52 protein-coding genes and 7 tRNA genes are annotated in these 57,671 nt (G+C 43.9%); 14 read left to right on the top strand and 45 right to left on the bottom strand.

What is annotated here, in order from left to right; all coding sequences use genetic code 11:
* Nucleotides 1–205: 205 nt before the first annotated feature.
* Complete coding sequence (locus F899_RS02620; protein WP_005220723.1) at nt 206–1,573, bottom strand: Na+/H+ antiporter family protein; 1,368 nt, start codon at nt 1,571–1,573, stop codon at nt 206–208.
* Between the two features lie 99 nt (nt 1,574–1,672).
* Nucleotides 1,673–2,539 (bottom strand): alpha/beta fold hydrolase, encoded by an 867-nt coding sequence (locus F899_RS02615; RefSeq protein WP_005220722.1) that lies wholly within the window; start codon nt 2,537–2,539, stop codon nt 1,673–1,675.
* A gap of 116 nt (nt 2,540–2,655) precedes the next feature.
* Between F899_RS02615 and F899_RS02610 the strand changes: the two genes are divergently transcribed.
* Nucleotides 2,656–3,147, top strand: a complete 492-nt coding sequence (locus tag F899_RS02610) for a DUF4442 domain-containing protein (RefSeq protein ID WP_205681844.1) — start codon at nt 2,656–2,658, stop codon at nt 3,145–3,147.
* Between the two features lie 69 nt (nt 3,148–3,216).
* Here the strand turns inward: F899_RS02610 and F899_RS02605 are convergent, their stop codons facing one another.
* The 31 genes from F899_RS02605 to F899_RS02455 form a co-directional block, all read right to left on the bottom strand.
* Nucleotides 3,217–3,573 (bottom strand): hypothetical protein, encoded by a 357-nt coding sequence (locus F899_RS02605; RefSeq protein ID WP_004813553.1) that lies wholly within the window; start codon nt 3,571–3,573, stop codon nt 3,217–3,219.
* A 140-nt stretch (nt 3,574–3,713) separates the two neighbouring features.
* Entirely contained in the window at nt 3,714–4,256 is a 543-nt protein-coding gene (locus F899_RS02600; RefSeq protein ID WP_005220720.1) for a hypothetical protein, read from the bottom strand.
* Nucleotides 4,257–4,378: 122 nt separating this feature from the next.
* Nucleotides 4,379–4,594 carry a hypothetical protein gene (locus F899_RS02595; RefSeq protein WP_005220719.1) on the bottom strand — a complete coding sequence of 72 codons (216 nt, stop codon included), beginning with the start codon at nt 4,592–4,594 and terminating at the stop codon, nt 4,379–4,381.
* Between the two features lie 153 nt (nt 4,595–4,747).
* On the bottom strand, nt 4,748–8,947 hold the full coding sequence (rpoC, locus tag F899_RS02590; protein WP_005220718.1) for a DNA-directed RNA polymerase subunit beta': 4,200 nt from the start codon (nt 8,945–8,947) through the stop codon (nt 4,748–4,750).
* A gap of 170 nt (nt 8,948–9,117) precedes the next feature.
* Nucleotides 9,118–13,206, bottom strand: a complete 4,089-nt coding sequence (gene rpoB / locus F899_RS02585; RefSeq protein ID WP_005220712.1) for a DNA-directed RNA polymerase subunit beta — start codon at nt 13,204–13,206, stop codon at nt 9,118–9,120.
* A gap of 310 nt (nt 13,207–13,516) precedes the next feature.
* Nucleotides 13,517–13,885 (bottom strand): 50S ribosomal protein L7/L12, encoded by a 369-nt coding sequence (gene rplL / locus F899_RS02580; RefSeq protein WP_004813560.1) that lies wholly within the window; start codon nt 13,883–13,885, stop codon nt 13,517–13,519.
* Between the two features lie 48 nt (nt 13,886–13,933).
* The gene (gene rplJ / locus F899_RS02575) at nt 13,934–14,440 is read right to left on the bottom strand and encodes a 50S ribosomal protein L10 (RefSeq protein WP_004813562.1); all 507 of its coding nucleotides are present in this window, start codon (nt 14,438–14,440) and stop codon (nt 13,934–13,936) included.
* A 298-nt stretch (nt 14,441–14,738) separates the two neighbouring features.
* The gene (gene rplA, locus F899_RS02570; protein WP_004813564.1) at nt 14,739–15,434 is read right to left on the bottom strand and encodes a 50S ribosomal protein L1; all 696 of its coding nucleotides are present in this window, start codon (nt 15,432–15,434) and stop codon (nt 14,739–14,741) included.
* Nucleotides 15,435–15,437: 3 nt separating this feature from the next.
* On the bottom strand, nt 15,438–15,866 hold the full coding sequence (rplK, locus tag F899_RS02565) for a 50S ribosomal protein L11 (protein WP_004813566.1): 429 nt from the start codon (nt 15,864–15,866) through the stop codon (nt 15,438–15,440).
* A gap of 118 nt (nt 15,867–15,984) precedes the next feature.
* On the bottom strand, nt 15,985–16,518 hold the full coding sequence (gene nusG, locus F899_RS02560) for a transcription termination/antitermination protein NusG (RefSeq protein WP_004813568.1): 534 nt from the start codon (nt 16,516–16,518) through the stop codon (nt 15,985–15,987).
* A gap of 7 nt (nt 16,519–16,525) precedes the next feature.
* Nucleotides 16,526–16,966 carry a preprotein translocase subunit SecE gene (gene secE, locus F899_RS02555; RefSeq protein WP_005220709.1) on the bottom strand — a complete coding sequence of 147 codons (441 nt, stop codon included), beginning with the start codon at nt 16,964–16,966 and terminating at the stop codon, nt 16,526–16,528.
* Nucleotides 16,967–17,044: 78 nt separating this feature from the next.
* Nucleotides 17,045–17,120, bottom strand: a tRNA-Trp gene (locus F899_RS02550).
* Between the two features lie 49 nt (nt 17,121–17,169).
* The gene (tuf, locus tag F899_RS02545; RefSeq protein WP_004811166.1) at nt 17,170–18,360 is read right to left on the bottom strand and encodes an elongation factor Tu; all 1,191 of its coding nucleotides are present in this window, start codon (nt 18,358–18,360) and stop codon (nt 17,170–17,172) included.
* A 151-nt stretch (nt 18,361–18,511) separates the two neighbouring features.
* Nucleotides 18,512–18,586, bottom strand: a tRNA-Thr gene (locus F899_RS02540).
* 17 nt (nt 18,587–18,603) lie between these two features.
* Nucleotides 18,604–18,679: transfer RNA gene (locus F899_RS02535), tRNA-Gly, on the bottom strand.
* Nucleotides 18,680–18,717: 38 nt separating this feature from the next.
* A tRNA-Tyr gene (locus F899_RS02530) sits at nt 18,718–18,801 on the bottom strand.
* Nucleotides 18,802–18,857: 56 nt separating this feature from the next.
* Nucleotides 18,858–18,933: transfer RNA gene (locus F899_RS02525), tRNA-Thr, on the bottom strand.
* Between the two features lie 98 nt (nt 18,934–19,031).
* A complete protein-coding gene (gene trpE / locus F899_RS02520) occupies nt 19,032–20,525 on the bottom strand; it encodes an anthranilate synthase component I (protein WP_004813574.1) in 1,494 nt (497 codons plus the stop codon).
* 108 nt (nt 20,526–20,633) lie between these two features.
* Complete coding sequence (locus tag F899_RS02515) at nt 20,634–21,302, bottom strand: phosphoglycolate phosphatase (RefSeq protein ID WP_004813576.1); 669 nt, start codon at nt 21,300–21,302, stop codon at nt 20,634–20,636.
* An 82-nt stretch (nt 21,303–21,384) separates the two neighbouring features.
* A complete protein-coding gene (locus tag F899_RS02510) occupies nt 21,385–22,038 on the bottom strand; it encodes an FHA domain-containing protein (protein WP_004813578.1) in 654 nt (217 codons plus the stop codon).
* A gap of 64 nt (nt 22,039–22,102) precedes the next feature.
* Nucleotides 22,103–24,355, bottom strand: coding sequence for a type II secretion system secretin GspD (gene gspD, locus F899_RS02505; protein ID WP_004813581.1), 2,253 nt, complete (start codon nt 24,353–24,355; stop codon nt 22,103–22,105).
* A gap of 38 nt (nt 24,356–24,393) precedes the next feature.
* A complete protein-coding gene (locus tag F899_RS02500; protein WP_004813583.1) occupies nt 24,394–25,260 on the bottom strand; it encodes a type II secretion system protein N in 867 nt (288 codons plus the stop codon).
* On the bottom strand, nt 25,260–26,003 hold the full coding sequence (gspN, locus tag F899_RS02495) for a type II secretion system protein N (RefSeq protein WP_004890585.1): 744 nt from the start codon (nt 26,001–26,003) through the stop codon (nt 25,260–25,262). Before gspN ends, F899_RS02500 begins: the two co-directional genes overlap by 1 nt.
* A gap of 184 nt (nt 26,004–26,187) precedes the next feature.
* Complete coding sequence (locus tag F899_RS02490) at nt 26,188–26,514, bottom strand: H-NS histone family protein (RefSeq protein WP_026056799.1); 327 nt, start codon at nt 26,512–26,514, stop codon at nt 26,188–26,190.
* 142 nt (nt 26,515–26,656) lie between these two features.
* Nucleotides 26,657–27,085, bottom strand: coding sequence for an acyl-CoA thioesterase (locus tag F899_RS02485; RefSeq protein ID WP_005220703.1), 429 nt, complete (start codon nt 27,083–27,085; stop codon nt 26,657–26,659).
* Nucleotides 27,086–27,095: 10 nt separating this feature from the next.
* A complete protein-coding gene (locus tag F899_RS02480; RefSeq protein ID WP_005220701.1) occupies nt 27,096–28,289 on the bottom strand; it encodes a heme biosynthesis HemY N-terminal domain-containing protein in 1,194 nt (397 codons plus the stop codon).
* Nucleotides 28,290–28,295: 6 nt separating this feature from the next.
* On the bottom strand, nt 28,296–29,123 hold the full coding sequence (locus F899_RS02475) for a hypothetical protein (RefSeq protein ID WP_005220699.1): 828 nt from the start codon (nt 29,121–29,123) through the stop codon (nt 28,296–28,298).
* Nucleotides 29,120–29,899, bottom strand: coding sequence for a uroporphyrinogen-III synthase (locus F899_RS02470; protein WP_005220698.1), 780 nt, complete (start codon nt 29,897–29,899; stop codon nt 29,120–29,122). The genes F899_RS02475 and F899_RS02470 overlap by 4 nt, the downstream gene beginning before the upstream one ends.
* Before the next feature lie 5 nt (nt 29,900–29,904).
* Nucleotides 29,905–30,825 (bottom strand): hydroxymethylbilane synthase, encoded by a 921-nt coding sequence (gene hemC / locus F899_RS02465; RefSeq protein ID WP_005220697.1) that lies wholly within the window; start codon nt 30,823–30,825, stop codon nt 29,905–29,907.
* A gap of 106 nt (nt 30,826–30,931) precedes the next feature.
* Nucleotides 30,932–31,672 carry a LytR/AlgR family response regulator transcription factor gene (locus tag F899_RS02460; protein WP_004813599.1) on the bottom strand — a complete coding sequence of 247 codons (741 nt, stop codon included), beginning with the start codon at nt 31,670–31,672 and terminating at the stop codon, nt 30,932–30,934.
* Nucleotides 31,673–31,728: 56 nt separating this feature from the next.
* Nucleotides 31,729–32,883 carry a sensor histidine kinase gene (locus F899_RS02455; protein ID WP_005220696.1) on the bottom strand — a complete coding sequence of 385 codons (1,155 nt, stop codon included), beginning with the start codon at nt 32,881–32,883 and terminating at the stop codon, nt 31,729–31,731.
* Here F899_RS02455 and argH point away from each other — a divergent pair.
* Together argH and F899_RS02445 are read left to right on the top strand one after the other, a co-directional pair.
* Nucleotides 32,874–34,304: an argininosuccinate lyase gene (gene argH / locus F899_RS02450; protein WP_008302470.1), complete on the top strand. Its 1,431-nt coding sequence runs from the start codon at nt 32,874–32,876 to the stop codon at nt 34,302–34,304. The genes F899_RS02455 and argH overlap by 10 nt on opposite strands.
* 29 nt (nt 34,305–34,333) lie before the next feature.
* A complete protein-coding gene (locus tag F899_RS02445; protein WP_005220695.1) occupies nt 34,334–34,603 on the top strand; it encodes an oxidative damage protection protein in 270 nt (89 codons plus the stop codon).
* Nucleotides 34,604–35,706: 1,103 nt separating this feature from the next.
* Here the strand turns inward: F899_RS02445 and pgsA are convergent.
* The 3 genes from pgsA to uvrC form a co-directional block, all read right to left on the bottom strand.
* The gene (gene pgsA, locus F899_RS02440) at nt 35,707–36,294 is read right to left on the bottom strand and encodes a CDP-diacylglycerol--glycerol-3-phosphate 3-phosphatidyltransferase (RefSeq protein ID WP_008302472.1); all 588 of its coding nucleotides are present in this window, start codon (nt 36,292–36,294) and stop codon (nt 35,707–35,709) included.
* Between the two features lie 107 nt (nt 36,295–36,401).
* Nucleotides 36,402–37,196, bottom strand: coding sequence for an acyl-CoA thioesterase (locus tag F899_RS02435; RefSeq protein WP_004813608.1), 795 nt, complete (start codon nt 37,194–37,196; stop codon nt 36,402–36,404).
* Between the two features lie 116 nt (nt 37,197–37,312).
* A complete protein-coding gene (gene uvrC / locus F899_RS02430) occupies nt 37,313–39,112 on the bottom strand; it encodes an excinuclease ABC subunit UvrC (protein ID WP_034434160.1) in 1,800 nt (599 codons plus the stop codon).
* Between the two features lie 226 nt (nt 39,113–39,338).
* Here uvrC and F899_RS02425 point away from each other — a divergent pair, with 226 nt between their 5' ends.
* Complete coding sequence (locus F899_RS02425) at nt 39,339–40,388, top strand: AAA family ATPase (RefSeq protein ID WP_005220693.1); 1,050 nt, start codon at nt 39,339–39,341, stop codon at nt 40,386–40,388.
* Between the two features lie 20 nt (nt 40,389–40,408).
* Here the strand turns inward: F899_RS02425 and F899_RS02420 are convergent, their stop codons facing one another.
* Both F899_RS02420 and F899_RS02415 read right to left on the bottom strand, forming a co-directional pair.
* Nucleotides 40,409–40,825, bottom strand: coding sequence for a PH domain-containing protein (locus tag F899_RS02420; protein WP_005220690.1), 417 nt, complete (start codon nt 40,823–40,825; stop codon nt 40,409–40,411).
* Between the two features lie 132 nt (nt 40,826–40,957).
* Complete coding sequence (locus tag F899_RS02415; protein WP_005220687.1) at nt 40,958–42,019, bottom strand: diguanylate cyclase domain-containing protein; 1,062 nt, start codon at nt 42,017–42,019, stop codon at nt 40,958–40,960.
* A gap of 513 nt (nt 42,020–42,532) precedes the next feature.
* Between F899_RS02415 and fadB the strand changes: the two genes are divergently transcribed.
* The 4 genes from fadB (at nt 42,533) to F899_RS02395 (ending at nt 48,289) form a co-directional block, all read left to right on the top strand.
* Nucleotides 42,533–44,686, top strand: a complete 2,154-nt coding sequence (gene fadB / locus F899_RS02410; protein ID WP_005220686.1) for a fatty acid oxidation complex subunit alpha FadB — start codon at nt 42,533–42,535, stop codon at nt 44,684–44,686.
* A 12-nt stretch (nt 44,687–44,698) separates the two neighbouring features.
* The gene (fadA, locus tag F899_RS02405) at nt 44,699–45,871 is read left to right on the top strand and encodes an acetyl-CoA C-acyltransferase FadA (RefSeq protein WP_004813618.1); all 1,173 of its coding nucleotides are present in this window, start codon (nt 44,699–44,701) and stop codon (nt 45,869–45,871) included.
* Between the two features lie 101 nt (nt 45,872–45,972).
* Nucleotides 45,973–47,466 carry an ATP-binding protein gene (locus F899_RS02400; RefSeq protein WP_005220685.1) on the top strand — a complete coding sequence of 498 codons (1,494 nt, stop codon included), beginning with the start codon at nt 45,973–45,975 and terminating at the stop codon, nt 47,464–47,466.
* A 346-nt stretch (nt 47,467–47,812) separates the two neighbouring features.
* Entirely contained in the window at nt 47,813–48,289 is a 477-nt protein-coding gene (locus tag F899_RS02395) for a hypothetical protein (RefSeq protein WP_005220684.1), read from the top strand.
* Nucleotides 48,290–48,403: 114 nt separating this feature from the next.
* Here F899_RS02395 and tehB read toward each other — a convergent pair whose 3' ends face one another.
* The 7 genes from tehB to F899_RS02360 all read right to left on the bottom strand — a co-directional run bounded on the left by tehB (nt 48,404) and on the right by F899_RS02360 (nt 52,723).
* Entirely contained in the window at nt 48,404–49,276 is an 873-nt protein-coding gene (gene tehB, locus F899_RS02390; protein ID WP_005220683.1) for an SAM-dependent methyltransferase TehB, read from the bottom strand.
* Between the two features lie 120 nt (nt 49,277–49,396).
* Nucleotides 49,397–50,146: a hypothetical protein gene (locus tag F899_RS02385; RefSeq protein WP_005220682.1), complete on the bottom strand. Its 750-nt coding sequence runs from the start codon at nt 50,144–50,146 to the stop codon at nt 49,397–49,399.
* Nucleotides 50,147–50,321: 175 nt separating this feature from the next.
* Nucleotides 50,322–50,825: a hypothetical protein gene (locus tag F899_RS02380; RefSeq protein ID WP_005220681.1), complete on the bottom strand. Its 504-nt coding sequence runs from the start codon at nt 50,823–50,825 to the stop codon at nt 50,322–50,324.
* A 248-nt stretch (nt 50,826–51,073) separates the two neighbouring features.
* On the bottom strand, nt 51,074–51,592 hold the full coding sequence (locus F899_RS02375; protein ID WP_005220680.1) for a hypothetical protein: 519 nt from the start codon (nt 51,590–51,592) through the stop codon (nt 51,074–51,076).
* A gap of 273 nt (nt 51,593–51,865) precedes the next feature.
* Nucleotides 51,866–51,941, bottom strand: a tRNA-Phe gene (locus tag F899_RS02370).
* A 135-nt stretch (nt 51,942–52,076) separates the two neighbouring features.
* Nucleotides 52,077–52,152, bottom strand: a tRNA-Phe gene (locus F899_RS02365).
* Nucleotides 52,153–52,345: 193 nt separating this feature from the next.
* Nucleotides 52,346–52,723, bottom strand: a complete 378-nt coding sequence (locus tag F899_RS02360) for a GNAT family N-acetyltransferase (protein ID WP_005220679.1) — start codon at nt 52,721–52,723, stop codon at nt 52,346–52,348.
* 96 nt (nt 52,724–52,819) lie between these two features.
* Here F899_RS02360 and hisB point away from each other — a divergent pair, with 96 nt between their 5' ends.
* The 6 genes from hisB to hisA all read left to right on the top strand — a co-directional run bounded on the left by hisB (nt 52,820) and on the right by hisA (nt 57,596).
* Nucleotides 52,820–53,413, top strand: coding sequence for an imidazoleglycerol-phosphate dehydratase HisB (gene hisB / locus F899_RS02355; protein ID WP_004813636.1), 594 nt, complete (start codon nt 52,820–52,822; stop codon nt 53,411–53,413).
* A complete protein-coding gene (hisH, locus tag F899_RS02350) occupies nt 53,413–54,030 on the top strand; it encodes an imidazole glycerol phosphate synthase subunit HisH (protein WP_005220678.1) in 618 nt (205 codons plus the stop codon). Before hisB ends, hisH begins: the two co-directional genes overlap by 1 nt.
* 135 nt (nt 54,031–54,165) lie before the next feature.
* The gene (locus F899_RS02345) at nt 54,166–54,675 is read left to right on the top strand and encodes a DUF805 domain-containing protein (protein WP_005220677.1); all 510 of its coding nucleotides are present in this window, start codon (nt 54,166–54,168) and stop codon (nt 54,673–54,675) included.
* A 151-nt stretch (nt 54,676–54,826) separates the two neighbouring features.
* Nucleotides 54,827–55,453, top strand: coding sequence for a 3'-5' exonuclease (locus F899_RS02340; protein WP_005220676.1), 627 nt, complete (start codon nt 54,827–54,829; stop codon nt 55,451–55,453).
* A gap of 453 nt (nt 55,454–55,906) precedes the next feature.
* On the top strand, nt 55,907–56,677 hold the full coding sequence (locus F899_RS02335) for a hypothetical protein (protein ID WP_005220675.1): 771 nt from the start codon (nt 55,907–55,909) through the stop codon (nt 56,675–56,677).
* A 196-nt stretch (nt 56,678–56,873) separates the two neighbouring features.
* On the top strand, nt 56,874–57,596 hold the full coding sequence (gene hisA, locus F899_RS02330) for a 1-(5-phosphoribosyl)-5-[(5-phosphoribosylamino)methylideneamino]imidazole-4-carboxamide isomerase (RefSeq protein ID WP_005220674.1): 723 nt from the start codon (nt 56,874–56,876) through the stop codon (nt 57,594–57,596).
* Nucleotides 57,597–57,671: the final 75 nt, after the last annotated feature.

The following is a 57,671-nucleotide window of genomic DNA, read 5'->3' as shown; positions in this document are numbered from 1 at the left end:
AAATTAATATGCAATAGATATTATAAAATCAAATTATAAGTATTATTTAAGTATATGTAATTAATATATATTTATTTTAATCCGACCAACCTGATTGGATTAAAATACCAACCAAGTTAATCTGATTTAATTATTATTTATTCCAAGCAGACAAGTCAGAATTAATAGGCACTGATTCAAATAAAATGTGTGAAACATCACAAAATCAAAGCACCATTGCCGCAATCCAGCCAAAAATCAGCAATGGAATGTTGTAGTGGATAAAGGTTGGAATCACACTGTCCTTCATATGGTCATGTTGACCATCCATATTCAGGCCAGACGTTGGGCCAAGGGTAGAATCTGACGCTGGCGAACCTGCATCCCCCAATGCCGCAGCAGTACCAATAATGGCAATAGTTGCTTCAGGACTAAAGCCAAACTGAATGCATAACGGTACATAAATGATGGCTAGAATTGGCACAGTCGAGAATGATGAACCGATCCCAAGCGTTACTAGCAGACCAATCAAGAGCATTAAGAAGGCTGCAAGTGCTTTACTTTGACCAATCCATTCTACAGAGGCCTGAACCAGCGCTGGCACCTGATTGGTTGCTTCAATGACTGAGGCGAAACCCTGGGCAGCGATCATAATGAAACCAACCAGTGCCATCATACGCATACCGGTAATGATCACATCATCTGCTTCTTTCCATTTAAAGATTCCGGCACAGCTAAGAATTGCTACGCCCACCAAACCTGCAAGAATCATAGAATCTGAATACAGCTGCACAGCCAGCGTTGCTACAACTGCAATCACTGCCATCCAGATGGTGAACTTGGCAATTTGAGGTCGAGCTGCCTGCTGTTCTACGCCCAGTTCGGCAGAAATACTCTGCTGCTGTTCGACCTGGATATCTTTATACACACGTGGCTTACGATAGCTGATAAAGATCGCAACCAGCAAACCGATAAACATGCCAAATACAGGAAGCGCCATGGCAGCTGCAATCTGGTCATAGGTGATCTGGAAGCCATAAGCTTTACCAAAAGTATTGATATTCTGACCCAAAATATCATTCAGGAAGATTGCACCAAAACCAACTGGAATCAGCATATAGGTCGCAACCAGACCAAATGTCAGCAAACAGGCCACCAGACGGCGGTCTAACTGCAAGTGATTAAATACAATCAATAAAGGCGGAATCAACACAGGTATAAACGCAATATGCACAGGAATCACGTTTTGAGAGAAGACCGCTGCAATTGCAACAGTTGCAAAAATCATATATTTAACACGATTTTGTGCTTTGATATCAGCCTCACCTTTTAAGGTACTAATCATCTTATAAGCCAAAAGATCAGGCAGGCCTGAACGTGCCAAAGCTAAAGCAAATGCACCTAAAATACCGTAAGCCAAGGCAATTTTAGCACCACCACCCAGGCCATTGTTAAATGCATCTAAAGTTCCCTGGAGGCCTAGACCCGCCAGCAAACCACCAAGAATAGCACCAATGACCAGGGCAAAAACCACAGGTACACGTGCCAAGGAGAGTCCACACATGACTCCGATAGCAGCAAGAATCGCAAACATAATGAATTGGGAATGAGAGAAAGGGAGGTATTTTATCAGAAAATGCGAATAAAAATTCCTCTACATTTTCATCAATCCAAATCCATCTTTGTGACTGGATTAAGCATGCTGCTGAGTAAACTCACGGATAGACTCTGCAATAAGTTTTGGCTGGCTTAAGATTGCCCAATGATTGGCATCTAGCTCTACCCTGGAAAAGGTTTGCACCCATTTTGGCATTTCATCAACCAGTTGCGGACTGACGAAATTATCCCGCTTTAGCACAATGGCCTGTACCGGACAGATGGCATAGCGTTCACGGGGTTTAAGCAACCGTGGAATAAAATTGGCCCGATACAGCCCAACGCCATATTTTCCATCTTTGACAATATTCTGGTTCAATGGCAGTCCTTCTTTGCCTTCCAATTCCCGAATAATTTTGCCCCAGCGCTCGGGATTGAAAAAATTCCATGCAGTTGGTGCCAGCCAAGGCAATTGAAACATGGCGATATACCAAGACTTGCTTAATTGTTTAAAAAATCTTGATCGGTTTTGCTTGAACTGATTCCGCATCCAGAAGGCGGCATGATCCAGACAGGGACCTGAAATCGTGGTAAAGGAAAGAATACGGCCTTCGAATCTTGGGTCAGTTACCGATTCCCAAGACTGAATCGAACCCCAGTCATGGGCGACCAAATGAAAAGATTGTCCTGGAAGAACGGCATTCACCACTTCCTCCAAATCCATACTCAGACGCTCTAGATGATAATCACGGATATATTTGGGAATGGATGAATCCCCTGCGCCACGCACATCATAAGTAACGATAAAATAATCCGGCAGATAGACAATTACATTTTTCCAGACCTCCTGATGATCCGGATAGCCATGCACCAAAACCAAAGCAGGCTTGCTGATATCACCAAAGGTTCTTACTGCAAGACGCTGCTGATCACTGGTTGCCACCCATTGAGTTTGTGTTTCCATCTGGTCTTCCTTTATTGTTATTGACCGTTTATTTTATAACTCGGCATGATTTATCAATGCCATCACAATTTTGTTGTTCTAGTATGCATAGCTATACAAGAAAAAAGAATGTCAGTATGAGCCTATTACGTAAAATTCAAAGCCTGCCTTTGGTCACTAAATTTATCTTAAACCGTTATGCACCGTATCGTGGAGCGGGTATCGAAATTGATGAACTGGATTATGCCAATTATCATATTCGCGTGAAAATGCCACTGACTCGTAAAAACCAGAATATTGTCGGCGTACATTTTGGGGGTAGCCTGTATTCCATGGTCGATCCCTTTTACATGCTGCTCCTGATGCATCATCTGGGACCAAAATATATTGTCTGGGATAAAGAAGCGACCATCCAGTTCCTCTCCCCAGGCCGCGGAACCGTGTATGCAGACATACGCATTGATGCTGAAGAAGTGAAAACTATTATGAATTTGGCGGCTGATCATGCTCCTGTCTATCGTAACTATCAGGTCGATATTTATGATGATTCAGGTGTGCGTATTGCAGAGGTAAAAAAGACCATATATATCCGTCGTAAAAAACCTAAGGCTCTCTTTAAAAATAAATAGAAATTGGATCAACAAAATAAAAGCGCCTGTACAGGCGCTTTTATATATTAATACCAGATAGGGCTGTGATTAACGTCGTTGCTCAATCGCCGCGCCTGCACCACCGCCGATCGCACCACCGATTGCTGCACCAGCGTTACCACCAAAAATACTCTTACCAACGGCTGAGCCAACAGCGCCGCCTACTCCACTGTAGGTTGCATTGCGGTTAGAGCCACCTTGGGTTTTACTTCCGACAGCGGCACCGGCACCACCACCAATAGCAGAACCCCAGCCACCGCCGACACTATTACCCACACCACCACCGACTGCGCCACCGAGTGCTGCAGCACCTACACGTTGATCACGGGCAGACATATTTTCACAACCTGCTAACATAAAGGTTGAAACTGTCACCGCAGCCACTACGCCAATTAACTTTTTCATGATCCAGCTCCCTGTTCGATTCCTCTGTCTTATGAGTTAAGAGTAACCGGAATTTAAGGAGCGATTTATAACGAGATGTTAAATCTTGAAACTCCCCTACGCTATTTTGTAAATAGCACATGAAATTGGATCTTTTAAGTTTATTCCGCAGTATCTACCATCAGCAAATCATGAGAGGTTGCACCATCTTCAGTCATCACGGTATGCGTTACCTTGGTTTTATCCGTACCAGTATGTTGCTGCAATTGTAGAGTACGTTTTACAGGTTCAGCCTGATCTTTTTTAAACTCGATACCTTCAGCATCAATAGTTCTGGTTTGCTGGAGGATTTCACCGTCCTGCTTCAATGTCGTATTGAATTCAATTTTAGAGGTGGGAACAATCACGCCCCCCTTTTGAATCACTGGAATTGACAGTTTTTTATCTGAGAACTGCCCCAGAGTGTCATCAAATACCACTTCTTTAGCAACAATATCCTTGCCTTTATTGGTGATTTCCAGAATCGTGGCTTCAACATGACGTACAGGTTGCTGTCCTTCTACCCGACGCAGCACTTCAGTTTTTAGTACAGGAACCACAGCTTTATCTTCAACTATAATAGTATTTGGCATAGGTGCTGCAAATGAAACAGTTGAGACTACGAACAATGTGGTAACCGCTAATTTTTTACTTATAGAACGCATTTTTCCCTCTCAATAAAAAATAAGTACCGAGCTTAACAAGCGGCGCTTATACTACAGATCATCGGTATGGATTAATAAGTAGCAATGACCAGTGTCTAAATAGATGTAAAGCTTGTTTTACTTTATTGAGTAACAGCTTCTGATGTTGCAACGTCATCTGTTTCTAATGGTGCCGCATCCAAAGGTTGAGCTTCTTCATTTGCAGCTGCTTGATCTACAACTTCAGTTTCATCCGCGGCTGTAGTGTCGCCAGGTGCTGTATTTTCTGCTTGATCTTTAGAACACGCTGTCAAACCGAGTGCTAGCAGTAGTACAACTGAGATTGCTAAATTTTTCATCTTATTGTTCCCATTTAAGTTTATGTTTTCCTCAGAAATACTGGCATATTTTAGGGTTTGATTTCAAATCATTGTTTAAAGTCGCTGGCTTGACAACATCCAGCAATAAAAAAAGCCACCCGAAGGTGGCTTTTTCTGATTTAAAGTGTCTGATTACAGACCGTTAAACTCATCATTAAATGCTTGGCTAAGCGCTTGGTCTACATCAGAGAAGTCATTATGCAGTTCAAATTCTGCAGCTTCTGCTTCTTGACGACGACGCTCCAAGTGGTAAGCCAGACCTGTACCCGCTGGGATCAGACGACCTACAACTACGTTTTCTTTCAGACCGCGTAGATCATCTTCTTTACCTGTTACAGCCGCTTCAGTTAACACACGAGTTGTTTCCTGGAACGATGCAGCAGAGATGAACGAGTCAGTAGAAAGTGACGCTTTGGTAATACCCATCAATTGACGTTCAAACTTCGCAGGGAACTTGTTCTGAGCAAGCAATGCTTGGTTCTCTTGAGCAACGCGGATGTAATCCACCTGTTCGCCTTTGATGAAGCTAGAATCACCACCATCAGTGATTTCAACTTTACGCAACATTTGACGTACGATCACTTCGATGTGCTTATCGTTGATTTTTACACCTTGCAGACGGTAAACGTCCTGAACTTCATTCACGATGTAATTGGTCAACGCCACTTCACCTTTCAGACGTAAGATGTCATGCGGGTTCTGTGGACCATCAGAAATAGTTTCACCACGGTTCACATGTTCGCCTTCGAACACGTTAATGGTACGCCATTTCGGAATCAGTTCTTCGTAGATCTCTGAACCATCATCCGGAGTAATTACCAGACGGTTCTTACCTTTGGTCTCTTTACCGAAGCTTACGATACCAGACACTTCTGCAAGGATCGCATGTTCTTTCGGCTTACGTGCTTCGAACAAGTCAGCTACACGCGGCAGACCACCGGTAATATCACGCGTACGTGAAGATTCTTGTGGTACACGACCGATTACATCACCCACGCCAATTGTTTCGCCATCACGGACAGAAAGAATTGTGTTTTGTGGCAAGAAGTAGAACTGTTCGCCACCATCTACTGTGTCAAGCACAACAGCAGGACGTAAATCTTTACCAGAAGCAGGACGCGCTGTAACAGGCAAGATCTCAACAGTCGTCATACCAGTTGCATCATCAGTTTTCGATGTTGCAGTTACACCATCAGCAATCTGGCTGAAGCGAACTTTACCAGCTACTTCTGTTACCAGTGGATGTGTATGCGGATCCCAAGTCGCCACGATACCGCCAGCCTCTACAGATTCGCCATCTTTCAGCAGAATAGACGCACCGTAAGGGATCTTGTAACGTTCACGCTCACGACCTAGATCATCTGCAATACCGATTTCACCTGAACGTGAAGTTGATACCAAGTGACCTTTCGCGTGTTGTACAGTTTTCACATTGTGGAAACGTACAGTACCTTTGTTACGAACTTGTACGCTGTTTGCAGCAGAAGTTCGGCTCGCAGCACCACCCACGTGGAACGTACGCATGGTTAACTGGGTACCTGGCTCACCAATTGATTGAGCAGCCATTACACCCACAGATTCACCAGGGTTCACTTGATGACCACGTGCCAAATCACGACCGTAACATTTCGCACATACACCGAAAGTAGAGGCACAGTTTACAACTGAACGTACTTTGATTTCGTCAATACCCGCGTTTTCAATGAACGTAGCCAGTTTCTCGTCAATTAACGTGTTACGAGGAAGAAGAACTTCGTCTGTACCCACTTTCTTAACTTCTTCAGCAACGACACGACCCAGTACTCGAGTACCCAGGTTCTCGATCACGTCACCGCCTTGAATGAACGGAGTCATTACAAGACCTTCATAAGTACCACAATCTGGCTCAGTGATGACCAAGTCTTGCGCAACGTCTACCAGACGACGAGTCAAGTAACCAGAGTTCGCAGTTTTCAGTGCTGTATCGGCCAAACCTTTACGCGCACCGTGTGTTGAAATGAAGTACTGAAGTACTGTCAGACCTTCACGGAAGTTTGCTTTAATAGGCGTTTCAATGATCGAGCCATCTGGCTTCGCCATCAGACCACGCATACCAGCCAACTGACGAATCTGAGCTGCGGAACCACGGGCACCGGAGTCAGACATCATGTAGATGCTGTTGAATGATTTCTGTTTCTCATCTTCACCCTGTTTGTTCTTAACAGTCGTGTAAGACAAGTTGTCCATCATCGCTTTCGCTACCTGGTCGTTGGTACGTGCCCAGATATCGACAACTTTGTTATAACGTTCGCCGGCAGTCACGAAACCTTGTTCGAACTGTTGTTCGATTTCACGAACTTCAGCTTCAGCTTTACCAATAATCGCCTGTTTGTTTGGTGGAATCAGCATGTCTTCCATACCAACAGATACACCAGAGCGTGTCGCTTGACGGAAGCCTAGGTACATCAACTGGTCAGCGAAGATAACCGTATCTTTCAGACCCAATTTACGGTAGCAAGAGTTGATTAACTTCGAGATGTTCTTTTTGGTCATCTCAACGTTAATTTGCTGGAAGTCCATACCCTCAGGAACAACTTCCCAAAGCAGACAACGACCAGGGGTTGTATCAACAATGATGGTTTCTTGACGACGGTTGCCATCTTCATCAATCACAGTTTGGTGTACACGTGCTTTCACGCGAGCGTGTAGATCAACCTGACCAGTTGCAAGTGCACGGTTTACTTCGTGAGTATCCGCGAACACCATGCCTTCACCTTTGGCATTGATTGCATCACGTGTGATGTAATACAAGCCCAACACAACGTCCTGAGACGGTACGATAATTGGTTCACCATTCGCTGGAGACAAGATATTGTTAGTTGACATCATTAACGCACGAGCTTCTAACTGAGCTTCAAGTGTTAATGGTACGTGTACCGCCATTTGGTCACCGTCGAAGTCGGCGTTAAATGCCGCACAAACTAACGGGTGAAGACGGATCGCTTTACCTTCAATCAGGATAGGTTCAAACGCTTGAAGACCTAGACGGTGAAGTGTTGGCGCACGGTTCAACATCACTGGATGCTGACGGATCACAGATGCAAGTACGTCCCAAACTTCTGGAGTCTCACGCTCAACCATTTTCTTCGCAGCTTTAATGGTAGTCGCTTGGCCAGATGCTTGTAATTTCGCAAAGATGAACGGCTTGAACAGTTCAAGCGCCATTTTCTTCGGAAGACCACATTGGTGAAGACGTAAGTTTGGACCTACAGTAATTACCGAACGACCCGAGTAGTCAACACGCTTACCAAGTAAGTTTTGACGGAAACGACCTTGTTTACCTTTGATCATGTCTGCCAAAGATTTAAGCGGACGTTTGTTCGAACCGGTAATTGCACGACCACGACGACCGTTGTCTAACAATGCATCCACAGACTCTTGAAGCATACGTTTTTCGTTACGTACGATAATGTCTGGCGCTGCAAGGTCAAGAAGACGCTTCAAACGGTTGTTACGGTTGATCACACGACGGTAAAGGTCGTTCAAATCAGAAGTCGCGAAACGACCACCTTCAAGTGGCACAAGCGGGCGAAGATCTGGTGGAAGTACTGGAAGTACGTTCATTACCATCCATTCTGGCTTGTTATTCGATTCTTTGAACGCTTCCATAAGTTTCAAACGCTTAGACGCTTTTTTCAACTTAGTTTCAGAAGTCGTTACAGGAATCTCTTCACGCAGGCGAGAAATTTCGGCTTCAAGATCGATGTCTTTCAACAAGTCCTGAACTGCTTCCGCGCCCATTTTCGCTGTGAATTCGTCACCGTGTTCTTCTAAGGCATTGAAGTATTCTTCATCATTTAGAAGCTGGTATTTCTCAAATGGAGTCATACCAGGATCGGTTACAACGTAAGATTCGAAATACAATACGCGTTCGATATCACGTAGCGTCATGTCTAGAAGAAGACCAATACGGCTAGGTAGTGATTTCAGGAACCAGATGTGTGCAACTGGAGAAGCCAGCTCGATGTGACCCATACGTTCACGACGAACTTTTGCAGTTGTTACTTCAACGCCACATTTTTCACAAATGACGCCTTTGTATTTCATACGCTTGTATTTACCACACAAGCATTCGTAATCTTTTACTGGACCAAAGATTTTGGCACAGAATAAACCATCACGTTCTGGCTTGAATGTACGGTAGTTGATGGTTTCAGGCTTTTTAACTTCACCATGAGACCACGACTTAATCATTTCTGGTGACGCAAGACCAATACGGATGCGATCAAACTCTACTGGAGCATGACCGTCTGAATCCGTCTTTTTGCGCATGATATCGAGCAAGTCTTTCAATTTTTTTCTCCGTGTGTTGTGGAGATTTTCACTCAACAACTGGGTCACAAATATTGTTTTTTACTGAAATTTGGGAATTTTAAGAATCCCCCTAAATCCCCCTAAATCCCCCTTTAAAAAAGGGGGGGGACTTCTCCCCTCTTTCTCAAAGAGGGGTCGGGGGAGATTTCTTAGTCACCATTTTTCAGTTCAATGTTGATACCTAAAGAACGGATCTCTTTGGTCAATACGTTGAACGATTCAGGCATACCTGGGTCCATATAATGGTTACCATCTACAATGTTCTTATAGATACGGGTACGACCTTCAACGTCATCCGACTTCACAGTAAGCATTTCTTGAAGCGTATATGCTGCACCGTATGCTTCAAGTGCCCAGACTTCCATCTCACCGAAACGCTGACCACCGAATTGTGCTTTACCACCAAGCGGCTGTTGCGTTACCAGAGAGTAAGAACCAGTAGAACGCGCATGCATCTTGTCGTCAACCAAGTGGTTCAGTTTCAGCATGTACATGTAACCTACAGTTACCGGACGGTCGAAACGTTCACCAGTACGGCCATCATACAATACTGTTTGACCAGTACGTGAAATGCCACCAAGCTCTAACAATTCTTTGATTTGCGATTCTTCAGCACCGTCGAATACTGGAGTTGCCAAAGGAACACCTTTACGCAAGTTACCAGACAATGCCAAGATTTCATCATCAGTCAGGCTATCAAGATCTTCTTGCTCGCCGCCTACTTTGTTGTAAATCTTGTCTAAGAATTCACGAAGCTCAAGTACCGTACGTTGCTCTTGAAGCATCTTGTCAATTTTGTCGCCAAGACCTTTCGCCGCCATACCCAAGTGAGTTTCAAGAATCTGACCCACGTTCATACGTGACGGTACGCCTAGCGGGTTCAATACGATATCAACAGGTACACCGTTTGCATCGTGCGGCATGTCTTCTACCGGCAAGATGTTAGATACAACACCCTTGTTACCGTGACGACCCGCCATCTTATCACCAGGCTGGATACGACGTTTAACCGCTAGATAAACCTTAACAACTTTCAGTACGCCAGTTGTAAGTTCATCGCCTGTAGATAATTTGCGTTTCTTCTCAGCAAATTTCTCATCAATTTCAAGGCTCTTCTCTTTCAAGAAAACTTGAATTTGCGTTAAACGCTCAGCGATTGCTTCATCTACTGGTTGGATGTCTAACAGATCAACAAGCTCTAAACCAGACAGAACGTCTTCAGACAGTTTGTCACCGCGTTTAGTTGTGCCACCACCGTTAGATTCCTGACCTTTCAACAGACGAACAATACGTTCACGTGCTGCTTCTTCAAAGATTTTGTATTCTTCTTTCAAGTCTTTACGGTAAGCATCAAGCTGAGCTTTTTCAATTGCTTGCGCACGTTCATCTTTTTCAAGACCATCACGTGTAAACACTTGAACGTCAATCACGGTACCTTTAGTACCCGATGGAACACGTAAAGAAGAGTCTTTTACGTCAGCTGCTTTTTCACCGAAGATTGCACGTAGCAATTTTTCTTCCGGAGTAAGTTGTGTTTCACCTTTAGGCGTTACTTTACCTACCAGGATGTCACCAGCAGTCACTTCAGCACCGATATAAACGATACCAGACTCATCCAGTTTAGACAGAGCAGCTTCACCCACGTTCGGGATATCGGCAGTAATTTCTTCAGCACCCAGTTTGGTATCACGTGCAACACATGAAAGTTCCTGGATGTGGATAGACGTTAAACGGTCTTCCTGAAGTACACGCTCAGATAACAAGATCGAGTCTTCATAGTTGTAACCGTTCCAGGTCATGAATGCTACGCGCATGTTTTGACCCAGTGCCAGTTCACCGCCATCAGTCGATGGACCATCAGCAAGAACGTCACCGCGACCCACTTTATCGCCCATGTTCACAAGAACTTTCTGGTTGATACAAGTGTTCTGGTTAGAACGTGTGTATTTGATCAGGTTGTAGATATCTACACCTGCTTCGCCCGCAACCATTTCGTCTTCGTTGACACGAATCACGACACGAGAAGCGTCTACATATTCAATACGGCCACCACGTTTCGCGATCACACATACACCAGAGTCATGTGCTACGTTCGCTTCCATACCGGTACCAACCAGTGGCTTGTCAGCGATTAACGTAGGAACTGCCTGACGTTGCATGTTTGAACCCATCAATGCACGGTTCGCATCATCGTGTTCAAGGAACGGAATCAGTGATGCAGCTACAGATACCACCTGCTGAGCAGATACATCCATATGCGTCACTTTTTCTGGTGGAATACGTACGAATTCACCTTGGTGACGTACAGATACGAATTCTTCAGTCAGGTTGCCATCTTTATCGATTGCAGAGTCGGCCTGTGCGATAACAGTACCTACTTCTTCGATTGCAGACAGGTATTCAACTTCATCCGTTACACGACCATCAACAACTTTACGGTAAGGCGTTTCTAAGAAACCAAAGTTGTTACATTTTGCATATACAGAAAGCGAGTTGATCAAACCAATGTTTGGACCTTCAGGCGTTTCAATTGGACAAACACGACCGTAGTGAGTTTGATGTACGTCACGTACTTCGAAGCCAGCACGTTCACGCGTCAAACCACCAGGCCCAAGCGCTGATACACGACGCTTGTGAGTGATTTCAGACAATGGGTTGTTTTGGTCCATGAACTGAGATAACTGGCTTGAACCAAAGAATTCCTTGATTGCAGCAGCCACTGGCTTCGCATTGATTAAATCTTGCGGAGACAGGTTATCAGTTTCAGCCTGTGATAGACGTTCTTTAACCGCACGTTCTACACGAACCAGACCCACACGGAATTGGTTTTCAGTCATTTCACCAACTGAACGAACACGACGGTTACCTAAGTGATCGATATCGTCGACTTCACCCTTACCGTTACGAATTTCAACTAATGTTTTCAATACATCAGTGATATCGTCGTTCGAGAGGATACCTTCAACTTCACGTGACTTCTGGTCTGTACCCACTTCGTAAGGACGACCCAAACGACGGTTGAACTTCATACGGCCGACTGGCGACAAGTCATAACGCTCAGAAGAGAAGAACAGGTTGTTGAATAGGTTTTCAGCAGCTTCTTTTGTTGGTGGCTCGCCTGGACGCATTACTTTGTAGATTTCTACCAATGCTTCTTCACGACCTGTCGTCGTATCGGCACGCAATGTATCCGCGATGAATGAACCACGGTCGATGTCATTTGTGAACAGCAAGTTAAACTGCTTCACGCCGCCTTCTGCAATTTTCACCATGATTTCATGACTTAATACAGTATTGGCCGCGATCACATCGCCATCTTTTAACTGGATGTCTTCAGCAGTGATACGTTCGTACAGGTATTCATCAGGCACTGCAAGTTTTTCAAGACCTGAAGCTTCCATTTGACGTACGTGACGTGCGTTAATACGTTTACCTTGCTCAACAATGATCTTGCCGTCTTTATCAGCAATATCAAATTGTGCCATTTCACCACGCAGGCGTTCTGGAACAAGGTCAATCTGATAGCTACCCATATCAAGATATACAGGCACTTTCTCATAGAACATGTTCAGAATTTGTTCGTTGTTATAACCCAATGCACGAAGTACCACAGTCGCAAGCAATTTACGACGACGGTCAATACGTACGTAGACCAGGTCTTTGGCATCGAATTCAAAGTCTAACCATGAACCACGGTAAGGAATGATACGCGCAGAATAAAGGACTTTACCACTTGAGTGAGTTTTACCTTTATCGTGGTCAAAGAATACGCCTGGTGAACGGTGTAATTGAGATACGATTACACGCTCGGTACCGTTAATTACGAAAGTACCGTTATCCGTCATCAATGGCATTTCGCCCATATAGACTTCTTGTTCACGTACGTCTTTGATCGATTTCGTTTCACGATCTTTAAGGATCAAACGAATTTTAACGCGCATTGGTGCTGCATAAGTTGAGCCACGAAGAATACATTCGCGTACATCAAACTCAGGCTTACCAAGACTATACTCAACAAATTCTAAAGCAGCATTGCCAGAATAACTTTCAATAGGAAAAACTGAACGAAATGCGGCTTGGAGACCGATATCTTCGCGGTTTTTTGGTGATTTGCCATCTTGTAAGAATGTTCTGTACGAGTCGACTTGAATCGAAAGCAAGTACGGAGCATCCATAACGCTAGGCAATTTACCAAAATTCTTACGGATCCGTTTCTTTTCGGTATATGAGTATGCCATCTGGAGTCCTCGGAAAGTGTAAACTAAGCCCGCCTGCAGAACGGGCTCAGAAGGAATTACGCTGGCCGATATGGCCACCACTCTTTACAAATGCTGCAATTTTTAGTGGTATTAAAACGCTTAACAATATTTTTTACTGCAAAAATATTGGTAAGCATTTGATCAATTATGTTTGTTTTTTAAATTTGTATGAATTTCTATCATGCAAACAAAAATCGAGCCGATTATTGTAACGCAAAAAGGCTGATGACCCAAGAGCCATCAGCCAATTTTTGGAGCCGATTATAAAAAAACCGACTCCCTTAAGAAATTACTTAAGAGTAACTGTAGCACCAGCTTCTTCAAGTTTCTTCTTAAGCTCTTCGCCTTCTTCTTTAGAAACGCCTTCTTTAAGAACAGCAGGTGCGCCTTCAACCATGTCTTTAGCTTCTTTCAAGCCAAGGCCAGTAGCTTCACGAACTGCTTTAATTACAGCAACTTTGTTCGCACCGAAAGAAGTCAACTCAACGTTGAATTCTGATTGTTCTTCAGCAGCAGCAGCAGCGCCTGGAGCAGCAGCAACAGCTACAGCAGCAGCAGATACGTTGAATTTCTCTTCGAAAGCAGAGATTAGTTCAACAAGTTCAAGAACAGTTTTTTCTGCAACTGCGTTTAGGATTTCTTCGTTAGTTAAAGCCATGAGAATAACTCCAAATGGAAATTGAATGGTGTGGAAATAAATTTAAGCTTAAGCAGCTTCTGACTCGTTTTTCTCTTTGAGCGCAGTAATAAGGCGACCCAATTTCGAAATAGGAGCTTGAAGAACGTTTGCAAGCATAGTAAGCGCTTTTTCTTGGTTCGGAAGATTCGCAATCACGCTAACTTCAGCACCTTGATAAACCTTGCCATCAAATGCAGCAGCTTTAAGTTCAAATGCTTTGTTAGTTTTTGCGAATTCTTCGAACAAGCGTGCAGCTGCACCCATGTCGTCTTCAGAAGTCGAGAAAGCTAAGATTGTTGGGCCAACAAGGTTGTCGTTCAAGATATTGAATTGAGTATCTTGAAGAGCACGTTTAGCCAAAGTGTTACGCACGATACGTGTGTGAACACCTAGTTTACGAGCTTCAACACGTAGAGCAGTTAACTGCTCAACTGTTAAACCTTGGTAGTCAGCAACAACAGCGGCAAATGCAGTAGAAGCAACTTCAGCAACTTCAGCTACGATCTGTTTTTTGCCTTCAATAAGAAGAGCCATTGTAAAACCTCCTAACGGTGATTTATGTACTTCAAAGAAGTACACTCCCAATTCGCAAGTCCATCACTGGACCTACACGCGGAGGATGAACAAATCACACCACCGCGTCTACGCAGGCTGGACTATTAAGAGAAGAGCATAAAACTCCCCTCGCCTGAGGTCTTTGACGCTGATAAATTCTCATTTATCAATTCAAAGTCTGCCTAAGTTCACAAGAGACGGAGCGTTTCTTGCGTGAAAATCAAAGCAGCGCTTTGATTTTCACTCAGGGCTTTAAAATTCTGTATAAGTTTAAAACTTATTTAGAAACGTTTTGAACATCAACGATCAGACCAGGACCCATAGTAGAGCTTAGAGTGATCTTTTGGATGTAAATACCTTTAGAAGTAGCAGGTTTTGCTTTCTTAAGGTCAGCTACAAGAGCTTCAACGTTTTGACGAACAGCTTCAGCAGAGAAACCTACTTGACCGATCGCAGCGTGGATGATACCCGCTTTATCTACACGGTAACGTGCTTGACCAGCTTTTGCATTTTTAACTGCAGTAGCAACGTCAGGAGTTACAGTACCCACTTTAGGGTTTGGCATTAAGCCACGTGGACCAAGAATCGTACCAAGTTTACCTACAACGCGCATTGCATCTGGAGCAGCAATAACTACGTCGAAATCAAGGTTACCCGCTTGGATGCTTTCAGCAAGATCGTCGAAACCAACAACGTCTGCGCCTTCAGCTTTAGCAGCTTCTGCAGCAGCGCCTTGAGCGAATACAGCTACACGTACAGTTTTACCAGTACCTGCAGGAAGAGTAGTCGCGCCACGAACAACCTGATCAGATTTACGAGGGTCAACACCTAGATTAACAGCGATATCCAAAGATTCTTTGAATTTCGCAGCTGGAAGGTTAGTAAGAACTTCTACAGCTTCTTCTAAAGTGTAAACTTTTTGCGCTTCAATAGCAGCAGCAATGGCTTTTTGACGTTTAGTTAACTTTGCCATGTCTTATAGCTCCACTTCCAAGCCCATAGAACGTGCAGAACCAGCGATGGTACGAACACGTGCGTCTAAATCAGCACCAGTAAGATCTGGTTCTTTAGTAGTCGCAATTTCTTCTAACTGAGCACGAGTCAACTTACCAACTTTAGTTTTGTTAGGTACAGCTGAACCTTTTTGGATACCAGCAGCTTTCTTAAGAAGAATCGCAGCAGGTGGAGTTTTCATGATGAAAGTGAACGACTTGTCGTTGTACACAGTGATCACTACTGGGATTGGCAGACCAGCTTCAAGCTTTTGAGTAGCAGCGTTGAATTCTTTACAGAATGCCATGATGTTAACACCACGTTGACCCAGTGCAGGACCAATCGGTGGAGATGGATTCGCTTTACCAGCTGGAACTTGCAGCTTGATATAGCCGTCAATCTTCTTAGCCATTTCAAATTACCTCTGGGTGCAAACGCCGCTAGGCTCCCCAATGATTCTACGTAACGATAACCGTTACAACAACAATGCCCGATCCTTCAACAAATCGGGCGTTTTCAACCAATACCGATTAGATTGTTTTTTCGACTTGGCGAAATTCCAATTCAACCTGAGTTGGTCGGTTAAATACGTTGATTGTCAGCGTTAAGCGTGACTTTTCGTACTGAACCTCTTCCACCACACCTTTAAAGTCTGTGAATGGACCGTCAATTACGAGTAATTCTTCGCCTGGTTCAAACATCGTCTTAGGACGAGGTGCTTCACCAGTATTGCGTACACGCGCAAGAATCGCATCAGCTTCTTTTTGCGTAATTGGTGCCGGCTTTTCTGCCGTACCCCCAATGAAACCTAATACTTTTGGACATTCTTTAACAATGTGCCAGGTTTCATCGTTCATTTCCATTTCGACCAATACATAGCCTGGGAAGAACTTACGCTCTGATTTACGTTTCTTGCCATCCTTCATTTCCACTACTTCTTCAGTAGGGACCAGGACTTCACCAAAGCTATCGGCAACAGCGCTACGCTGGATTCGATCATTAAGCGAACGCATCACTTGTTTTTCATAACCAGAATAGGCATGAATAATGTACCAACGTTTCATAGCTCTCTTACCCGATAATAAACTTCATTAACCAGCCTAATACGTAGTCAAAACACCATAAAACAACGGCTGCAATGACAACAACAACAAGAACATGCCATGAGGTGGTCACTGTCTCTTGTTTGGTAGGCCAGGTCACTCGACGGAGCTCAATTCGTGCGTCTTTCAGCAGTCGAACAAAGCCTTTGCCTTGATGGGTGGCGTATAATAAACCTAAAGCGCCCACGATACAAGCCAAAATCACCCCAACACGAACCCAAATATCATTCGCCGGTGCCCAGTACGCTGGCAAATATTGATTTACCATCATTGCACCCACCAATAAAATCAAGGCGATAACCCATAGAACAATGTCCAATGGAGAACCAGTTTTTACATCTACAGCAGAATTATTTCTTTGGGGAATTGCCGCGCCGCTCATTGCGTCACGTGATTTATCATTCGACATTTTTGTACTCGTCGTAGGTTTCGCGACTTATTATATGACTAGATTTGCCGACATCAAGCGTCTTTTAAGAAAAAATGATGGCAGGTCAGGAGGGACTCGAACCCCCAACATTCGGTTTTGGAGACCGACGCTCTACCAATTGAACTACTGACCTTCAAAAAGACAGACTGGAGCCGGGGCTCCAGTCAATATCTTATACTATATTATGCAGTAACGCGAGATACTACACCAGCACCCACTGTACGACCACCTTCACGGATCGCGAAGCGTAAGCCTGCGTCCATTGCGATTGGGTGGATCAGCTCTACTGACATCTCAACGTTGTCACCAGGCATAACCATTTCAACGCCTTCTTTAAGCGCGATCGCACCAGTTACGTCAGTTGTACGGAAGTAGAACTGTGGACGGTAACCGTTAAGGAATGGAGTATGACGTCCACCTTCTTCTTTAGAAAGTACGTATACTTCTGCGTCGAATTTAGTGTGCGGCTTGATTGTACCTGGTTTAGCAAGTACTTGACCACGTTGTACGTCTTCACGCTTAGTACCACGAAGAAGAACACCACAGTTCTCGCCCGCACGACCTTCGTCAAGAAGTTTACGGAACATTTCAACGCCAGTTACAGTTGTTGTTTGTGTATCACGGATACCAACGATTTCAACTGACTCACCAACTTTAACAATACCAGTCTCAACACGGCCAGTTACTACTGTACCACGACCTGAGATTGAGAATACGTCTTCGATTGGCATCAAGAATGCCTGGTCGATTGCACGTTCTGGTTCTGGGATGTAAGAGTCAAGCGCTTCAACAAGAGCTTCAACTGCAGCTTCGCCATATTGACCAGCGTCACCGTTAAGCGCAAGAAGAGCTGAACCACGGATAACTGGAGTGTCATCACCTGGGAAGTCGTAAGTAGAAAGAAGTTCACGAACTTCCATTTCAACTAGCTCAAGAAGCTCTTCGTCGTCTACAAGGTCGCATTTGTTCAAGAATACAACGATGTAAGGTACACCTACCTGACGAGAAAGAAGGATGTGTTCACGAGTTTGTGGCATTGGACCATCAGTCGCAGCACATACAAGGATCGCGCCGTCCATCTGAGCAGCACCAGTGATCATGTTTTTAACATAATCGGCGTGGCCCGGGCAGTCTACGTGAGCGTAGTGACGAGTTGGAGAATCGTATTCTACGTGAGAAGTGTTAATGGTAATACCACGTGCTTTTTCTTCTGGTGCAGAGTCAATTGCAGCGTAATCTTTCGCTTCACCACCGAATTTCTTCGCACATACAGTTGCAATCGCAGCTGTTAAAGTTGTTTTACCATGGTCAACGTGACCAATTGTGCCCACGTTAACGTGTGGCTTATTACGTTCAAACTTAGCCTTAGCCATGTTCATCTTCCTCGTTTACGTCGAACACAATTCTGAGTAAAACTCAGCTCCGACATATCGCCTAAAAAAATCAAACGCCCAATACTTGAAAAGCAGACTAAATAGCCTGCTTTTGGAATCTTTTGCAACAATGTTGCGATAAACTGTAATCTGGAGCTCTTATCGAGATTTGAACTCGAGACCTCTCCCTTACCAAGGGAGTGCTCTACCACTGAGCTATAAGAGCAAATATTAGTACTTCAATGGAGCGGGAGACGAGGGTCGAACTCGCGACATGTAGCTTGGAAGGCTACCGCTCTACCAACTGAGCTACTCCCGCACGATGTTGGTACAAACCACTTATTGAAGTCTTAAAATTGGTGGTGAGGGAAGGATTCGAACCTTCGAAACTTTCGTAGCGGAGTTACAGTCCGCCCCCTTTGACCGCTCGGGAACCTCACCATTTTTTACACTTACATCAGTGCTGTTCTTTACTCTACACTAGAAACTCTCTAAGATGGTGCCGGCACACGGATTCGAACTGTGGACCTACTGATTACAAGTCAGTTGCTCTACCAACTGAGCTATGCCGGCGTTTCTTAGTGTTTCGTACGTTTCGTATCGGAACGGTGTGCAGTTTAGCAAAACTCAGAAACCATGCAAGTGTTTTTTTCAAAAAAAACGTCAAAAACTCATAAAATCAAACCATTTGATGATAATTCAACCGCTTTGATCACTGCGCGAGCTTTTATTTGGGTTTCATTCCACTCAGATTCAGGATTTGAGTCAGCAACCAGCCCTGCTCCGGCCTGAACATAGACCTTATTTTCACGAATGACACAGGTACGAATCGCAATCGACATGTCCATTTCGCCGTGCCAGCCTAAATAACCAACAGCACCACCGAAAATTCCACGTTTTACCGGCTCAACTTCGTCAATAATTTCCATGGCACGAATTTTTGGTGCACCAGAAAGCGTGCCTGCCGGGAATGTTGCTTTAAAAACATCCAATGCATCTACATCATCACGCACTTCACCTTGTACATTCGAGACAATGTGCATGACATGCGAATAACGTTCGATCACCATTTGATCAGTCACTTGCACTTTACCGATTTTTGACACCCGACCAACATCATTTCGGCCCAGATCAATCAGCATTAAATGCTCGGCAATCTCTTTTTCATCAGAAAGCAGATCTTTTTCTAATGCCAGATCTTCTTCTTTGGTCTTGCCACGCGGACGAGTCCCTGCCAGGGGACGCACAGTAGCAATCCCATTTTCCAAACGAGATAAAATCTCAGGTGAAGAACCTACAATATGGAATGGTGTCTTGTTTTCTAAGGTCTGCCCTTGCACCAAGAACAGGTAGGGTGATGGGTTAAGGTGGCGTAACGCACGATAGACCTGTAGAGGCTCTCCATCAAAATCAGAGACCATACGGTGACCGGGTACTACCTGCATCACATCACCAGCACGGATGTACTCTTTCACTTTTTCAATAGAAGCAAGGAAGTTGTCATGCCCGGTTAATGACTCAAAATGCGGTGGAGTATGTTTTTCTGCTTTCAGACTGATTGGTGTTGCCAGAATATTTTCCAATTCATTTAATTTTTCATGTGCTTTTTCATATGCATTAGCATCATTCGTATCGGCATGCACAATCAAAAACAAGGTATCTTTGAGGTTATCAAATACGATCACTGTTTTAGACAGCATCATCCAGATATCTGGCAAACCTACTGGATCGGCTTCAGGGACATTATTCAGCTTTGGCTCGATATAACGTACCGAGTCATAGCCAAAGTAACCGACCAGACCACCAGTAAAACTTGGTAAAGCAGGTAAGTCTGCTTGAGTCGGCACTTTAAACTGCGCCTGAAAGTCGCGAATGTATTGGAAGGGGTCTGAACAGTGCTGCTTTGCAATCGAGCCATCGGCATGTTGTACCGTCAGTTCACCTGCGTTACAGGAGAACACGGTAGATTCACCCAAACCGATGATTGAATAACGCGCCCAGTTCTCCCCCCCCTCAACCGATTCAAACAGATAAGCCTGTTGATGCTGTTTAAGGCGAGCAAAAATAGAAAGGGGCGTATCAGTATCGGCCAAGCGCTGACGGTAAACGGGAATCAGGTTATAGCCTTGCGCAGCAAGTTGCTGGAATTGTGCTTGAGTGGTCATTCGGTTTTTCTCTTTAAATTAGGGTTACTCAGTGTGTAAATAGAATTGGACTGAGCGACGCCATCGAAAAACCTTAGAACTATTCATTTTAATTCCCTAATACCCTAATTAAGCCAGCAGTTCACGTAGATCATCCACAATCTCCTGAGGATGGCTGTCTGCTATATTCTCACCATGATTATAGCCATAGCTGACTACAATACAATCTATACCGGCACGGCGTGCAGCTTCGACATCATTCACCGAGTCGCCAATCATCAGCACCTGCTCTTTGCTGACAGCATAATGCTCGACACAATGCAGCAATTGACGCGGATCCGGCTTACGCTCGGTAAAACGGTCACCACCAATAGTGTCATCAAAATACTTCGCCATATCCAAAATATCTAAAATACTGCGTGCAGGCTGTTCGGGCTTATTGGTCACACAAATGAGCTTTTTACCTTGTGCTTTACCCCATTGTAGAAATTCAATAATGCCCGGAAATGGTACGGTATCGACACATGGATCAGCATTGTAGACTTCCAGGAAAGTATTTAGTAATTCCTGATGCTGTGCTGGATCCAAACTTCCAGTCAGGTGCAGTAGTACGCTTTCACAAAACTTCGAACTACCTTTGCCAATCCAGACTCGTACCTGTTCTTCAGTCACAAAAGGCAGTTGCAGCACATTTAAGCTCATATTCATGGCACGATACAGGTCAGAAGCCGAATCCACCAAGGTGCCATCCAGATCAAATAAAATCAGCTCACGTTTATCCAGTTGTGCTATAGACATTTCCACTCTCTTTATCTTTATTCATCACACAGCCACAAAAAAAGCATGCGATTGCATGCCTTGATTGTAACCAATACTTGGCTTATTTAAAGAATAGCCAAGCCATAATTGCTAAAATCACAATAACAATTAAAGAAATCAAACCGACTGAAGCATTTTTTTGCTGTTCCTTCATTTCTTCTACACGAGAAACAGGTTGCTCAACAGGAATTGGTGTTGGTTCAGGTTTAACCGCAGATAAATCTATACCTTCAGGAATTGGCGCCGGTTTTGGAATACCGACGTTAGTTGGCATACCATCACGAGTCAACTGAACTTCAGCATCACGTTCTTTTAGCTCTGGTATACCCTGATCATTCATCTGATGGGCAGCAGTCTTCTCAGCAGCCTCTTCAATAATACGTTCAGCTGTCTGTTCTAGTTCAGGTTCGACGATGACTTCTTGTGCTGGCTCAAGCACAGAAAATTTCAGGCTAGCAAACTGTACGATATCACCCTGTTTCAGCAATGCTTCTGAATCAATGCGCATATCATTGACAAAAGTACCATTTGAAGAACCCAGGTCTTGTACCCACAGTGCATCTTCCTTCAGCAAAAAGGCAGCATGCTTACGCGAGATTTCTGCAGCCTGCAACACAATATCTGCTGCCTGATGACGACCCACCAGCATGTCACGGTCAATGCTAATTTCCTGTCCTGTCAGATCGCCAGTAATGGCTTGAATTTTCCAAGTCATAACATCCACTTCTCTTTTATTCTGTTACGTTGATCATAACATGCTGTTTGCAACCACCGCACCTCTAGCTTTTCGGACGCAACGTCGTGGTTGTCACTGTATTTCGGGTTTTTTCTACATTTTGTACTGGTTGCACAGATTGCTGTTGCACTACAGGTTCAATTGCAACTGGCGTAGTGACTACTGCCACCGGCTGTGAGGCTACAGGTGCAGTTGGTACAGTTTGGTAATTCGACCCTAGGGATGTTTTAGAAACAGGGAGACGTTGTTGATATACATCATCCAGGTTTTCTGGCAGTTTGGCAAAATTACCATCCGAATCTAGCGCCAATTGCAAGCTATACAGCTGACTATAGCGCTGCTGGGAAATTTTACGTACTTCATTTTTATCCCCCACAATCGTTGGGTGAATAAAAATCAGCAGGTTACGCTTCTGATTGGATTTACCTTCTGAGCGGAATAAACGCCCCAAACCAGGGATTGCACCCAAACCCGGTACCGCCTGACGACCGTAGCTGGTGTTATCTGAAATCAGACCACCGAGCACAATGGTTTGACCATGTTCAGCCAGAATTGAAGTTTTGATCGCACGTTTACTGGTGACCAGATCTGATGCCTGCCCCTTATCACGTGCAACTGCAGAAACTTCCTGCTCGACTTCCAGACGTACGGTTCCATTTTCACCAATATGCGGAATGACTTTTAGTGTCACACCTACATCTTTACGTTCAATGGTGGTATAGGGGTTGGCAACACCTGCCGCACCCGTAGAAACTGAACCTGTTACAAATGGAACGTTTTCACCCACTACGATATAGGCTTCTTCATTGTCCATGGTCACAATCGATGGCGTAGACAATAGATTCGACTTCGTGGTTTCTTTAAGTGCCTGAATCAATGCACCATAGAGCTTTCGGGAACCATCACTGCCTTCACGATAATCACCTATCACGAGTGAGGTCCCTGTACCAATTGCACTGCCTGCCCCTGCTGCACCACCGGTCAGATAGCCGGCAGCAATATTTTTCAGGCTGGCACCAAAGTTATCAAAGTTAATCAGACCAATACCGCTACTCAGATCACCAAGTGCCCATTGCACACCCAACTGGTCAGCATCCGTACCTTCCACTTCCATAATCGCGGCTTCAATTAACACCTGCTGACGACGCGTATCCAGCTGATTAATCGCCGACTCGATTTCGCGCATCAGTTGTGGATCAGCCTTCACTACCAATGAATTCTGGGTCGCATCAGCAATAATACTGACACCATTGGCATTAAAACTGGTAATTCCTTGCTGGTTATTTCCTAATCCTGAATTTAGCTGAATCCCGGAAGTAGAGCCTTCCTGAGACATATTGGATGCAGAACTGTTATTACCCAGTGTATTCAGTGAAGTTCCTGCGGAGCTGTTCTCTGAAGAAGAGCTCGAACGCCCCTGAGCCTGCCCAGCAACCAGTCCTTGCAAAATTTCAGCCAGGTTTTTGGCACTGGCATATTTCAGGCGAAAGACTTTTAGCCCCCCTAAACGATCCGCTGCAGGCACATCCAGCGTTTCAATAATTTGGCGAATACGCTTACGGGTTGAGGTATCGCCCTTGATGATAATCCGGTTGGTCCGCTGATCTGCCATAACTCGTACACGTGAGCCTTTGAGATCCTTGGCAGCACCTGTAGCTGTCATGGACTCAATCAGGCCAATCATTTCCTCAGCCTGACTCGACTGCAAGGTAATGGCTTCCAGATCATTTTGACCGGTACCATCCAGATTACGCACAATCGTTTCCAACTGGTAAATATTGCTAGCGCGATCGGAAACAATCAGGGCGTTGGTTCCCGGTACAGCTGCCAGATGCGCGAACTGTGGCATTAGTGGGCGTAGTGCTGGAATCAGGTCATTCGGATTGGTATTTTCCAGCCAGATTACCCGGGTCACAATCTGGTCACCAGTCGCACGGTTACGGGCATCATACGGAATACCGGAGTTCTTGACGTTATTGTCTGGCACCAGTTTGATGGTATTCCCGGACGGGATCGCCACGACACCATTAACATTCAAGACGCCAAGAAACAGATCATAGACTTCAGCCCGGTTTAATGCCCGGTTTGAAATGACTGTGACATTGCCGCGCACCCTTGGATCAACGGCAAAATTTTTCCCCGTAATATCGGCTACTTCATTAATAAAAGCAGCCAGGTCTGCATCACGCAGATTGATTTTCCAGGTCTGCGCATAAGTTGCGGTACTGACCATAGCCACCAGAGGTGCGGCAACACAAAGCGCCCATGCTGATCGATTATTATTAAATAAAGCCATAAACCTAAATGCTTCCCAACCCTATATGTGATGACACATCACTTTAAATCCTGTTGAATGGTCATCACCTGATCACCACGTTTAATTTCAAGTTTTACCTGGCCCTGCTGTCGTGCCTGTTCCAGTAACTGCACTTCAGATTGTCCTGCAGTGACGGTTTGACCATTCAGGGATACAATCCGGTCGCCGGGTCTGAGACCGAGACGGTTACGCAGCACTGCCGGAGTTCGCGAAGTGACTTCATAACCCCCTTCACCTGCAGAAACTCCCATATTTTCCAGATACTGTTCGCGGTTTTCATTCATCTGCTGAATCGCGCGACCAATCTCATTCTGCGGTGAAGCAGGCTCATTTGTTGGCTGATTCGCTGATCCACCCCAATTTGAGGATGACGATGAACGCCCACTTTTCTGCTCATTATTCTGCCAAGGCTGATTTAAGCCATTTTCCAAGCCCTTAAAGAAAACTTCCTTACTCGCACCATTTTGCTGACGAATGATCACCCGATCCCAGTACACTTCAGCCAGCTCATAGCCGCTATTACCCAAGCTCTCGCCAACACGATAGCGATCGACCTGATCATTCAGCTTCAATACTGCTGAAGACAAATAGCTTGGACTGGCAACCATCACCCCTTGTAACAGAATATTGGAGACTTCCGCACTTGCCGCACTTTGTCCAGTTTCCTGAAATAAGGCGAAAGAGCTGATATTCGGAATCCGTGACTGCTGTGAGCCCAACTCTACACGTTCTACTTGTAGGGCTTGAGGCGGTGCAACGACCAGCCAGAATAGGGCTGCCAGTTTCCAGCACAGATACAGAATCAGTAAAACTAAAAGTGCGGGTGCTGCTTTATTAAACGTCTGTAGATCCAGCTGTTTAAATTTATCTATATTGATGGCCATCAGTTTAGGCCTCCCATCAACGGCTGACGGGTGCTGATGACATAAGTGTCCAGTCCAGCTTTACCTTCATAGGAAGGAACATTCAGTAACATACGCTGTGTCAGTTGCACATTCAGCATCAGATCGGGATCAAGTTCAATATTCAGCATTTTCTGATCACGACTATCGCGAACATCTAGCAATAATTTACCTGACTCATCTGCCAGCTTCCCGGCAAGAACAGGAACACTCATCCGCTCTTGACGCTGTGCAAAGGTATAGATCAATTCTCCCCCGGTCCAATTCAACTGACCACTCACATCACTAAAGCCATTTTGTTTCTTATATTTAAAATCGAGCTGCTTAAATTGAATTGCATTGGTTGGCCATTGCCAGTCTGCCAGATTTTTCAAGGTTTCTGGTGCGACCTGTCCTTCCAGATTCCTGGCGACTAACGTTTTGGTCAGACCGTAAGCCATTACACCGGCAAGTTTAGTATTGCCGCTATGTACTTCCACATTTGCCCCGAGACGCAATAATAGCAAATCCAATGGACGGACCTGCCAGTTGAGGCTGCCACGCAATTGACCTTTTTTCCAGTCAGCACTCCCCTGCCAGATATTGCCACTGACGTTATGCAGTACCTGATTATTTTTATAAAATTTTGAAATCAGCCAGGCAGCCGGCACCTGCAAAACCACAAAAATAAAAAAGGCGACTATGGCCAGAATTAACCATTTGAAAGTTTTCGGTTTACTGCTCATCCCACCCCAACCAATCCATCAATTTCAGTTCCTGGTTATGATTCTTTTCTTAATATAAGTACATTATGCATACTTTTTTCACCACGCCAATTGATGGGCATAAAAAAACCAAGCAATGATGCTTGGTTAAAGATATATAGATCATTTCCATGACTGACCTATGACAACATTCACAGTCAAATCTTTAGATCAGAAAATCTTCCAGCTTGGCACCTTGTTCCAGTTCTGCAACCAGCCAGCGTGGCTGTTTACCACGACCTGTCCAGGTTTCTTCCGGATTTGCTTTACTGCGGTAACGTGGTTCTACAGTCTTGCGAGATGATTTCTTGCGCTTAGAGGCACCGAACTCGAGCAACTGTTCAATGCTCATACCTACTTTTTCTGCAATGCTTAATACCTGATTATAAGCATCTTCGATTTCCTGGTCTTTTTTAGACGCAATTAATGCTTCAGCTTCAGCTTGTAAACGCTTTAACTCTTCAACTGATAAATTCGTAATGTCTGGCATCACTCTCTCCATAAAAATAATATTATTCGTTTTATAAATAACTTTTTCATAATATTTAGATTAAATAAAATATTCAATAAAAAAATTTGAACGGATAACAACAAATAATAAAATTAATTACAAAATTAAATAATTTTCTCGTATTTTAAACTGTATGTTCAACCGTATTTTCTAAATTTCTTATTATTTGCTGTACATCTTCAGAAATTGGCATTTTTTGCATGCTATTTTTATTTATACAAACCAGAACCGCTTCAGAAATTGCCACTATACTTTGCTGCTGCTCACTCCATAATAAATAACTCATACGAAATGAGGTAGTGCCTATATCTTCAATACGCACACCGATTTTAAGTTGATCCGGATAAACCACAGGCTTTAAATAGCGACATTGATTCGTAGCCACAACAGTTAATAATGGACCAACCAGTATATTTAATCGATCCAGATAAGCCAGTCGGGCACTTTCAATATAACGGTAATACACCGCATTATTAACATGACCAAAGGCATCCATATCACCCCAAGCCACGCGTTGCTCAAAAATCACTGGATACTGCGCAAGTGATTCCATATATTATCCCCTATATTCTTGTATCAATAAAATTGGCATTTGATTCAAACACCTGATTCAGTTGTTGTTGTAACTCATCCTGCCCCTGCAAGGCAGATTTAATGCGCAGATAACTCATACGCACATCATCTGGATAGAGTGCAAGCAGTTGCTGGGCTTCCTCTACTCGACCCGCAGCTTGCAGTACATGCCATTTGGCAAATGTTAAGACCGGCACTGCTGTATATTTTTCTTCCCACAATGAAATTTGCTGGTTAATAATTTCATAATCAGGATTTTGTCGAAGTAATTGTTGCTGAAACCATAAATAAAATACGTCCTGATTAAATTGCTGTTCCAATAAATGCACTGCTAGCGCTTCATGCTCGGCACTCATTTCAGGCATTTTAAATAACAACTTCAGCCACAATATTTTGACGGTATAGTCACGTGTAAATATTTCTTCGCTTAAGTCGATATAGCGCTGTTGCAAGTATTTTAAATCTTCCTGATCCGCCTGTTCAAAAGCCAGTAATAATTGTTCTAGCCAAAGTGTTTTAGTATTTTGCTCTAAATGACCATATTGAGTTGATCTTAAATACAACCAGGGAAATTTCAAGGCAAATTGTCCCCATAATTTGGTTAATCGCTGCTCATAAGCTGATTTAACTTTAAACAGCCACGGGGATAATTCATGCTGATTTAAGAATTCAAGATGGGTTAATGCCTGCTGACCGTCCTGTTGCGATAAGTACACTTCAATACGCTGTAATTCAGCCAGTTCAAATGCCATCGGATTGGACTGATTTAAAGATTTCAAGGCCTCATCAAAATCTTGCTGCCCCCAAGACAAACGTGCATGAATAATATCTTTTAATAATCCAGACTGGACAAAAGACTGCTGAATAAAATCACGTTGATCCTGTGAGGCATTGAGCAGCCACACCACTGCCAGCTGTTCATAAGGATGTAAATGATGAAAACTGAAAACGCGCTGTTTTTTGCGCTGCTCGCGATTCAGATAACGCGTAACCGCATACCACAGCATATGCATGACAAAGCTGATCGTAACCAGTAGCGCTGCCAGTATCCATAGACTGGTCTGTACCTGCCAGTTACGCCAGTACAGATAGACATACCCTGGTCCGTGACCGTAACTGAGTAGACTTAAAGCCGCAATACCGAGCAGACTGACAAATAAATAGGCAAGCAGAATCTGTTTCATAAGCGATCAGCTCATTAAGGTACGGGCATTCAGAGGAGGAACCGGTGTCAGCGGTATGGTGCGGATCTGTTCCAGCTGTTTAACCCATTGCTGGCTTTTCGCATCCGGTAATTGTTTGAGGACTTCAGCCACGGCACCAAGCGATTGCTGGAAAGGAATTTGCTGACTTTGCTGTAGCGCGTTTTGTGCCATCAATAAACGTAATTGCGCCTCTTTCAACACTAGTCCTCGCTGCATTAACACCGTACTTGGCTGCTGCACAGCTTCAATTTGAATCAGATTGCGCCAGAAGGAACCAGACTCTGCCGGTGTGGCACTGTGCTGGGCTTTTAACTCCCTGGCAATTTCAGCATCCATTTGATTAAGTAAATCCCGGATTTTATTCTGCTGTACCAGACGACTATTGATGAACTGTTGCAACATTACCTGATCTTTACTGAGTACACGCTCCAAACCGTCTAATAAAGCCGGTGCAAGCGTATAATTCGGCAAATCCAGTTGCAGCTGACTGAGTTTTTCCAATGCTGTGCTGTATTGCTGCTGCTGCAAAGCGAACTCAATCAGGCTGAGTTGCTGACGAACCAGTTCGGCATCATGCGATTCAGGTGCAGTAGCTATCTGTGAGTTGAATACAGCTGGTGCATCCTGGCGCTGTTCAGTTACCTGGCGTTTAAGTGCAACCACCTTGTCATTCAAACTGGCATTTTGCTGCTGCAATAGAGTAAAGCTGGAGCTGAGTTCTGTATGGGCCTGGCGCAAACTGAACAGGTCATAACTGATTTTGACCATCCAGGCGAATGCCACAATGAACAGCACGATTAAAATTTTCTTCATGAGTTCCCCAGTACTCGCTTCATCTCCCGTACGATCACATCGCTGCTCAGGTTCTCGAGTTGTATATACTCAAATGCTGCAGCATGATGTTGACGGTATTCCCCTAAAATAGCGGCCAAACGTGGGCCCAAAACCAAATAAATTCCCTTGCTGATCAAGGAGATTTCCTGCTGCATTAGCTGCACCCAGTTTAACCAGCTGGCTTCACTACTCATCAGAACCACATAATGACGATTGTCCTGCAATCGAGGCAAGAGCGCAGCTATAGCCTGCTGTGACTGAACCGGACACTGACGTTGATACAGTACAAAATTTAGTACTTCAACGCCCTGTTGACGCAAATGGTCCATCATAAATAATCGACCGCCCTCACCTCGCCAAAAGGCTACAACAGTATCTTTTTCAAGACTCTCCAAAATCGGTAATTGTAGCATTCCTTCAGAGGTTTCAACCTCAGGCACATGACTTTGAATGCCATATTGTAGCAATGCCTGTTCAGTGCTGCGCCCTACAGCAATCCACTGTATATAGGCCAATGTAGCCAGTTCAATGCCTGCCTGCGCCAGATATTGCATGCCAATCTGCACCGCAGTCGGACTCACCACCACAATGACTTGAGCACGATTCAACTGCTGATACAAGCTATCCAATTCTGCTGAATAAGGCTGTGCAACCAGTTCCAGCAAAGGTAGCTCTACCACAGGAATTTGTGCTGCCTGTAACTGCTGTGTGAGTCGGACAGCACGATCCTGAGGGCGAGTATTGATAAACAGCATGAATCTTATGAATATAGTGCTTTAAGCAAATCACCCGCACCTTGGGCCAGTAAATTCTGTGCCAGAATCACACCGAGGTGCTCTGCCTGATTTACATCACCCTGTAATTCTGCTTTTAATAAGGTGGCACCATCCACGCTACCCACACGGCCTTCAATAGCAATTTTACCATCCTGTAAAGTTGCATAACCTGCAATCGGCACCTGACAACCGCCTTCCAGATAGGCATTAAATGCGCGTTCAGCACGAACACAGGCATCAGTTTCAGCATGTAACAGTGGCAGGATCAGGTCAAGTACAGCCTGATCACGATCACGACATTCAAGACCAAGCGCACCCTGTCCCACAGCTGGTAAACTGACCGCAGGCTTAAGCGTATGACGAATACGATCTGCCAATCCCAGACGTTTTAAACCGGCACTGGCAAGAATAATAGCATCGTAATTGCCTGCATCGAGTTTCGACAGCCGTGTGCCGACATTACCTCGCAGATCAATGATCTCAAGGTCCGGACGTGCCTTTAAAATCTGGCTCTTACGACGCAGACTGGATGTGCCTACTTTAGCGCCCTGTGGCAGCTCGTCAAAGCTGGTATAGCTATTAGAGACAAAAGCATCCAATGGATCTTCACGTTCGCAGATCACCGCAAGACTTAAACCTTCAGGCAGTGCCATGGGTACATCTTTCATGGAATGCACGGCCAAGTCTGCACGACCATCCAGTAATGCAGCCTCAAGTTCTTTAACAAACAGGCCCTTGCCACCAATTTTTGCCAATGGGGTATCAAGAATTTTATCACCCTGTGTCACAAACGTGACCAACTCGACCTGAAGGTCGGCATGCAGTTCCTGCAGACGTGCACGGATATGCTCCGCTTGCCATAGTGCAAGAGGACTTTGTCGAGTTGCAATTTTTAGGGTCTTCATAAATTTCAAATACAGTGAATGAGAACAATAGTCTAAACTTAACCTGATCACTTTAAAATGCAAGTGAATTTATGCAAGTTTCAACTGCAACCCGATCCCATACGCTTCAGAGCTTATGAATGCGTTCACGTAAAAATGGTAAATGGCGCCGACTTACTGCAAGTCTTTCATCCAGCTCACGGCAACGCACCTGATACTGCCCCGAACTGACCACTTCCAGCCCATCCAGATAGTTTACAGACACCAGCGCATTGCGGTGAATCCTGATAAAATTCTGGCCAAATTCCTGTTCCAAGTCCTTTAATGTTTCATCGATCAGGACACTGCCATTTTTATGCCGTACCGTGACATATTTCTGATCAGCCAGGAAATAGTAAATATTTTCCACAGGGACAAGCTCCACCCCGCGATAAGTCTTTGCCGCAATCTGATGGCGGCTGATATTGAGTTCTTCCATATTTTCTTTTTGTTTTAGTTGGCTCATCTGAGCTTGGGTAAGTTTGGTTAAATGCTCGAATACCTGTGCTAACTCCTGTTGCATCACTGGTTTGAGCAAGTAGCCTTCTGCATTCGACTTGAATGCATCAAGCGCATGGTTGTCATAGGCCGTACAAAAAACAATTGCCGGCATTGGGTCAAGCTGGCGCAGATGTTGTGCGCAACGCAGACCGTCCATTTCGGGCATTTGAATATCTAATAGAATGACATCGGGCTCGTGCTGATGGGCCAGATCAAGGGCTTGCTGACCATGGGTTGCGGTTGCAACCACAGTATGGCCGAGCTGGCTGACCAGGCGTGCCAAACGCTCTATGGCAAGAGGCTCATCATCACAGATCAGGATGTCCATTTATCCTCCTTCAGTTAACGGCATGTCATTGTTGTTAAGTTAACTGCATTTTATTGTTATTTATACTGATATTGCACAACCGTCGTAAAAATTCCCTTGCCGGCATAGGTTCTAAAGGTTACTCTCGGGCCATAATAGGCCTTCAAACGCTGTCGAACATTTTCAATTGCAATACCATTTCCCCGCTTTAATGCTGCATGATCCTGTGAATATGGGTTTGTTATAATAATATTAATTTGATTTTGCAGGATTTCAATCAATACGCTTATCGTACTCTTTGTTAGAATTTTTTCAACTCCATGGAAAATACTATTTTCTAATAGGGGTTGTAAAGTCAGTAATGGAATTTGGACTTGTGAGTATAAGTCTTTGTTTTCTAATTTCCATTCAACCTGCAAACGATCACCGAGCCGGATTTGTTCAATCTCCAGATAACGTTTGCACAAATCGATTTCTTCTTGCAAGCTGACCAGCTTTAATTCCTGAAAGCTGGCACGAAACAGTCGGGAAAGATTAAGTAGCATATGTTCCGCTTTATCGGGATCAATGCTGATCAGGCTGATAGCACTATTTAAACTATTAAATAAAAAATGTGGTTGAATCCGGGCCTGCATGGCCTGAATCCGTGAATTTAACTCGCTATGGCGTTGACGTGTCCATTGCTCCCTTAAGTAAAGATAACGAAAACACAAAGTTCCGAGCAAAATTCCAAAACTCAGGTGCATTCCGACCTGCTTAAAAGCAATTTCAGATGTAAGATCATGCAGATGAAAATTTATGCCAAAATGTATCAGAATGTTTAAACTAACTGTCGTTACCAGCACGATAGCCTGTAATAACAAGAATCCGGTAATCAATGCAGATTTGATCCCCATACGATCAAAATACTGGTGAAACAGGTCTACACAAGCCGCAAATGATAGCAATACCCAGTTAATATAGAGGATGTATTGCAGCAAGTGCATAAAATTGAGCGCTTGCCAGGACTGGGCTTCTGCCAGACTCAGTACCAAAGCCAAAACATTACCGCCAACAAACAGTTCCAGCAGATAACGCCAATTGCCAATCTGGCCAAAAAAATAAGAAGATTGTTGCTGCCCCATCGGATCTGTAACAGATTGAGCAGATGGAACTTCGGCAACAGCCGTTGAATTTGCTATACTCTTTTTCGTTCTACTGCTTTTAATCTTATTGAGCCGACATGACCACATCTTCTAATTCCTCAAATCCATCACAAGCCCAGACTTCGGGTATGTGGGGCGGTCGTTTCTCTGAAGCGACTGATGCTTTTGTTGCTGAATTTACAGCATCTGTACAATTTGACCAACGTTTTTATAAACAAGATATTGCGGGTTCAATTGCGCATGCAACCATGCTTGCAAAAGTGGGCGTGCTGACTGAACAAGAACGTGATGACATCATTGAAGGCCTGACTGCGATTAAGGCAGATATTGAAGCAGGTAATTTCGAGTGGCGCATTGACCTTGAAGATGTGCACATGAACATTGAGTCACGTCTGACTCAGCGTATCGGCATTACAGGTAAAAAATTACATACTGGCCGTAGCCGTAATGACCAGGTGGCAACAGACATCCGTCTTTATGTCCGTGATGAAATTGATGCCATCCTAAAATTATTAGAGAAATTACAAAAAGGCATTTTGAGCTTGGCGGCGAAAAATACCAATACCATCATGCCAGGTTTTACTCACCTGCAAACGGCACAGCCTGTGACTTTTGGTCACCACTTGATGGCTTGGTTTGAAATGCTGGTCCGAGACTCTGAGCGTCTGATTGACTGCCGTAAACGCGTTAACCGTATGCCATTGGGTTCTGCTGCTTTAGCAGGCACCACTTATCCAATCGACCGTACTTATACAGCTGAACTGCTAGGTTTTGAAGCAGTAGCTGAAAACTCATTAGATGCTGTTTCTGATCGTGACTTCGGCATCGAATTCAATGCAGCAGCATCTTTAATCATGATGCACCTGTCTCGCATGTCTGAAGAAATGATTCTGTGGACATCTGCACAGTTCAAGTTTGTGAATATTCCGGACCGCTTCTGTACTGGTTCATCGATCATGCCACAGAAGAAAAACCCAGACGTGCCTGAGCTGATCCGTGGTAAGACTGGCCGTGTGTATGGCGACTTGATGAGCTTGTTGACTCTAATGAAAGGTCAGCCATTAGCCTACAATAAAGACAATCAGGAAGACAAAGAACCATTATTTGATGCGATCGATACCGTTCGTGGTTCATTGATGGCATTTGCAGATATGATTCCTGCACTGGTTCCAAATATCGAAATCATGCGTGAAGCAGCGCTTCGTGGTTTCTCGACTGCAACTGACCTTGCAGATTACCTGGTGAAAAATGGCGTTGCTTTCCGTGATGCACATGAGATTGTGGGTAAAGCCGTTGCACTTGGTGTTCAGGAAGGTAAAGACTTGTCTGAACTCACCCTTGAACAGCTACAGCAATTCTCTGACCTGATCCAGGCAGATGTATTTGAAAAAGCGTTAACTTTAGAAGCATCTGTAAATGCGCGTAACCACATTGGTGGTACTGCACCTGTACAAGTCGCAGCAGCAATCGAACGCGCTTATGCACGTCTGGAAAAACTTTACGCTTAATTGCGCTATCTTAAATTCGGAGTATTGATATGTCTCGACAAGTATTTTGCCGTAAGTATCAAAAAGAAATGGAAGGCTTAGACTTTGCACCATTCCCAGGTGCAAAGGGTCAGGAACTGTTTGACACTGTATCTAAACAGGCTTGGCAGGAATGGCTGAAGCATCAAACTACGCTGATCAATGAAAAGCGTTTAAACGTGTTTGAAGCGGATGCGAAAAAGTTCCTTGAAGAACAACGTGAGAAGTTTTTCAATAATGATGAATCATTGGAAAAAGCTGAAGGGCTAAAGCCTGAGTAAAACTTAAAGCGTTGCTTTAAGTTTTACGCAAGACAAACACCAAAGGTGTGCGTAGGCTTTAATTAGAAAAGAGTCTCTTATGAGGCTCTTTTTCTTTGTAAGAGCACTGCTCTGCCACGCCGCAAGACAAGCAGCTATGCTGCGCGTAGGCTTTAATCTAAAAGAATCCCCAACTTGGGGATTCTTTTTTATGCACTGCTCTAAAAATTACGCAAGACAAGCGAAGCGCGTAGTTTCAAATGTCAAGAAGGAGTCTAAGAAGACTCCTTTTTTATGCACTATACCGCCACGCCGCCAGACAAACACCGCAGGTGGGCGTAGGCTTTAATTTTAAAAGAGTCTCTTATGCGGCTCTTTTTCTTTGATAGAGCACTGCTCTGCCACGCCGTAAGACAAGCAGCCATGCTGCGCGTAAGCTTTAATTTAAAAAGAATCTCCATCATTAGACAGACTCTTTATATGACGCTCAACATGATTAAAGACAGGAACCGTCCTCTCAAGTAAAATCCGAAAAAGGTTTCTTAAAGCGTTTTTTTAATTTTTCCACCTACCTTTCTCTTGATTGCAGAAATGTACCGTAAATAAGCAAATTAAATCCCTAGAATTCCCTTCATCTAGTTATCTATTTTCTAATCAATAGATCATATCCTTCCTTTTTTCCTAAACTTCTCAGAACAACAGATTGCATCAGTTTTAAGATCATTTTTTCTCAATGTTATTTATTTTATAGATTAAATTTATTGTAAATATGAAGTTTTACTAATCAATTAAGTTTAAAAATGCTGAATTTACTTATTCGATTTAAAGAATTTAATTATGAGTCTTATTAGATTTAAACCCTTCATTCATTTCAAAATAATAGATTGTAAACGGCAGATACATGCCACTATAGAAATGCAACATTACACTACAAGAATGTACATGAATTAAAAAATGGATTTCCTATAATAGCAATTAAGAGGATGGCAACATCTTTGTATAATAGCGATAAATATCCCCGATTTCATCCCAGTTCTTCCCCCAAAGGCTGGGTATTTTTTTGCCTGAAAATTACCATCGACCATAAAAAAGCCCCAGTGACTGGAGCTTGATTCAATATTCGATTAAGGCTGTTTCAAATAGGGCCAGGCCGCTTTCAGGTAGATAAACATCGACCATAACGTGAGCACGACTGCAGTATAGAGCAATGCATAAGCCAGCATATCCAGCGGCTGCCAGTTAAGCAGAAATACGGTAATTGCGATCATCTGGAAGGCTGTCTTGTATTTGCCGACTGTAGACACCGCCACACTGGTTCGCGCACCCAGTTCAGCCATCCATTCACGTAAAGCTGATACCGTAATTTCCCGCGAGATAATCACAATTGCAGCAAAGGCCATGGAGATCGAAGGTTGCCATTGCACCAGTACAATCAGTGCAGCTGCAACCATCAGCTTGTCTGCCACCGGATCCAGGAATCGACCAAAAGCCGAAGTCTGATTCAATGTTCTCGCCAGATAGCCATCAAACCAGTCCGTTACCGCCGCAACCACAAAAATTGCAGTCAACAGCATATGACGCGTCATATCCGGATTGCTTTCATCAATCCCCATCGCCGGCGGCCAATAGGCCACCAATAGAAAGACTGGAATCAGGACAATACGTGCCAAGGTCAAGATGTTTGGAATATTCAGGATACGACCTGTAGTCATAGACACCGCCAATTGTTCCCCTCATGTACGATGAAAATGCACACTTTTATTGAGGTTTGATCCATCGTTAATAGGCTTCACTTTATACGAATTGGCCAGCAGTGTCACTAGGCAAACACTGTCACTGTCTGTCTGGCAATCGCAATCAGGCGATTTTCAGCATCCCACAGATAGGCATGTTCTGTCGCGTAGCCATCTGCTGCATGATCAGTAAATACTTTATATTTAAACCAATCATTCAACTGATGTTGTACTGGATGCACATAGGTCACCGTCCAGTTGAGGCTGCTGGCTGGTGCAATCTGCTTAAACATCGGCAATACACCGGGTGGCCAGATATCAAAAATTGCCATCAGGTCAGCAACTTCAAATTTGCGGTTTGCATGTCTTTCCGGATCAAAACGGCACCATCCGCCAAAATCAGGATGATCACTCCCCGTGCATGGCAAATTCACTTCAGCCCAACGAACCTCAAACTGCTGGTAACATTCCGGCATACCTACGTTTGGAGGAATGCTAAACAGGCTTTCTGGAGCTGGATAATCCGGAGCAGATGCCTCCTGATGTACTTGAATAGTCGAGTCACGTGCTACACCAAAACTGGCTAACAAGATACTCTGCACTGCATCATCCTGCCACAGGCGAACTTCAACCGTAGTGACGGATTTACCCTCACGCAGAATTTCTGCAGTTAACCTGACTGGCCGTTGCTGGACCGGCCCCACAAAAGTTACGCTGGTGCTTAAAAGATGTTTCGCCGGGTCATTAATGCTCAGCACCGCTTTTTGCATCATCATCGCCGCAGCCAGACCACCATACAGGGTCCGTCCTTGTAACCATCCTGCTGGAAGATCAACCCATTCCTCAACAGCAATCGCTGCATACACCTGTTCCAGTGTCATTGTGCATCCCTGTGGTTCATTTTAGTTCTGATATCATTCAATAAATTTGAATTGATGTGAATGCTCAATGACTTCTCCGTCACTGAGCACTTTGGCAAATGATTTAATTTGGATTTTTATTCATGCAGTACTTTATAAATAGTACGAGCCATGACTTCACCTAAGCCTGGTACTAACATCAAGTCTTTCTCTGAAGCCTTCAGCACACCTTGAATGCCGCCGAAATGGGTCAGCAGGTCACGACGGCGTTTTGGGCCCAGACCGGGAATCACTTCCAGAACTGAAGAGCCTCGTTTCTTGTCGCGTTTGGCACGGTGTTTGGTGATTGCAAAGCGGTGTGCTTCATCCCGTACCTGTTGAATCAGATGCAGGGCTTTATGATCTTCGGGAAGTTGAATCTTGGTGCCATCAGTAAAATGTAAAGTTTCTAAGCCTGGTTTACGTCCCTCACCTTTGGATACACCCACCATAAAAGCGTCCAGACCAAGATCCTGCATGACTTCCATTGCCATATGCAGCTGTCCCTTACCCCCATCAATCAGTAACAGGTCGGGCAACATGTGCTTTTTATAACGTCGGGTCAACGCCTGACGCGTTGCAGCATAGTCATCGCCTTCGGTAATGTCGTTAATCGAGAACTGGCGATAATCCCGCTTACGCGCACCGCCACTATCAAACACCACACAGGATGCGACCGTTTCCTCCCCCATGGTATGTGAGATATCAAAACACTCAATCCGGTCCACAGGATGTCCCACCACCTGCTCCAGCTGATGGAAACGCTCATTCAGTTCAAAGTGATTCGCCAGTTTCGATTTAATCCCTTGCAGCACATTCATTTGTGCCAGTTCCAGCCATTCGGCACGGGTTTCGCGGACCTTGGACTTGATCTGGATTTTTTTATCAAAATGCTGGGCCAATGCCTGTTCCAGCTCGTTACGATCAGTCACTTCTACATTGACGATCAGTTCTGCTGGAATTTCATCCGCAACCTGGAAATAGAAGTTGGCAATAAAATCACTCAACATCTGACTGAGATCATCACCCTGGATATCCGGGAAATAGCTTTTACCTCCCAGCATTTTACCATTACGCACATGCATGATCTGCACACAGGTCACGCCGGCCTGATGGGCAATTGCCAGAATATCGGCTTCACCTTTAACCTTGTAGATCGCTTGATTGGCTTGAACATCACGTAACAGAGCCATACGGTCCCGATAAAATACAGCCTTTTCAAATTCGAGCTGTTCGGCAGCAGCTTCCATTTTGGCAATCAGCTGCTGATTCAGCTCCTTGGTATCGCCTTGCAAGAAGCGAATCGAGTTGTTGACATCTTCCTGATAGTCTTCAGGTGAAATCAGTCCAACACAGGGGCCTGAGCAACGCTTGATCTGGTATTGCAGGCAGGGACGCTTACGCTGTGCAAAATAGCTGTTTTCACACTGGCGCACATTAAACAGTTTCTGTAAAACGATCAGGGTATCCTTGGCATTGTAAGCACTTGGATAAGGTCCAAAAAACTTGCCCGGTTGATGCTTGCCCTTGCCTCGACCTGCTGCAATCCGTGGATAAGGTTTATCACTAGATACAAAGATATAGACATAGGATTTATCATCGCGCAGCATGATGTTATATGGCGGACGATGCAGCTTGATCAGATTCTGCTCTAACAGTAACGCTTCGGTTTCAGAACGCACCACCAAAGTCTGAATATCATAAATCCGCGCCACCAATGCTTGGGTTTTCGGATGTTCAAGGGTCTTGACGAAATAACTGGATACGCGGTTTTTCAGGTTTTTTGCCTTGCCCACATACAGCAATTCGCCATCCTTGCCATACATCCGGTATACCCCCGGAAGCGTGGTCATATTCGCCAGGATTTTTTCAATATGGGGACGCGCGTTCTCGTTCACCTGCAACCTATTTTTCATATGCAATATGCAGATAATGTGATGCTTATTGCCTGATTTTCAAGCGCGGTGACAAAATTACCATCAAGCCTGCCCACAAGCGAAGTTTATAAGTATGCAATCCCGGTTAATTTATAGGCTCACCGTTATACTGTGATTGCTAAAAGCTATAAATTTCAACTGATATCTTTGTTATGCTCGACGGGTTCGTTTTTGAGATTCCCCCAAGATGACCACGCAGCATTCCGGTTTCCATATCGTCCAGCCTGGTACCTCCACGCATAGTGCTTCGGAACGTGACCGCCTGATTGGCAAGCCACACTTTCACTTTGAACCCAAGGCAGTCATGGACCTGCTTCGGGAACGGATTATTGGGCAGGATGCTGCGCTGAATGAAATTGAAAAGATGCTACATGTGGTCAAGGCTGATTTTTCCAGCCCGGATCGTCCCCTGTCCGTGACCTTGATGCTTGGCCCAACCGGAGTAGGTAAAACCGAGACTGTGCGCCTGATTGCCGAGGCTATCTATGGACGTCCAGATGCGTTTTGCCGTATCGACATGAATACGCTGGCGCAAGAACATTATGCCGCAGCGCTAACAGGTGCGCCTCCGGGGTATGTCGGCTCAAAAGAAGGTCATAGCCTGTTCAATGAAACTGCGATTGCAGGTAGTCATACCCGTCCGGGCATTATGCTATTTGATGAATTAGAAAAGGCTTCAACCGAAGTCATTCGAGGTTTAATGAACGTGCTGGATACAGGTCGTTTAACCCTCACAGCAGGTACCAAAACCATCGATTTTCGTAACTGTATGATCTTTATGACCAGTAATGTTGGCGCTCAAGCTGCCCAGCAATATTTGGAAAAGCTCAGTTATTTACCGCAGCAGGTTCAGAATCTGTGCCTGAAAAAAGTACCGACACAGCGCATTATTGAAAAGGTCATGCAGCGTAAGTTTGATCCTGAATTTTTGAACAGGATTGATCGTACCCTGCATTATCAGGCTGTACAGAATGATGCTCTGCCACGACTGGTTGAGATTGAGCTGGAAAAACTCAATCAGCGATTACAGCATCAGAAGCGAACTGTGATCCTAACCGATACAGCCAAGGCCTATTTCTATCAAGGGCATGATATTCGTTACGGCGCACGTCATCTGGGTCGCAAGATGCGTACTGAACTAGAACCAGTTTTAGCGGTATATTTTTTAGATCAGCCTGAACAGTCTACGCTGAAGCTAGATTGCATTGAAGGTAATTTGGTGATTCAGACCGAATAGTTCGAACACAGAATGAGCGCTTAAGATGCCTGCTGGTTCTGTACCGCATTAATAAATGCCATCTGGTCTTTGGGTGAGATCAGCACAAATTTATTGGTTCCATCTTCACGATAATCCACGCGTAAACGCTTCAGGGACAAAGCGGGCGCAACAGATGAATAGTCAGTTGGAGTGACCGCCTGAATAGCAGCTACGGGAATCTGCCAGCTAAACCACATACTTTTGACGATCAATTGATCAGCAGTAAGCTGATATCGGGTATTCAGCACAGGCCACCAGATCATTACAATCGTCAGCATATACACCGCAGTATGCAATGGATATTGCTGCATGGTGCCTTTGGCTGACATTACCAGCAGTAACTGCACCAATAGCCCGGTCATACACACCAGAAAGGCCACGAGCCACCAGTCTTTTTTGGAACGAAATACCTGCATGTGTGCTCCCCTATTCTTAAAGCTATTGTAAATCTAAAAATAGGATCTACCAGCAAAATTACTTAACTCATCAGATATTTTAAAAGTGATACAGCATGAAATAGCAATCATGAATTGCCGTATTGATTACTGTTATTTCCCTTTTAGTTTGTACTGTTTCTTGACCGCATACATCTTGTCATCCGCACAGCGGATCAGGCTGGCGCTATCCAGATAGCCGCTATTGGCATCGGCCTGATGAATACCGACACTGAGACTGACCGGCATTGTCAGTTGGCTCAAGGTCTGCTCTACGCGTGGAATAAAGCTTTGCAAGGCATCTGCCTCGGTACAGTTCGGCAATACCACTAGAAACTCATCACCGCCATAGCGGAAACAGTAGTCTTCATCCCGGGCAATCTGCTTTAAGGTACTCGCTACTGCCTGAATCACCTGATCACCATAGACATGGCCATATTGGTCGTTTAACAGTTTAAAGTCGTTGATATCAATAAATACCACGGTCACAGGCGTATGCTGTTGCCGTGCACGATAAAGTAATTCATTTAACATCGAGGTCAGGCTACGCACATTATAAAGCCCTGTCAGTGGATCCAGCCGGGACAGGGTTTCCATTTCCTGTGCATGCGCACCAAGTGCCATGGCATATTCCTGCAGTTTGTGATGGGAACTATTCACTTCTTTGACCAGGCTCCAGATATAGGTTTCAACCACCAAGGTAATATCAAAGGTATACAGTTTTTCTAGGGTGTCCTGCACCTGCCGCGCTAAGGCTGCATCCGCTACATACTGTTCCACCAGTTTAAAGATGCCTAATTTAATCTGATGCAAGGCAGCCAGATACAGACGCGGCTCTACCCCAATACGTTTATGCACCAGTCCGATACGCAAGCGGTTATTGACATAGACACTGTCATAGCAACCAGAAAACAGATCCAGAATATATTGATGCTGGGCGACCTTGAGGCGTTTAAGCGTATCGACATCACCAATCAGATTATTAATTTCAGGTACAGAGGTTTGATAGTCATAAAATTCGGCCACAGTGTCCTGCAAGCCTGGCTCTATCAGTTCACGCACAGTCGCCAGTGCTGCCAGGGCTTCTTCGGTCAGTCCAAGTAATTGCTTGCGTCGCTGGATGTCGGGCAATGAAATCTGCATCTGCTGCATCAGCGTCTGATCTGTCAATTTCATGCAGTGATCTTCTTATTATTGTTCTAGGTTTTTACTTATTTTCACCCATTCTAAGCCCGGTCGATTCACAATCCCAGCCAGCTTATCGGCAAACTACCACCTCACAACCAAACTGCAACAAAGCTGGACTTGGAGCGCGATTTTAATCAGGCTGCAAAACAGCAACAAAGAAATTCTCTGCCCTAAATTGACTTTTTTGACAGTAAAACGATTTTTTGAAAGACTTGAAAAGCCTTGCTATCACCCAATATAAATGGAGTTCTCATTAAAAAATTGTGAACTGAAACAAAATCTTCAGTTCATTGTGCTTGATAAGAGCCATACTGGAACGCATAACAGCCAAAACAGTTCAGGCAAAATAGATGACCCTTGCGTCACGGCTTGATACAACTTGTTATGTTCTTTTTGGATATAGTTATCGTAAGATTGGCGAAGCATAAATATGCGCAGGAATCGCGCATAGGCTCTTCACAACATCAACTTAGAAGTCCTCCAAAATAAAGGAGATCAGGCATGATCCACGCTGGCAATGCCATTACCGTCCAAATGCTTTCGGACGGAATTGCAGAATTCCGCTTTGACTTACAAGGTGAGTCGGTCAACAAATTTAACCGTGCAACAATTGAAGATTTTAAAGCTGCAATTGACGCGGTAAAAGCAAACGCTGACATCAAAGGTTTAATCGTCACTTCAGCGAAGTCAACCTTCATCGTAGGTGCAGACATTACTGAGTTCGGTGCGAACTTCGCGCAAGGCGAACAGGCAATTGTAGAATGGGCCCTGCCTGTTCATGACATCTTCAACTCTTTTGAAGATTTAGACATTCCTAAAGTTGCTGCAATCAATGGTCAAGCATTGGGTGGCGGTTTTGAAATGTGTCTGGTGTGTGACTACCGTGTGATGTCAGAAGCAGCTGCTGTTGGTCTGCCTGAAATCAAACTGGGGATCTTCCCGGGCTTCGGTGGTACTGTTCGTTTAAGCCGTGTGATTGGTATTGATAATGCGGTTGAATGGATGGCAATGGCCAATCCGAAGAAACCTGCTGCCGCGCTGAAAGACGGTGCTGTGGATGCTGTGGTTGCTGCGGACAAACTGCAAGACGCTGCGATTGATCTGGTTAAACAAGCGATTGCGGGTCGTCTAGACTGGAAAGCAAAACGCCAGGAAAAACTAGATCCTGTTAAGTTGAACATGCTTGAGCAAATGATGGCGTTCAATACAGCGAAAGGTGCGGTTTTAGCGAAAGCAAACCCTGCTCAGTACCCGGCGCCAAAATTGATGCTTGATTCACTACAGGCAGGTGCAAGCCTTCCACGTAATGAAGCATTAAAAGCAGAAGCACAAGGCTTTGCCAAAGCTGCAGTAACACCGCAAGCAGGTGCGTTGATTGGTCTATTCATCAATGATCAAGTGGTGAAGAAAACTTCCAAGAAATATGAGAAAGGTGCACACCCTGTGAACCAAGCGGCTGTATTAGGCGCAGGTATCATGGGTGGTGGTATTGCTTACCAGGCGGCAAGCAAAGGCACACCAATCATTATGAAAGACATTGGTAATCCACAACTTGCTTTAGGTATGAAAGAAGCAAACGGCTTACTGACCAAACAAGTTGAACGCAAGAAGATGAAGCCTGCTCAAATGGGTGAAACTCTTGCGCGCATCCGCCCAACTTTAAGCTATGACGAGTTTAAAGAAGTGGACATCGTGATTGAAGCGGTGACTGAAAATCCAAAAGTGAAAGGTATCGTACTGAAAGAAACTGAAGCGAAAGTTCGTGAAAACACGATCATTGCTTCGAATACTTCTACGATTTCAATTACGCGTCTGGCTGAAAACCTAGAGCGTCCTGAAAACTTCGTGGGTATGCACTTCTTTAACCCAGTGCACATGATGCCATTGGTAGAAGTGATCCGTGGTGCGAAGACTTCTGACGAAGCGATTGCAACCACTGTGGTACTTGCTCAGAAAATGGGTAAAACACCGATTGTTGTGAATGACTGCCCGGGCTTCTTAGTAAACCGTGTATTGTTCCCTTACTTCGGTGCATTTGACCTTCTACTGAAAGATGGTGCTGACTTCCAGCAAATCGACAAAGTGATGGAAAAATTCGGCTGGCCTATGGGTCCTGCTTACTTAATGGACGTTGTGGGTATTGATACTGGCGTTCACGGTGCAGAAGTCATGGCGGAAGGCTTCCCGGATCGTATGAAGCCTGACTACAAAGGTTCAATCCAGGTGATGTACGAAAACAAACGTCTTGGTCAAAAGAATGACGTTGGTTTCTACAAATACGAATTGGACCGTAAAGGCAAGAAAGCCAAAGTGGTTGATCCAACTGCATACGAACTTGTAGCATCTGTTGCAACTGCGGAAAAACGCGAATTCGATGCTCAGGAAATCATTGACCGTATGATGCTTGCTTTCTGTAACGAAACTGTTCGTTGCCTGGAAGACAACATTGTAGCAACACCTGCTGAAGCAGATATGGCGATGATCATGGGTGTAGGTTTCCCTCCATTCCGTGGCGGTCCATGCCGTTATATCGACCAGACTGGTGTAGCTGAATACGTTGCGCTTTGCGACAAGTACGCACACTTAGGTAAGGCTTATGAAGCGCCACAAATGTTGCGTGACATGGCTGCTAACAACAAAAAATTCTACGGTTAAGGAGCAACGTGAATGGCTACTTTAAATCCACGTGACGTTGTCATCGTTGATGGCGTACGTTCAGCAATGGGTAAAACCAAAAATGGTATGTTCCGCAATGTACGTGCTGACAGCCTTTCTGCTGAATTAGTACGTGCGCTTGTTGCTCGTAACCAGTTCGATGTCAACGAAGTTGAAGACGTAATCTGGGGCTGTGTAAACCAGACTCTAGAACAAGGTATGAACATCGGTCGTAACATCGCGTTACTGGCAGATCTTCCTAAGACTGTTGCAGGTCAAACGGTTAACCGTCTGTGTGGTTCGTCTATGCAGGCAATCCATACTGCTGCGGCACAAATCATGACTGGTCAAGGTGATGTTTTCATCATTGGTGGTGTTGAGCATATGGGTCACGTAGGTATGATGCACGGCATCGACCTGAACCCTGAAGCGTCTAAGCACTATGCTAAAGCGTCTAACATGATGGGCTTAACCGCTGAAATGCTCGGTCGTATGAACGGCATTACCCGTGAAGAACAAGATGCATTTGGTGTTGAATCTCACCGCCGTGCTTGGGCTGCGACTCAGGAAGGTCGCTTCAAGAACGAAATCATCGGTATTGAAGGTCATGACGCGAACGGCTTTAAACAGCTTTGCGACATCGACGAAGTAATTCGTCCTGATGCAAACCTTGAAGCGTTCAAAGCATTGCGTCCAGTATTCGATCCGAAAGGCGGTTCTGTGACTGCTGCGACTTCTTCAGCGTTGTCTGATGGTGCGTCTGCAATGTTATTGATGTCTGCTGAACGTGCGCAAGCTTTAGGTCTTAAACCACGTGCTGTGATTCGCTCTATGGCGGTTGCAGGTTGTGATGCTGCGATCATGGGCTTTGGTCCGGTTCCGGCAACACAAAAAGCACTTAAACGCGCTGGTCTTGCAATTTCTGATATTCAAACTTTTGAATTGAACGAAGCATTTGCTGCACAAGGTCTGTCTGTTCTTAAAGGCTTAGGCATTTATGACAAGCAAGACATTGTGAACCATAACGGTGGTGCGATTGCGTTGGGTCACCCATTGGGTTGTTCTGGTGCGCGTATCACAACAACGTTGTTGAACGTGATGGAACAGCAAGATACGCAAATCGGTCTTGCGACGATGTGTATTGGTCTTGGTCAAGGTATCGCAACAGTGATCGAACGTGTTTAATTCTTAAATACGTGAACAAAAGAAACCCCGCAATAAGCGGGGTTTCTTTTTAAAGATCAAACAAAGTACAATAAGATCAAATACTAGTTAAAAAAATTACTATGACTTACAAGGAAAAATCGCATGATTTTTTAATCAGCTTAGTGCATGAATTAAGAAAAATGCCTCGTGAAACTACTTGGTTAGAATTTAAAGAAAATATTTCTGAACCCGAACGAATTGGCAAATATATTTCCGCATTATCTAACTCTGCTACATTAGCAAACAAAAGTAATGGTTATTTAATTTGGGGGATTAATGATGAAACTCACGATGTAGTCGGTACCTCATTTCAACCTCATCTTGCCAAAAAGGGTAATCAAGATTTAGAAAGTTGGCTTATGCAACAATGCAGCCCTAAAATCTATTTTAAATTTTATGAGGTAAAAATTTCTGTTGCATATGAAGATGTTTTTATTGAAAAAAATGTAGTGATTTTAGAAATTCCTCAAGCACAAAATCAACCAACATCTTTTAATGGTCAACAATACATCCGTATTTCATCGAATGTTAAGCAATTAGATCAATTCCCCGAACATGAAAAAAACCTATGGTTATGTTTTGACAAGACACCTTTTGAACAACAAATTGCCGCTCACAATCTAACCCCTTTAGAATTATTTAGTTTGATTGATTATGCGGGCTTTTTTGATTTAATTTCATTTCCATTACCTACTAACCACGCCAGTATTTTAAGTCACTTAGAATCAGAAGGTTTAATTGTTAAAAATGAAAGTGGAAATTGGGATATTAAAAATTTGGGAGTAATCTTATTTGCAAAGTCCTTAAATAAATTCTCTCATTTAAAAAGGAAAGCTATCCGAGTTATACAATATGAAGGAAATAATCGTATTCGAACAATTAAAGAACAAAGCGGTGATAAGGGATACGCAATAGGCTTTGAAGGTTTAATTTCATATGTTGATAATCTTTTACCTAAAAATGAAGTTATAGGAAAAGCATTAAGGCGAGACGTCAGTATGTACCCTGAGCTATCAATTCGAGAGCTAATCGCTAATGCAATCATTCATCAAGACTTTACTATTCCTGGCATGGGTACAACTATTGAAATTTTTGCAGACCGTATTGAAATAACTAACCCAGGAAATCCTCTTGTTAATATTGATCGCTTACTAGACAGCCCTCCACAATCTAGAAATGAAAGTATTGCATCATTAATGAGAAGAATTGGTATTTGTGAAGAACGAGGGAGTGGTATAGATAAAGTAGTCCATGAAACTGAATTTTTTCAACTTCCTCCTCCACTTTTTGAGAATTTTGACAATGCAACTCGAATTGTTCTGTTTGCACATAAAGAATTTAAAGAAATGGATACTCAAGAGAAAATTCGTGCTTGCTATCTACATGCATGTCTAAAATACGTTCAAAGAGATTACTTAACTAATGCTAGCTTACGTGAGCGATTTAAAATTGAAGCTCAAAATAGTGCTATAGCTTCTAGAATAATAAAAGACACTTTAGATTTAGGTTTAATAAAACCTTTTGATCCAGAACAAGGACGAAAACATGCACGATACATTCCTCATTGGGCATGATTTATTTACTAAAAATTCTGATTCTTTATTGATAAAAATCAGTAAAAAACCATTAATTAATTTTTTTACTAATATAAATCAATATGTTGCTTTTTGATGGTTATTTGATAGAAGCCCTAAAATCTCTTTTATTGAGTAAGCTGTAAATCTCCTGCTTATTTATAAAAATATCTTGTTTTTCTGATAGATACTTTTTGATGGTTATTTGATTTTCATTACTTCCATCTAATGTTACATCTTTGTAAAATTAGTGTATTTTTCAACCATTAAAATCTTAAATATGAATCACTTAAATTTTATATATGTATGATCAAGCCTCTTTTTCCTACTTCCTTAAGGGATTGATATGAACACGCTTAAAACAATGATCGCAACTGCAATCGTAGCAACTTCTGCATCTGCAATGGCAGCTGAAGCTCCAGCAACGGCTAAAACAACAGTACAAACTGTTGCTCAACAAGCAACTGTACCTGCGCAAGTAGAAGTTGAAGCAGCTAAAGCAAATGCACAAGCGAAAGTTGAAGCGGCTCAAGCAACTGCAACGAATGCAAAACAAGCAGTAGAAACAAAAGTTGAATCAGTAAAAACTGAAAATGCTGTAAAAGCAGATACAGCAAAAGCAGCAGCTGAAGAGAAAGTTGCAGCAGTAAAAACAGAAGCTGTCGTAGAAACTATAGAAGCCAAAGAAACTGCAATGGCTAACGCAGCAGAAGTAAAAACTGAAGCAGCTCAACCAGTAGAAGCAGTAAAAGCAGCACCTGCTGAAGCAGCAGTAAAAGCTGAGAAAAAAGGCTGGTTCTCTTGGTTTAAAAAAGCAGCTTAATCCTACGATTTAAACTGCAAAGGGATGTCATCTGACATCCCTTTTTATTATCTTCTATTTTTAAATACGGCCTGCGACTAAGTAATCAGCCTGTATTTTCAAATATTAAAAAAATTAAGCTGAGACCTTCTGCGCCAGCATCGTGGCAAAATGTTGTTTGATCCGATTACCCTGCTCATCCCTGCGATATAGCTCACCAACATCCTCATTATATTTAACCAGCTTCCAGTCTTTATAAAAGGCACTTAATTCACCTTGCTTAAAGGCAAAAGGAAAATCTGGCTGGGCTGGAATGTCATCAGTATCCATGGCACACACAATCAGATTATAGCCATTGATTTTGGTCGCCTGCTGCATTTGAGTCATCAGTGCTGGAACGGTCTTGGCTTGCAGGAACATCATCACCACAGTGCAGCAGACAAAATCATAACTGCCAGAAATGCTTGGATCTGCATTCAAATCCCGTTGTGCAATATGAATCTGCTGAATATCTTCAGCATCAATGATCTGCTGAAATTTTTCCAGACTCTGGGAGTTCACATCCCAGGCATCAACCTCATAGCCCATCTGGTTTAAATACAACGAATTCCGTCCTTCTCCGCAGCCGACATCTAAGGCACGACCACCCGTTAAATAAGGCGTAGCAGCCACAATTTCAGAATGTGTTGGAGAAATCGCATATTTTTTATGAAAATAATCTTGTGGGGCGCAATAGAATTTTAACTGGCATTCCACATCTGCACTGGCAGAGACAATCTGATGCCAGCGCTGTGGTTCAATGAATGGCGGTTGCTGCTCAGGTGTAAAAACATGAGTAGATTGCACTTCTCCGCTTTCATCAACCAAGGCAAAAATCAGCTCACCTTTTAAGACTGTCAGTTTGGCCCAAGTACCCGCCTTGGTATTATGCGGACGCTGAAAGCCCTGAGGAATCTGCTCCTGTGTCCAGATCGGCATTTCCTTATAACAGACTAAGTCCTGAGTCATGCAGCATTGCTCCTGTTCTCGCACCATTTTATTCAACTGATAATTTCCTGTTTATCTATAGCATGCTTCTGTTTTTGGCACCATGCTCAGGATGATTTATAGCTAAATGACGCTTTCAGGCTACAAAGCTTCTTCAACAATTTTCTGATTTTTGGTCTTAATTTGCTGCATCTGTTTATTCAGGTTTTCAATATCTTTATACAATGCGATAAAGGGCTGCACCGCTTTTTCATCATGGAACATAAACATGCGGTTGCGTTTTTCCCATTTATATTTCTTGAGCAAGGCAAATAGCTGATCAGCCTTGGCCAGACTCTGCTTTTCAATTTCGAAGATGGCATAAGCATCACTTTCCTGCTGGGTTGCTTTCAGGTTCTGTGCCAACTGCTGACGATAACGCTGCTTGATATCGAGCCGCTTGACCTGTTCAATCTGGCTTTCTTCACGGCGCTGGATGGTCTGCTCATAGTTCCGCACAATCTGATGCACCTGCTTGAGCATGGTCTCAGTTTCTTGATAACCTTGCGCCTGATCTTTCTCCAGACGGTCAATATCCAGAAAATGCTCCCAGTTCGCTGCTTTCAGATCTCGCAAATACTGATTACGTTCTTCAGCGCGGTCTCGCATCTGTCCCAATACATATTCCGCCATGACCGCATAATCACCATCCAGACGGTCTTCTTCAATGTCCAACTGAATCGGCTGGCTCCAGTCCTGTGCCTGTTCAAAGATTTCAGCTGTCTTTTCATTCAGAACAGTTTCATATTCGATCAGCTCGGCTTCTTCCTGCTGTTGCGCAGTGTATTGATAAAATAGCCATGCAAAGACAACAAGTGTCGCACCAGCCAGGACCATAAAGACACGCGGCATGCACATGCTCCCCTGCTGCAAGTTATGTATAGGTTTCCTTTTAACCAATATGCTGATTTTTTAGACATAAATCAATTGTTCTATACAAAAACCCTATGCAGGGACATAGTTCATGTTACGAGGAAATTTCACTGAAATTCCTTTTTTAAGCCAGCTCTGAATCGTTTGATCCTGCCTAGCAACCGTTGGTAGCACACCATTCATTAATCAGCGTTCGGTCAACATTATTCGGATTGAACTGCTCCCGAGCCGCCTGAACTGAAGTGGCATCGCGGTTAATACCAAATGGCACCAGCATCAGATAAATACCGTCACGTGGATCAGGAGAACGCAAACCATCGGCAATGGCCTGCACATACTGTTGCAGCCCTGGTGGCAGGTTATCCAGTCGTGCCGGATTGGTGGTAGGCAGAATTTCGATATCACCCGCGAAGTCAGCATTAACCGTATAGTCTTGCAGTTCGCGTTCAATCTTCATCATTCGCATCTTTAAGGCCTGTTTCTGGCTGGATTGTTCTTGCAGGGGAAGCATGAACTCTGTTTCTTCACGCAGTTCACGATCTGCCATCACAGTCAGTGTCGGCAAGGTGACGGAATCGGGTGCAGCATGTGCATTAACCAGACGCAGTGCAGTAAACAGACTCAGTAGCATCAGAAAAGTTGTGTCGAGGGGACGCATAAGGAAAACCTCCGCATCGTCATTTCAGTGGGAGAAACCTTATTCTTGCTTGAACTTATGTAAAGGTGCTGAGTATTACTGTGAGCGTCGATAGACGGTTAGTACCGTATGATTACTGGTGTTCGATGTAAACGGTTTTTATGCAGATTGCTTTTGAATAAAAGATAAATCTCTCGCAAATTCCAGATATAAAAAATCCCCGACTAACGAGGATTCAAAGACTTAAGATTAGATTGCTTACTTCGAGCTTAAGGGAGAGCAGGGGAAAGCTTGTTAAAATGATCCTGCATACCGAGTTTGATCGTGCTCGGATTAATTTGTAGTTGAAAACGATATTCGGCAGATTGGCTATTGCTACGATCAATCCCCAGCGGCTGTAGCATGATATTTAAACCCTGAGTTGGATCACTAGATTGCAGGCCTTGGGCAATACTCATGACATATTGCTGCAGCATTGGAGAAACTGAACTAAAGTCAGGCTGGCTCTGCGGCTGAAAATCCAGATTTTCGATCACCTGTGCATTCAGTACAAAATTCTGGGCTTCCTTGGAACTGCGCATCACCTGATGCTGTAAGGCACGCTGAGTCTTTTCTTCCTGGACAAAAGGAACATAACCAGTTTCATTGCTCTGTTCAGGTTCCGCCATCACGGTCAAGGTCGGCAGCGTTACCGCTACTTTATCATCGTCAGCTAGTGCTCCCATGCTGAATGTGCCCAGCATGATTCCAAATGCAGACCTAAATGCAGAAATTGTCATAATATTCATTGGCTTGCCTCCCCGTAGTTCTCTATCACCCAAGTTTTATAACTGCAGATGTCATAAACTATTTTTAATATTCTTATCTATTAGATTACATGGATTATTTGGACAACTCATGCCTGCTCGGATGAATGGCATCTCAGGAAAATGATCTCGAAACCTAAAAGCATATGACGCTCACAGTTTCAAAGCCGGATAATAAGCAAAGATCATTTTCTATTGAATAACAAAAGGACAGGCGAAAAAAAACCTCAAACATGGTTTGAGGTTTTTTGAATATGGTGGCGAGACCCAGGATCGAACTGGGGACACACGGATTTTCAATCCGTTGCTCTACCTACTGAGCTATCACGCCGATGCGGTGTATTAAGCCGTATCTGCACACATTAGTCAATCGAAATTAGAAAAAAAATGATTGAATGTGTAAAATTTGACCCAAAAAAAATCCCTGATGGGATCAGGGATTGAAAACTTTAAATCGTTTTGAATATGGTGGCGAGACCCAGGATCGAACTGGGGACACACGGATTTTCAATCCGTTGCTCTACCTACTGAGCTATCACGCCGATGACGCGTATTAAACCGTTTCAGTCCAATGCCGTCAAGCATGAAAAGTATAATTTTTATCAATCGTCTACTTTTGCAGCATATTTAATTATCACTTGCTTAATTTTTAATTAAAACGGCCTAAATTATTCATTTTCAGTCAAAAATTTGCATAAAAAAGCAGCCCTAAGGCTGCCTTGATACAAGAAAAGCTTAAATTTTTTCAATATGCGCCAGACAGCGATGAATCGCCCCACAGCCAGGTTCAAATACCTTCACACCTTTTTCTTCTTCCATTCGGCAGACTTCACTGACCAGCCTTTCTGCAACTCCACGTCCACGATTAGCCGGATGCACAACGACATACTCCAGCAGGCGGGTTTCGCCTTGACCCGTGCACCAGATCGCACCAATAATACGGGTATTAAATTCTGCGGTATAAAGTACGGTATACTGTTGCAGGTTTTGCTCTAGTTGTTCCATGGCATCGGCCCCATCACTAAACTCCGGGCTGGTGTCATACAGTCGCTCAAGCTGGCTGCGCACTTCATCATTTTCCAAAGAAGTATAGGCATGTACGGTTATAGGCATTGATAAACCCTCCTGAGCAATCTAATATGCGGTGACGTCGTCACGGCGAAAATATTTTCTACATCAATCATTTTGACGTATTTGAGGAACGTGTCTATGACAGATCGTATCAGTGAAGTGGTAAGAAATACCAACGAAACCAAAATTCGAGTTCGCTTGAATCTCGATGGGTCTGGTCAAGGCACTTTAAATACTGGTATTCCATTTTTAGATCATATGATTGATCAAATCAAGCGACATGGTCTGTTTGATATTGATATTCATTGTGACGGCGACCTGGAAATTGACGATCACCATACTGTAGAAGACTGTGGTATTACCCTGGGTCAAGCCTTTGCACAAGCATTGGGTGACAAGAAAGGTTTACGCCGTTATGGTCACTTCTATGCCCCGCTGGATGAGTCTTTGAGCCGTGTCGTAGTTGATCTGTCTGGCCGTCCGGGTCTGTTTATGGATATTCCATTTACCCGTGCCATGATTGGCCGTTTTGATGTAGACCTGTTCTCTGAATTCTTCCAGGGCTTTGTAAATCACTCGCTGATGACTTTACATATTGACAACCTAAAAGGTAAAAACAGTCACCATCAGATTGAAAGCGTATTTAAGGCGTTTGCCCGTGCATTGCGTATGGCATGTGAAGTTGATCCACGTGCTGCCAATACTGTTGCTTCAACCAAAGGTACCCTGTAATGACCCGTATTGCCCTTCTTGACTATGGCATGGGAAATCTTCACTCCGCTGCCAAAGCATTAGAACATGTCGGTGCTACAGTAGATGTGACCAATGATCCGAAGCTGATTGCTCAGGCAGATAAGATTGTTTTCCCGGGTGTAGGCGCAATGCGTGATTGTATGCACGGTATGCATAAAGCGGGTATTGATGATGTGGTACGTCATGCGGTGTTCAATAAGCCGGTACTGGCAATTTGTGTCGGTATGCAGGCGCTGATGCAACGTTCTGAAGAAAATGGCGGTGCAGATGCACTGGGTATTTTTGAAGGCGAAGTGAAACGCTTCCCGGATATGGAAGGTTTAAAAGTACCGCATATGGGCTGGAACCAGGTACATCAGGCTGATCCAGGTCATCCAATGTGGAAAGATATTGAACAGGATGCACGTTTTTATTTCGTACACAGCTTCTATGTAGAGCCAAAAGATCCAAGCATCGTGGCTGCGACATGCAACTATGGACTGGAATTCTGTACGGCACTGCATAAAGAAAATCTGTTTGCGACCCAGTTCCACCCGGAAAAAAGCCATACCGCAGGTTTACAACTGCTGAAAAACTTCGTGGAATGGAATATCTAATCCTATCCATGTTTAAAAAAAACCCGCTTGAAGCGGGTTTTTTATTGCCCAATATTTAATCTTTTATTTTTTAATAAATTACTATATCATTCATTTACTTATAAAAATCTTAATGATAAAAACAAGGAAATAACAATGAGTAATTTAAATGATTCTGCTTTAAATGCAGGGGGACGTTTTGGGCGTCGTTCATATCTGGCCTGGAATATGCTGATGGGCTTTTGTTTGATGCTTGTCGGTATTTTAGCTGCTGTCATTCTACCAGGCGCAAATCCATTTCTGAGTCCAGATGGCTCCTTGCCTATGCTATCCCTGGTAGTCATGGGATTAATTTATATTGCAGTAATTTATTTCAGTATCATCTTTTTAATTCGTCGCCTGCATGACCGAAACCATAGCGGCTGGCTGTCTTTGCTGATGCTGGTACCTATCGCCAATATTTTATTTGCCTTGTATGCCCTGTTTGCTCCGGGTAACCGCAATCACAACCAGTTTGGACACCCCCGTACCACACGTGGCTGGGAAAATGTACTGGCGATTCTTTATATTCTTCTGATTGTTTTGGGGATTGCAGCAGCGATAGCTGTTCCGTCTTATCAGGACTATGTCAATCGTGCAAAACAGACAACTTTGCAACAGCAATAAGTTTAATCCAGTCAACTCAATTCAGAAGCCAGATCTAAAAATGGGTCTGGCTTTTCATTTTGATTTAAAAATAATTTTCTTAAAAGCGCTTTAGACTGAATTGAAAAAGTCTTAAGCTGCATCTTCATACACGGACCCACACAGACTCGTCATGGATGCCCTTCATTCTCCAATTTTACCCACCAAAGAAGAGATCGCCACACTTCCAAGATTTCAAAATATCTCCTTTGAAAAAATTATTGTGATTCAGAATCTTCAACAGGCAGAAGTAATACGTGAAGAACTTGAACAGGTACAAGTCTTTGGCTTTGATTCAGAATCCAAGCCCATATTTAAAACCGGTGAACAGTCTACAGGACCGCATTTGATTCAGTTAGCTACCCGAGAAAGGGCGTATTTATTTCAAATGAATACGGAACTATGGCATTTTTTACAGCCGATATTTGCCAATCCCAATCAGATGAAAGCTGGCTTTGGCTTAAAAAATGACAAACATCTGTTCCGTAAAAAAGGTATTGAATTAAATGGGGTACTGGAGCTATCCAAATGCTTTGGCAGTTTTGGGTTCAAACAGGCTGTTGGGGTCAGAAATGCGATGGCACTTCTGTTCCAGGTCAATTTCCCAAAGTTCAAAAAGATCAGTACCTCTAACTGGGCAGCACGGAAACTCAGTCAGGCTCAAATTGAATACGCGGCTGCGGATGCTTATGCCTGTATTTTGATTCTGGAAGAACTTTGGCAACAGAGAATCCTAAGCCGTGAATTGAAACTTTCCTAAAGAAAATAATCATTGCTTCTGGATGTTGCTTAACACTGTTACTTGAGAAATTAAGCGCCGAATGATTGTAAGGTTATGTAAACCATATGACGCACTAAAATTTAGCAAATGAATAATCACTTTTTCTAAAAATCTGAGTAAATTACTCAACTTTTTTACTATTCTTTCAATTGAACATTAAGCTAAACGATAGAAATGCACAAAAATAACACTACCCTTCCTTTAGAAGCACCAAAATAACCAATATAAATCATTGTTTTTAATTACATTTTTTCACAAAATATAAAATTATTATCAATCCCTTGATAAACATGAATTTTCCATAAAATTTTCCTGACTTATGGTCAAAATTATGGTTCTAGACTCTATAAATTTGGCAGATTTTTGCTAAAACATGATGTGCATAACAATTCTCCATCGTTAAGTGATTCAAATTTCTAGAGGGTAAAAATCATGGCAAGTTTATTGGGCGGCGGTAAGTTCAATGGGGTATTCACACTGGCAGTGCAAGGTATTAGCAAAGCTGTAGGCTTCCTGACTAAGGCGGTTATTACCTTAGTTGATGAAGTGGTTGAAACAGTCAGTACTCTGACGGCACCTTTGACGGACGCACTGACACAATTACCTGTAGTTGGCGATACGCTAAAAACTGTCCTGGATACTAGTACAGGACTGTTAGCAGATGTGAGTCAAGGCGTGCATACCTTATCAGACCGGCTATTACAGGGAGATTTAGCTGGTGGTATAGACACACTGCTAAATGGAACTACAGACCTGGTCGGTCAAACTTTAGATGGCGTCTCTGATATCTTGGATAGCGTTTTAGATACTACGGCGCCGCTGACTGCCCCACTGCTTTCTTTGCCAGTCATCGGTGATGTGGTTGCATCAGTCGGGCAGACTACTTCTAACCTGAGTGGACTGATTTCAGAAACGGGTGATTATGTCGCTGGCATCCAACCACTAGATCTGGTGAATGATGTACTCAGTAATCCGGTAGCGAGTGTGGGCGGTGTCCTGCAAGATGTCTCAGACACCGTCGAAGCACTGCTGGATGACCTTGCCCCGATTACTGATACGGCAGCGGATCTGCCAGTTATCGGCAGTATCGTCACAACGGTAGGCGCCACAGCAGGTGCAGTCAATGACGGTCTTTATGACCTGGGTACTCAGCTTGGTAAAGTAGGTCCACTGGATCTGGAACTTCATCTCGCATATGTTTAATTGAATTTCATCCATGCTGAATGATCAGCCTGATCAGATATAAAAATAACAATGAGCTGTACTCACTCACTCCAACCTGTCCATGACAGGTTTTTTTCATATGCGAGATTCAGTATTTAGATTTAGAAATCCGCCGTTTATTTGTTAAGATGGCAGCCATTCAAATTCAATCGACGATTAGGCCAGGAGCGAAAGCATGCTGATCATCCCTGCAATTGACCTGAAAGATGGCAAATGTGTCCGTTTAAAACAAGGTCGTATGGAAGACGATACTGTATTTTCTGATGATCCAGTGGCTACTGCGCAGCATTGGGTAAATGAAGGTGCGCGTCGTCTCCATCTGGTTGATCTGAACGGTGCTTTTGCAGGTACCCCGATTCATAAGCCAGTCGTAGAAGCGATTGCTAAAGCACAACCAAACTTACCGATTCAAATCGGTGGTGGTATTCGTTCACTGGAAACCATTGAGCATTACCTAGATGCAGGCGTATCTTATGTGATCATTGGTACAAAAGCAGTGAAAGAGCCTGAGTTTGTTGAAGAAGCATGTAGACAGTTCGCTGGTCATATTATTGTTGGGATTGATGCCATGAATGGCATGGTCGCAACGGATGGTTGGGCCAATGTGACTGATGTGAAAGCGACTGATCTGGCTAAACGTTTCGCAGATGCAGGTGTGTCCAGCATTGTCTATACCGACATCGCACGTGACGGTATGATGCAGGGTGTGAACATTGAGCAAACTGTGAACCTGGCAACTTACTCAGGTCTTCCAGTGATTGCTTCTGGTGGTGTCACTAATATCGATGACGTTCACGGCTTAAAAGGCCAACCAGGCATTCTTGGCGCAATTACTGGTCGTGCGATCTATGAAGGCACTTTAAATCTTCGTGAAGCACAAGCGGTTTTAGACGCTTAACTAAAAGATGGATATTGCTGTAAAAGAGGTCTTCGGGCCATTGCTGTCCCACAATTTTTCACAAGAGGAAGCTCA

The organism is Acinetobacter sp. CIP 101934 (assembly GCF_000369585.1).
Classification (GTDB): Bacteria; Pseudomonadota; Gammaproteobacteria; order Pseudomonadales; family Moraxellaceae; genus Acinetobacter; species Acinetobacter schindleri.
This window is presented reverse-complemented; position numbering and strand designations above follow the sequence as displayed.

Excerpts from the sequence above, each read along its gene's own strand:
- F899_RS02620 (WP_005220723.1), bottom strand. The coding sequence starts at position 1,573 with ATGTTTGCGATTCTTGCTGCTATCGGAGTCATGTGTGGACTCTCCTTG.
- F899_RS02615 (WP_005220722.1), bottom strand. The coding sequence starts at position 2,539 with ATGGAAACACAAACTCAATGGGTGGCAACCAGTGATCAGCAGCGTCTT.
- F899_RS02610 (WP_205681844.1), top strand. The coding sequence starts at position 2,656 with ATGAGCCTATTACGTAAAATTCAAAGCCTGCCTTTGGTCACTAAATTT.
- F899_RS02605 (WP_004813553.1), bottom strand. The coding sequence starts at position 3,573 with ATGAAAAAGTTAATTGGCGTAGTGGCTGCGGTGACAGTTTCAACCTTT.
- F899_RS02600 (WP_005220720.1), bottom strand. The coding sequence starts at position 4,256 with ATGCGTTCTATAAGTAAAAAATTAGCGGTTACCACATTGTTCGTAGTC.
- F899_RS02595 (WP_005220719.1), bottom strand. The coding sequence starts at position 4,594 with ATGAAAAATTTAGCAATCTCAGTTGTACTACTGCTAGCACTCGGTTTG.
- rpoB (WP_005220712.1), bottom strand. The coding sequence starts at position 13,206 with ATGGCATACTCATATACCGAAAAGAAACGGATCCGTAAGAATTTTGGT.
- rplL (WP_004813560.1), bottom strand. The coding sequence starts at position 13,885 with ATGGCTTTAACTAACGAAGAAATCCTAAACGCAGTTGCAGAAAAAACT.
- rplJ (WP_004813562.1), bottom strand. The coding sequence starts at position 14,440 with ATGGCTCTTCTTATTGAAGGCAAAAAACAGATCGTAGCTGAAGTTGCT.
- rplA (WP_004813564.1), bottom strand. The coding sequence starts at position 15,434 with ATGGCAAAGTTAACTAAACGTCAAAAAGCCATTGCTGCTGCTATTGAA.
- rplK (WP_004813566.1), bottom strand. The coding sequence starts at position 15,866 with ATGGCTAAGAAGATTGACGGCTATATCAAGCTGCAAGTTCCAGCTGGT.
- nusG (WP_004813568.1), bottom strand. The coding sequence starts at position 16,518 with ATGAAACGTTGGTACATTATTCATGCCTATTCTGGTTATGAAAAACAA.
- secE (WP_005220709.1), bottom strand. The coding sequence starts at position 16,966 with ATGTCGAATGATAAATCACGTGACGCAATGAGCGGCGCGGCAATTCCC.
- tuf (WP_004811166.1), bottom strand. The coding sequence starts at position 18,360 with ATGGCTAAGGCTAAGTTTGAACGTAATAAGCCACACGTTAACGTGGGC.
- trpE (WP_004813574.1), bottom strand. The coding sequence starts at position 20,525 with ATGACCACTCAAGCACAATTCCAGCAACTTGCTGCGCAAGGCTATAAC.
- F899_RS02515 (WP_004813576.1), bottom strand. The coding sequence starts at position 21,302 with ATGTCTATAGCACAACTGGATAAACGTGAGCTGATTTTATTTGATCTG.
- F899_RS02510 (WP_004813578.1), bottom strand. The coding sequence starts at position 22,038 with ATGACTTGGAAAATTCAAGCCATTACTGGCGATCTGACAGGACAGGAA.
- gspD (WP_004813581.1), bottom strand. The coding sequence starts at position 24,355 with ATGGCTTTATTTAATAATAATCGATCAGCATGGGCGCTTTGTGTTGCC.
- F899_RS02500 (WP_004813583.1), bottom strand. The coding sequence starts at position 25,260 with ATGGCCATCAATATAGATAAATTTAAACAGCTGGATCTACAGACGTTT.
- gspN (WP_004890585.1), bottom strand. The coding sequence starts at position 26,003 with ATGAGCAGTAAACCGAAAACTTTCAAATGGTTAATTCTGGCCATAGTC.
- F899_RS02485 (WP_005220703.1), bottom strand. The coding sequence starts at position 27,085 with ATGGAATCACTTGCGCAGTATCCAGTGATTTTTGAGCAACGCGTGGCT.
- F899_RS02480 (WP_005220701.1), bottom strand. The coding sequence starts at position 28,289 with ATGAAACAGATTCTGCTTGCCTATTTATTTGTCAGTCTGCTCGGTATT.
- F899_RS02475 (WP_005220699.1), bottom strand. The coding sequence starts at position 29,123 with ATGAAGAAAATTTTAATCGTGCTGTTCATTGTGGCATTCGCCTGGATG.
- F899_RS02470 (WP_005220698.1), bottom strand. The coding sequence starts at position 29,899 with ATGCTGTTTATCAATACTCGCCCTCAGGATCGTGCTGTCCGACTCACA.
- hemC (WP_005220697.1), bottom strand. The coding sequence starts at position 30,825 with ATGAAGACCCTAAAAATTGCAACTCGACAAAGTCCTCTTGCACTATGG.
- F899_RS02460 (WP_004813599.1), bottom strand. The coding sequence starts at position 31,672 with ATGGACATCCTGATCTGTGATGATGAGCCTCTTGCCATAGAGCGTTTG.
- argH (WP_008302470.1), top strand. The coding sequence starts at position 32,874 with ATGACCACATCTTCTAATTCCTCAAATCCATCACAAGCCCAGACTTCG.
- F899_RS02455 (WP_005220696.1), bottom strand. The coding sequence starts at position 32,883 with ATGTGGTCATGTCGGCTCAATAAGATTAAAAGCAGTAGAACGAAAAAG.
- F899_RS02445 (WP_005220695.1), top strand. The coding sequence starts at position 34,334 with ATGTCTCGACAAGTATTTTGCCGTAAGTATCAAAAAGAAATGGAAGGC.
- pgsA (WP_008302472.1), bottom strand. The coding sequence starts at position 36,294 with ATGACTACAGGTCGTATCCTGAATATTCCAAACATCTTGACCTTGGCA.
- F899_RS02435 (WP_004813608.1), bottom strand. The coding sequence starts at position 37,196 with ATGACACTGGAACAGGTGTATGCAGCGATTGCTGTTGAGGAATGGGTT.
- F899_RS02425 (WP_005220693.1), top strand. The coding sequence starts at position 39,339 with ATGACCACGCAGCATTCCGGTTTCCATATCGTCCAGCCTGGTACCTCC.
- F899_RS02420 (WP_005220690.1), bottom strand. The coding sequence starts at position 40,825 with ATGCAGGTATTTCGTTCCAAAAAAGACTGGTGGCTCGTGGCCTTTCTG.
- F899_RS02415 (WP_005220687.1), bottom strand. The coding sequence starts at position 42,019 with ATGAAATTGACAGATCAGACGCTGATGCAGCAGATGCAGATTTCATTG.
- fadB (WP_005220686.1), top strand. The coding sequence starts at position 42,533 with ATGATCCACGCTGGCAATGCCATTACCGTCCAAATGCTTTCGGACGGA.
- fadA (WP_004813618.1), top strand. The coding sequence starts at position 44,699 with ATGGCTACTTTAAATCCACGTGACGTTGTCATCGTTGATGGCGTACGT.
- F899_RS02400 (WP_005220685.1), top strand. The coding sequence starts at position 45,973 with ATGACTTACAAGGAAAAATCGCATGATTTTTTAATCAGCTTAGTGCAT.
- F899_RS02395 (WP_005220684.1), top strand. The coding sequence starts at position 47,813 with ATGAACACGCTTAAAACAATGATCGCAACTGCAATCGTAGCAACTTCT.
- tehB (WP_005220683.1), bottom strand. The coding sequence starts at position 49,276 with ATGACTCAGGACTTAGTCTGTTATAAGGAAATGCCGATCTGGACACAG.
- F899_RS02385 (WP_005220682.1), bottom strand. The coding sequence starts at position 50,146 with ATGCCGCGTGTCTTTATGGTCCTGGCTGGTGCGACACTTGTTGTCTTT.
- F899_RS02380 (WP_005220681.1), bottom strand. The coding sequence starts at position 50,825 with ATGCGTCCCCTCGACACAACTTTTCTGATGCTACTGAGTCTGTTTACT.
- F899_RS02375 (WP_005220680.1), bottom strand. The coding sequence starts at position 51,592 with ATGAATATTATGACAATTTCTGCATTTAGGTCTGCATTTGGAATCATG.
- F899_RS02360 (WP_005220679.1), bottom strand. The coding sequence starts at position 52,723 with ATGCCTATAACCGTACATGCCTATACTTCTTTGGAAAATGATGAAGTG.
- hisB (WP_004813636.1), top strand. The coding sequence starts at position 52,820 with ATGACAGATCGTATCAGTGAAGTGGTAAGAAATACCAACGAAACCAAA.
- hisH (WP_005220678.1), top strand. The coding sequence starts at position 53,413 with ATGACCCGTATTGCCCTTCTTGACTATGGCATGGGAAATCTTCACTCC.
- F899_RS02345 (WP_005220677.1), top strand. The coding sequence starts at position 54,166 with ATGAGTAATTTAAATGATTCTGCTTTAAATGCAGGGGGACGTTTTGGG.
- F899_RS02340 (WP_005220676.1), top strand. The coding sequence starts at position 54,827 with ATGGATGCCCTTCATTCTCCAATTTTACCCACCAAAGAAGAGATCGCC.
- F899_RS02335 (WP_005220675.1), top strand. The coding sequence starts at position 55,907 with ATGGCAAGTTTATTGGGCGGCGGTAAGTTCAATGGGGTATTCACACTG.
- hisA (WP_005220674.1), top strand. The coding sequence starts at position 56,874 with ATGCTGATCATCCCTGCAATTGACCTGAAAGATGGCAAATGTGTCCGT.